Source organism: Streptomyces sp. NPDC053750, assembly GCF_044544295.1.
GTDB lineage: Bacteria > Actinomycetota > Actinomycetes > Streptomycetales > Streptomycetaceae > Streptomyces.
Genome location: NZ_JBITXB010000029.1, coordinates 1 through 57,671, shown reverse-complemented (window position 1 = coordinate 57,671; position 57,671 = coordinate 1). Strand labels below are relative to the sequence as shown.

The 57,671-nt window shown below is 70.6% G+C and carries 49 protein-coding genes, 1 tRNA gene and 1 pseudogene; 20 read left to right on the top strand and 31 right to left on the bottom strand.

The features are described from left to right. Positions 1–237 precede the first annotated feature (237 nt). A complete protein-coding gene (locus ACIGO6_RS38835) occupies positions 238–1,239 on the bottom strand; it encodes an Lrp/AsnC family transcriptional regulator (protein ID WP_399885034.1) in 1,002 nt (333 codons plus the stop codon). Between the two features lie 124 nt (positions 1,240–1,363). Between ACIGO6_RS38835 and ACIGO6_RS38830 the strand changes: the two genes are divergently transcribed. Both ACIGO6_RS38830 and ACIGO6_RS38825 read left to right on the top strand, forming a co-directional pair. Beyond that, entirely contained in the window at positions 1,364–2,779 is a 1,416-nt protein-coding gene (locus ACIGO6_RS38830) for an MFS transporter (RefSeq protein ID WP_399885032.1), read from the top strand. Further along, positions 2,776–3,987, top strand: coding sequence for an amidohydrolase (locus ACIGO6_RS38825; protein WP_399885030.1), 1,212 nt, complete (start codon positions 2,776–2,778; stop codon positions 3,985–3,987). The genes ACIGO6_RS38830 and ACIGO6_RS38825 overlap by 4 nt, the downstream gene beginning before the upstream one ends. Here the strand turns inward: ACIGO6_RS38825 and ACIGO6_RS38820 are convergent, their stop codons facing one another. The 7 genes from ACIGO6_RS38820 to ACIGO6_RS38790 form a co-directional block, all read right to left on the bottom strand. Further along, the gene (locus tag ACIGO6_RS38820; RefSeq protein ID WP_399885028.1) at positions 3,988–4,233 is read right to left on the bottom strand and encodes a hypothetical protein; all 246 of its coding nucleotides are present in this window, start codon (positions 4,231–4,233) and stop codon (positions 3,988–3,990) included. Positions 4,234–4,321: 88 nt separating this feature from the next. After that, positions 4,322–4,603, bottom strand: a complete 282-nt coding sequence (locus ACIGO6_RS38815) for a hypothetical protein (protein ID WP_399885026.1) — start codon at positions 4,601–4,603, stop codon at positions 4,322–4,324. A gap of 58 nt (positions 4,604–4,661) precedes the next feature. After that, positions 4,662–5,846 carry an alpha-hydroxy-acid oxidizing protein gene (locus ACIGO6_RS38810; protein ID WP_399885024.1) on the bottom strand — a complete coding sequence of 395 codons (1,185 nt, stop codon included), beginning with the start codon at positions 5,844–5,846 and terminating at the stop codon, positions 4,662–4,664. A 21-nt stretch (positions 5,847–5,867) separates the two neighbouring features. After that, complete coding sequence (locus ACIGO6_RS38805) at positions 5,868–7,520, bottom strand: amidohydrolase (RefSeq protein ID WP_399885022.1); 1,653 nt, start codon at positions 7,518–7,520, stop codon at positions 5,868–5,870. 15 nt (positions 7,521–7,535) lie between these two features. Next, entirely contained in the window at positions 7,536–8,792 is a 1,257-nt protein-coding gene (locus ACIGO6_RS38800) for an amidohydrolase (protein ID WP_399885020.1), read from the bottom strand. Then, on the bottom strand, positions 8,789–10,033 hold the full coding sequence (locus tag ACIGO6_RS38795) for an MFS transporter (RefSeq protein WP_399885018.1): 1,245 nt from the start codon (positions 10,031–10,033) through the stop codon (positions 8,789–8,791). The genes ACIGO6_RS38800 and ACIGO6_RS38795 overlap by 4 nt, the downstream gene beginning before the upstream one ends. A 102-nt stretch (positions 10,034–10,135) precedes the next feature. Next, the gene (locus ACIGO6_RS38790; protein ID WP_399885016.1) at positions 10,136–10,939 is read right to left on the bottom strand and encodes a class II aldolase/adducin family protein; all 804 of its coding nucleotides are present in this window, start codon (positions 10,937–10,939) and stop codon (positions 10,136–10,138) included. A gap of 138 nt (positions 10,940–11,077) precedes the next feature. Here ACIGO6_RS38790 and ACIGO6_RS38785 point away from each other — a divergent pair, with 138 nt between their 5' ends. From ACIGO6_RS38785 to ACIGO6_RS38765, 5 genes are all read left to right on the top strand, one after another. Then, complete coding sequence (locus ACIGO6_RS38785) at positions 11,078–11,698, top strand: TetR/AcrR family transcriptional regulator (RefSeq protein ID WP_399885014.1); 621 nt, start codon at positions 11,078–11,080, stop codon at positions 11,696–11,698. A 672-nt stretch (positions 11,699–12,370) separates the two neighbouring features. Further along, positions 12,371–12,976 carry a dihydrofolate reductase family protein gene (locus tag ACIGO6_RS38780; protein ID WP_399885012.1) on the top strand — a complete coding sequence of 202 codons (606 nt, stop codon included), beginning with the start codon at positions 12,371–12,373 and terminating at the stop codon, positions 12,974–12,976. A gap of 200 nt (positions 12,977–13,176) precedes the next feature. Further along, entirely contained in the window at positions 13,177–13,332 is a 156-nt protein-coding gene (locus ACIGO6_RS38775; protein ID WP_399885010.1) for a hypothetical protein, read from the top strand. 673 nt (positions 13,333–14,005) lie between these two features. Continuing rightward, entirely contained in the window at positions 14,006–15,016 is a 1,011-nt protein-coding gene (locus tag ACIGO6_RS38770; RefSeq protein WP_399885008.1) for an aldo/keto reductase, read from the top strand. A gap of 51 nt (positions 15,017–15,067) precedes the next feature. Further along, positions 15,068–15,487 (top strand): SRPBCC family protein, encoded by a 420-nt coding sequence (locus tag ACIGO6_RS38765; protein ID WP_399885006.1) that lies wholly within the window; start codon positions 15,068–15,070, stop codon positions 15,485–15,487. 681 nt (positions 15,488–16,168) lie between these two features. On the opposite strand, the gene ACIGO6_RS38760 is transcribed toward ACIGO6_RS38765, so the two are convergent. Next, positions 16,169–16,993: a S1 family peptidase gene (locus ACIGO6_RS38760; protein WP_399885004.1), complete on the bottom strand. Its 825-nt coding sequence runs from the start codon at positions 16,991–16,993 to the stop codon at positions 16,169–16,171. A 274-nt stretch (positions 16,994–17,267) separates the two neighbouring features. On the opposite strand from ACIGO6_RS38760, the gene ACIGO6_RS38755 reads away from it, so the two are divergent. Beyond that, a complete protein-coding gene (locus ACIGO6_RS38755; protein ID WP_399885044.1) occupies positions 17,268–17,453 on the top strand; it encodes a DUF2255 family protein in 186 nt (61 codons plus the stop codon). 175 nt (positions 17,454–17,628) lie between these two features. On the opposite strand, the gene ACIGO6_RS38750 is transcribed toward ACIGO6_RS38755, so the two are convergent. Continuing rightward, entirely contained in the window at positions 17,629–18,096 is a 468-nt protein-coding gene (locus ACIGO6_RS38750; protein ID WP_399885002.1) for a MarR family winged helix-turn-helix transcriptional regulator, read from the bottom strand. A 354-nt stretch (positions 18,097–18,450) separates the two neighbouring features. Between ACIGO6_RS38750 and ACIGO6_RS38745 the strand changes: the two genes are divergently transcribed. Together ACIGO6_RS38745 and ACIGO6_RS38740 are read left to right on the top strand one after the other, a co-directional pair. Further along, positions 18,451–19,275, top strand: coding sequence for an aldo/keto reductase (locus ACIGO6_RS38745; protein ID WP_399885000.1), 825 nt, complete (start codon positions 18,451–18,453; stop codon positions 19,273–19,275). 125 nt (positions 19,276–19,400) lie between these two features. Then, positions 19,401–20,195, top strand: coding sequence for an SDR family NAD(P)-dependent oxidoreductase (locus ACIGO6_RS38740; RefSeq protein ID WP_399884998.1), 795 nt, complete (start codon positions 19,401–19,403; stop codon positions 20,193–20,195). A gap of 217 nt (positions 20,196–20,412) precedes the next feature. On the opposite strand, the gene ACIGO6_RS38735 is transcribed toward ACIGO6_RS38740, so the two are convergent. Together ACIGO6_RS38735 and ACIGO6_RS38730 are read right to left on the bottom strand one after the other, a co-directional pair. Then, positions 20,413–21,024, bottom strand: coding sequence for a DinB family protein (locus ACIGO6_RS38735; protein ID WP_399884996.1), 612 nt, complete (start codon positions 21,022–21,024; stop codon positions 20,413–20,415). Positions 21,025–21,356: 332 nt separating this feature from the next. Continuing rightward, on the bottom strand, positions 21,357–22,016 hold the full coding sequence (locus ACIGO6_RS38730) for a TetR/AcrR family transcriptional regulator (protein ID WP_399885042.1): 660 nt from the start codon (positions 22,014–22,016) through the stop codon (positions 21,357–21,359). A gap of 20 nt (positions 22,017–22,036) precedes the next feature. Between ACIGO6_RS38730 and ACIGO6_RS38725 the strand changes: the two genes are divergently transcribed. After that, complete coding sequence (locus ACIGO6_RS38725; RefSeq protein WP_399884994.1) at positions 22,037–22,912, top strand: SDR family NAD(P)-dependent oxidoreductase; 876 nt, start codon at positions 22,037–22,039, stop codon at positions 22,910–22,912. Here the strand turns inward: ACIGO6_RS38725 and ACIGO6_RS38720 are convergent. Together ACIGO6_RS38720 and ACIGO6_RS38715 are read right to left on the bottom strand one after the other, a co-directional pair. Further along, positions 22,912–22,985 (bottom strand) — tRNA-Cys (locus ACIGO6_RS38720). The two genes, ACIGO6_RS38725 and ACIGO6_RS38720, sit on opposite strands and share 1 nt — an antisense overlap. Before the next feature lie 123 nt (positions 22,986–23,108). Then, positions 23,109–24,200, bottom strand: a complete 1,092-nt coding sequence (locus ACIGO6_RS38715) for a hypothetical protein (RefSeq protein ID WP_399884992.1) — start codon at positions 24,198–24,200, stop codon at positions 23,109–23,111. A gap of 333 nt (positions 24,201–24,533) precedes the next feature. Here ACIGO6_RS38715 and ACIGO6_RS38710 point away from each other — a divergent pair, with 333 nt between their 5' ends. Continuing rightward, the gene (locus ACIGO6_RS38710; RefSeq protein ID WP_399884990.1) at positions 24,534–25,271 is read left to right on the top strand and encodes a PH domain-containing protein; all 738 of its coding nucleotides are present in this window, start codon (positions 24,534–24,536) and stop codon (positions 25,269–25,271) included. Between the two features lie 42 nt (positions 25,272–25,313). Here ACIGO6_RS38710 and ACIGO6_RS38705 read toward each other — a convergent pair. The 5 genes and pseudogenes from ACIGO6_RS38705 to ACIGO6_RS38685 all read right to left on the bottom strand — a co-directional run. Next, positions 25,314–26,048: pseudogene (locus ACIGO6_RS38705) on the bottom strand (alpha/beta hydrolase); the annotation flags it as partial. A 285-nt stretch (positions 26,049–26,333) separates the two neighbouring features. Then, positions 26,334–27,209, bottom strand: coding sequence for a geranyl diphosphate 2-C-methyltransferase (locus tag ACIGO6_RS38700; RefSeq protein WP_399884988.1), 876 nt, complete (start codon positions 27,207–27,209; stop codon positions 26,334–26,336). Between the two features lie 15 nt (positions 27,210–27,224). Further along, positions 27,225–28,457, bottom strand: a complete 1,233-nt coding sequence (locus ACIGO6_RS38695; RefSeq protein WP_399884986.1) for a family 2 encapsulin nanocompartment cargo protein terpene cyclase — start codon at positions 28,455–28,457, stop codon at positions 27,225–27,227. 79 nt (positions 28,458–28,536) lie between these two features. Continuing rightward, positions 28,537–29,952 (bottom strand): family 2B encapsulin nanocompartment shell protein, encoded by a 1,416-nt coding sequence (locus tag ACIGO6_RS38690; protein ID WP_399884984.1) that lies wholly within the window; start codon positions 29,950–29,952, stop codon positions 28,537–28,539. A gap of 434 nt (positions 29,953–30,386) precedes the next feature. Then, the gene (locus ACIGO6_RS38685; RefSeq protein WP_399884982.1) at positions 30,387–30,992 is read right to left on the bottom strand and encodes a class I SAM-dependent methyltransferase; all 606 of its coding nucleotides are present in this window, start codon (positions 30,990–30,992) and stop codon (positions 30,387–30,389) included. 137 nt (positions 30,993–31,129) lie between these two features. On the opposite strand from ACIGO6_RS38685, the gene ACIGO6_RS38680 reads away from it, so the two are divergent. The 3 genes from ACIGO6_RS38680 to ACIGO6_RS38670 all read left to right on the top strand — a co-directional run bounded on the left by ACIGO6_RS38680 (position 31,130) and on the right by ACIGO6_RS38670 (position 37,301). Continuing rightward, a complete protein-coding gene (locus ACIGO6_RS38680) occupies positions 31,130–33,706 on the top strand; it encodes a Helicase associated domain protein (RefSeq protein WP_399884980.1) in 2,577 nt (858 codons plus the stop codon). Between the two features lie 1,099 nt (positions 33,707–34,805). Then, complete coding sequence (locus ACIGO6_RS38675; protein WP_399885040.1) at positions 34,806–36,182, top strand: cytochrome ubiquinol oxidase subunit I; 1,377 nt, start codon at positions 34,806–34,808, stop codon at positions 36,180–36,182. An 84-nt stretch (positions 36,183–36,266) separates the two neighbouring features. Further along, positions 36,267–37,301, top strand: a complete 1,035-nt coding sequence (locus tag ACIGO6_RS38670) for a cytochrome d ubiquinol oxidase subunit II (RefSeq protein WP_399884978.1) — start codon at positions 36,267–36,269, stop codon at positions 37,299–37,301. Positions 37,302–37,363: 62 nt separating this feature from the next. On the opposite strand, the gene ACIGO6_RS38665 is transcribed toward ACIGO6_RS38670, so the two are convergent. The 6 genes from ACIGO6_RS38665 to ACIGO6_RS38640 form a co-directional block, all read right to left on the bottom strand. Next, positions 37,364–37,585 carry a hypothetical protein gene (locus ACIGO6_RS38665; protein WP_399884976.1) on the bottom strand — a complete coding sequence of 74 codons (222 nt, stop codon included), beginning with the start codon at positions 37,583–37,585 and terminating at the stop codon, positions 37,364–37,366. Between the two features lie 305 nt (positions 37,586–37,890). Then, entirely contained in the window at positions 37,891–38,112 is a 222-nt protein-coding gene (locus ACIGO6_RS38660; RefSeq protein WP_399884974.1) for a hypothetical protein, read from the bottom strand. Between the two features lie 17 nt (positions 38,113–38,129). Beyond that, positions 38,130–39,083, bottom strand: coding sequence for a MerR family transcriptional regulator (locus ACIGO6_RS38655; protein WP_399884972.1), 954 nt, complete (start codon positions 39,081–39,083; stop codon positions 38,130–38,132). 33 nt (positions 39,084–39,116) lie between these two features. Next, positions 39,117–39,308, bottom strand: coding sequence for a hypothetical protein (locus ACIGO6_RS38650; protein WP_399884970.1), 192 nt, complete (start codon positions 39,306–39,308; stop codon positions 39,117–39,119). Between the two features lie 426 nt (positions 39,309–39,734). Then, positions 39,735–40,505, bottom strand: coding sequence for a GNAT family N-acetyltransferase (locus ACIGO6_RS38645; protein ID WP_399884968.1), 771 nt, complete (start codon positions 40,503–40,505; stop codon positions 39,735–39,737). 302 nt (positions 40,506–40,807) lie between these two features. Next, on the bottom strand, positions 40,808–41,851 hold the full coding sequence (locus ACIGO6_RS38640) for a hypothetical protein (RefSeq protein ID WP_399884966.1): 1,044 nt from the start codon (positions 41,849–41,851) through the stop codon (positions 40,808–40,810). 353 nt (positions 41,852–42,204) lie between these two features. Between ACIGO6_RS38640 and ACIGO6_RS38635 the strand changes: the two genes are divergently transcribed. Then, positions 42,205–42,729: a hypothetical protein gene (locus ACIGO6_RS38635; RefSeq protein WP_399884964.1), complete on the top strand. Its 525-nt coding sequence runs from the start codon at positions 42,205–42,207 to the stop codon at positions 42,727–42,729. A gap of 80 nt (positions 42,730–42,809) precedes the next feature. Here the strand turns inward: ACIGO6_RS38635 and ACIGO6_RS38630 are convergent, their stop codons facing one another. The 3 genes from ACIGO6_RS38630 to ACIGO6_RS38620 form a co-directional block, all read right to left on the bottom strand. After that, entirely contained in the window at positions 42,810–42,944 is a 135-nt protein-coding gene (locus tag ACIGO6_RS38630) for a hypothetical protein (protein ID WP_399884962.1), read from the bottom strand. 342 nt (positions 42,945–43,286) lie between these two features. After that, positions 43,287–44,702, bottom strand: a complete 1,416-nt coding sequence (locus ACIGO6_RS38625) for an amidase (protein ID WP_399884960.1) — start codon at positions 44,700–44,702, stop codon at positions 43,287–43,289. 343 nt (positions 44,703–45,045) lie between these two features. Beyond that, positions 45,046–45,735, bottom strand: coding sequence for a nitroreductase family protein (locus ACIGO6_RS38620; protein ID WP_399884958.1), 690 nt, complete (start codon positions 45,733–45,735; stop codon positions 45,046–45,048). 107 nt (positions 45,736–45,842) lie between these two features. Between ACIGO6_RS38620 and ACIGO6_RS38615 the strand changes: the two genes are divergently transcribed. Beyond that, positions 45,843–46,457, top strand: a complete 615-nt coding sequence (locus ACIGO6_RS38615; protein WP_399884956.1) for a TetR/AcrR family transcriptional regulator — start codon at positions 45,843–45,845, stop codon at positions 46,455–46,457. Positions 46,458–46,615: 158 nt separating this feature from the next. Here ACIGO6_RS38615 and ACIGO6_RS38610 read toward each other — a convergent pair whose 3' ends face one another. The 3 genes from ACIGO6_RS38610 to ACIGO6_RS38600 all read right to left on the bottom strand — a co-directional run bounded on the left by ACIGO6_RS38610 (position 46,616) and on the right by ACIGO6_RS38600 (position 54,390). Then, positions 46,616–49,717 (bottom strand): amidohydrolase family protein, encoded by a 3,102-nt coding sequence (locus tag ACIGO6_RS38610; protein ID WP_399884954.1) that lies wholly within the window; start codon positions 49,715–49,717, stop codon positions 46,616–46,618. A gap of 792 nt (positions 49,718–50,509) precedes the next feature. Beyond that, positions 50,510–50,857: a hypothetical protein gene (locus ACIGO6_RS38605; RefSeq protein ID WP_399884952.1), complete on the bottom strand. Its 348-nt coding sequence runs from the start codon at positions 50,855–50,857 to the stop codon at positions 50,510–50,512. A gap of 602 nt (positions 50,858–51,459) precedes the next feature. Continuing rightward, positions 51,460–54,390: a tetratricopeptide repeat protein gene (locus ACIGO6_RS38600; RefSeq protein WP_399884950.1), complete on the bottom strand. Its 2,931-nt coding sequence runs from the start codon at positions 54,388–54,390 to the stop codon at positions 51,460–51,462. Positions 54,391–54,788: 398 nt separating this feature from the next. On the opposite strand from ACIGO6_RS38600, the gene ACIGO6_RS38595 reads away from it, so the two are divergent. The 3 genes from ACIGO6_RS38595 to ACIGO6_RS38585 all read left to right on the top strand — a co-directional run. Continuing rightward, the gene (locus ACIGO6_RS38595; protein ID WP_399884948.1) at positions 54,789–55,145 is read left to right on the top strand and encodes a hypothetical protein; all 357 of its coding nucleotides are present in this window, start codon (positions 54,789–54,791) and stop codon (positions 55,143–55,145) included. Between the two features lie 303 nt (positions 55,146–55,448). After that, positions 55,449–56,006, top strand: a complete 558-nt coding sequence (locus ACIGO6_RS38590) for a hypothetical protein (protein ID WP_399884946.1) — start codon at positions 55,449–55,451, stop codon at positions 56,004–56,006. A 219-nt stretch (positions 56,007–56,225) separates the two neighbouring features. Beyond that, positions 56,226–57,671, top strand: a 1,446-nt coding sequence (locus ACIGO6_RS38585) for a serine/threonine-protein kinase (RefSeq protein ID WP_399884944.1), incomplete at its 3' end; no start/stop codon positions are given.

Here is a 57,671-nt window from a genome sequence, read left to right as displayed (position 1 = left end):
CGGCATCAGCGGCTCAACACGCACACAACTCGTCGTCGATCTCCCACGGGTGCGGTGCGGTTGGCGCATTGGGGGCGAGCGCCAGTTCAGTATGGCGTCACGTGCGCCAGTGCCCTCGTACGGCGTCGGTCCCGCTTCGTGACGGCGCTGCGAGGGCTGCTGGCACAGGCGCGCCGCCGGGGATACGCGTGACGCGGCAGGAAGGCTCGTCCCTCCGGGAGGGCGACTCCGGCCATCTCACCAGGGCCGGATCGGCCGGACGCCCGTGCGTCGCCCGGCACCGTCCAATAGGTGTCCCATCCGTTTCACGGTACGGGCGCCGAGGGCGCGCTCGGTGATGTGGAGGGCGGGCAGGTGGGCGCAGGCCGCCGTTTCGCGTTGCTGGACCGCGCCGATGTCACGGAGCCAGTAGGTGGCGAGCACGTTGGCGCCTCCGGTGACGGCTGCAAGCAGCCGGCACTCGGGCAGTGTCGCGAGGGTGCGGTGCAGACGGTTGACCTCGTTGGCCGGGGCGTGGCCGCGGAAGGTGACGGACACGGGCAGCCCTGAGACCGCCGGAGCCACGTCGCAGCGGAACGCCGCGACGCCACCGGTGGTGAGGCGGTGCAGTCGTCTGCGCGCGGTGGCGGCGCTCGTCCCGGTGAGGTCGGCCAGTTCGGTGAGTCGCGTCCGCCCGTCCCGCACCAGCGCGTCGAGCAGGGCGCGGTCGAGTGTGCTCAGGTCGCCGAGGGGTGCCCCCGCCCCGTCAGCGGCGCGGGGCCGGCCGAGCACGGAGAGCTGGGAGGCGTCGAGCGAGCCGAGACGCCATCGGGAGCCCTCGGCATACAGGGAAGTGGCGAATACGCACTCCATGTCGAGGACGTCGGGAAGAGCGGCCAATCCCTCGTCCACGAAGCGGTGCACGGTCCCTAGGTCGGATGCCAGCACGTCCAGCATGAGGTCGGCGCGTCCCGGGGCAAGCAGTTCGACCGTCACCGCCTCCGGCAGTTCCGCGATGCGCGCAGCCAGTCGCTCCCGCGCCGCCGGTGCGCAGCGAAGGAAGACGAAGGCGGTGCAGCCGCTGTGGGCGAAGGCCGGTCCCGGAACCGCCGACACCCAGGCCAGCCCCTCCTCGGTGAGCCGCTCCCAGCGGCGGGCCAGGGTCACCGCGGTCGCGCCGAGCAGGGGGGCCAGATCGGTCCAGGAGGCGCGGGGTCGGACCTGGAGGGCGTGCACGAGGGCGAGGTCCAGCTCGCTCACCGTGACCGGATCCAACACCGTAGCCCCACTCGCTGCCGATTCTCTTCGTTTTTCCGCCCAGTTCGTTCAGCGGTCGCACTCTAGCCACCAGTCGCATTCCAGCCAAGGGAAAGAGGGTGAGGCCATGACGAACGCCATCAGCCGGGGCCGGGGACTGATCGCGGTGATGATCTTCATCGTGGTCTGCAGTGGTGTCGTCCAGGGGTATCTCACTCCACTGCTGCCGGTCGTCGGTGCTCACGTCGGTATCGGCGGTGTGGGGCAGAACAATCTGTATCTGCTGTCGCAGATCGCCTTCACCGTGCTGACGCCTCTGCTGTCGCGCTGGGGTGACATGTGGGGGCACCGGCGGCTGCTGCTCGTCGCCGTGACGATGGTCGCCGCCGGTTCGCTGCTCATCGCGGCACGGCCCACTGCCGCCACGCTGGCGGTCGGCATGGTGCTGCAGAGCGCCGTGGTCGGCTTCTTCCCGCTGCTCGCCGGCATCCTGCGCTCACGCTCCCCCGAACACGGCCGGATCGGCATGTCGGTGCTGGTCGGCGCCCTGCTCCTGTCCATCGGCACCGGTGGCTTCGTGGCCGGCACGCTCAGCGACGAACACGCCCTCGCCGGGCTGTGGACCGCGGTCCCCTTCGGCGCCCTGGCGGTGGCCGCCGCGATCGCCCTGCCGACCAGTACGGCTCCGCGCGCGGGCCGCTTCAACCTGCCCGCCGCACTGCTGCTGACGTGCGGACTCGGCGTGCTGATGCTGGTCCTGACCGAGGGCGAGTCCTGGGGTTGGACGTCGGCCTCGTCCCTGCTGACGGCGGTGGCGGCGGCAGTGCTGCTGGCCGCCTGGGTACTGGTCGAGCAGCGCTCGTCGCATCCGCTGGTCAACCTGAGGATGCTGCGTGACCCCCGGCTCGCGGCGGTCAGTGCGCACACCTTCTGCATCGCGTTCGGCGCGATCGGGTTCCTCGGCGCCAACGCGGTCTACCTCGGTACCGAGCCGGACGGTGACGGGTTCGGGCTCGGACTCGGCGCGCAGGCCATCTCCCTGGTGTCCCTGGCCATGGTCGCCGTCGGCTTCCTCGGCTCCACGCTGACGCCGCGGCTGGCCCGGATGATCGGCGACCGGGCTGTGCTCGCGGCCGGCGGGTGCGCGGGTGCGGTCGGCTTCCTGAGCCTGGTGCTCTTCCACTCCTCCGTGCCCCAGTACCTGGCGGGCGCCCTCATCGTCGGCCTGGCCACCGGAATGTTCGAAGCGGCCACCCGGACCCTGTCGGTCGAGGTGGTCGACGAGGCCGAGACCGCGTTGTCCGTCGGAGTCAACGAGATGGCGCTCTCCCTCGGCGCCGCGATCGGCGCGGCCGTGATCGGCGCCCTGTGGTCCTCCCACACCACCGCCCATGGAGCCGTCACCGGCACGGGCTACCAGTGGGCGTGGGCCGCGTGCGCGGCGGTCGCGCTCGGCGGAGCCGCGGTCGCCCTCCTCTTCCGCTCCCCGTCCGCCGCCCCCGGGCCCGAAGCCGCCCCCACCCCTGCCGGGAGGACCGCATGACCAGCCCCGCCACGCGTACCAGGGACTGCGCCCGCACCGCCGCCACCGATGCCGTACGCGCCCACGCACGCGACGTCGTCGCGCTGAGCCACAGCCTGCATGCCGAACCGGAAACGGCCTTGCGCGAACACAAGTCGGCCGAGAAGATCGCCCTCCTCGCCGAGGACGCCGGCTTCGACGTCACACGCGGGGTCGCCGGCCTACCGACCGCCTTCGTCGCCACCCACGGCAGCGGGGAACTTGTAGTGGCCCTGTGCGCCGAATACGACGCGCTGCCCGGCATCGGTCACGCCTGCGGGCACAACGTCAACGGCGCCGCCTCGGCCGGCGCCGCCCTCGGCCTTGCCGCCGTCGCCGACCGACTCGGTATCACCGTCAAACTCGTCGGCACCCCCGCCGAGGAGGACATCGGAGGCAAGACGCTGCTGCTGGACGCCGGCGTCTTCGACGACGTGGCCACCGCCTTCATGGTGCACGCCGCGCCCGAGGACTCCGTCGGCGCGTCCTCCCTGGCCGTCGGAGCCTGGGACGTCACCTACACGGGCAAGCCGGCGCATGCCGCACTCGCGCCCTGGCAAGGAGTCAACGCCCTGGATGCGATCACTCTGGCCCACACCGCAGTCGGGCTGCTGCGCCAGCAACTACCCCCCGGCACCCTGGTTCACGACGTCGTCTTCGAGGCCGGCCACGCGGTCAACGTCATCCCCGAGACCGCACGCGCCCGCTACGAACTGCGCGCCCGCACCACCGAGGACCTGGCCCACGCCCGCCGCCGGGTCCGGGCCTGCCTGGAGGCAGCGGCCCTGGCCACTGGCGCTGAGCTGGAACTCCTCGCCCACGGCGCCGACTTCGCAGATCTACGGCAGGACGCGTTCCTGACCGCCGCCTACACCCGCGCCATACGGTCGCTGGGCCGCGATCCCGTGGACCGCCGGGGCGAGGTCATGGCCTCCACCGACATGGGCAATGTCTCCCACGTCCTGCCCGCACTCCATCCGACCATCGGCTACGACACAGAGGGCGCCCTGCACCACACCGCACCCTTCGCCCGTTACGGCACCTCGCCGGGAGCCGACCGCGCTGTGATCGACGCCGCGATCGCCCTCGCCCATGTCGGCGTCGACCTGGCGACGGACACCGCGCAGCGCAGACGCTGCCTCGACCTGCTCGCCGACCGGCGAACGGGGGCGACCGCCTCCCTTGCGTGATCAGCCAGCTGCAGCGGTGACGTTGCAAAGGGAGGACAACTCAGATGATCGACATCTGCGGTTCCGGCATCCGGAACCGCAGAAGGCCGACGTGGAGACGTCCAGCAGGCGGCCGGTCTGCTCCGGGTCAGCGAGGCCGCGGGCGGCGGCGTCCTGCAGCAGCAGCGGCATGGCGAACCGCTCGGAGCCGTCGGACCAGTCCGACCAGACGTTGGGGGCGCTGATCAGTCCGGTCCGGGTGTTCACGGGGACGAAGGCGTGGGCGAGCAGGCCGGGACGCTCCGTCGCCCGCTGGTGGCGCGTGATGTAGGCGACGCGGCGGCGGACAACCTCCTCAAGGAGGCGCCACCTGCACCTGCGGGTCCGGGCTGCTCACAGAGACCGACTCCCCCGGCGCGAGGTGCACCTCCGCCCGCACCCCGGGCAGCGGTGTGTGCACCGCCTCGACGGCGTCGCCCGCCACCCGCAGTCGTACGACCCGGGCAAGCATCGCCGGCGCATGAACCCGTACCGCACCGTCCTGCACGAAGGCCTGCACGACGACTTGCCCCGGTACCTCAACCGGGGCCTGCTCCTTCATCTGTGGCCGGTGCTGCGCATCGCGTGCGTCTTTCATGCATACGCCACCCGACTTGTCGTAGGCGAAGGCCAGTTCGTAGGCGGTGGAGCGGACGTCACCACACGCGCCGCAGGGCCACTGGCGTGAGGTCGGCGAGGGCGCGGTAGCCGTCCACGGCCATGATCAGGTCGGCCTCGGCGAGCAGTGCGCGCAGGACGTGAACCACACCGTCCGTGCCACCGAGGGCCAGGCCGTAGGCGTAGGGGCGTCCGACGCCGACGGCCGTGGCGCCGAGCGCGAGGGCCTTGACGATGTCCGCACCGGAGCGCACTCCGGAGTCGAAGAGGACGGGGAGTCCGTCGGCGGCCTCGACGACGGCGGGCAGTGCGTCGAGGGCGGGCAGGCCGCCGTTCGCCTGGCGGCCGCCGTGGTTGGAGCAGTAGACGCCGTCCACGCCCAGGTCCTTGGCGCGGCGGACGTCGTCGGGGTGGCAGATCCCCTTCAGGATGAGCGGCAGTGTGGTGAGCGAGCGCAGCCAGGGCAGGTCGTCCCAGGTGAGCGGGTTTCCGAAGATCCGGGCCCAGGTGAGGGCCGTGTCCCCGGGATCGCCCTGACGGCCGTTCGGCAGCAGGGCGCGGAAGGCGGGGTCGCTGGTGTAGTTGGCCAGGCAGTGGCCTCGCAGTTGCGGGAAGTTCGAGGTGGCCAGGTCGCGGGGGCGCCAGCCCGCGATCCAGGTGTCGAGCGTGACGACGATGCCCGCGAAGCCGGCCTTCTCGGCCCGGTGGACGAGGCTCTCCGCCAGGGTCCTGTCCGTGGGTGTGTAGAGCTGGAAGAAGCCGGGCGTGCCGCCGAACTCGGCCGCCACCTCCTCCAAGGGATCGGCCGAGAGGGTCGAGGCGATCATGGGCACGCCGGTGCGGGCGGCGGCGCGGGCGGTCGCCAGGTCGCCGTGACCGTCTCGGGCGCAGATGCCCAGGACTCCGACCGGGGCCATGAACAGCGGCGAGGGCAGCGTCAGGCCGAAGAGGTCGACGGACAGGTCACGCCGGTCCGCGCCGACCAGCATGCGCGGTATGAGCCCCCAGTGCGCGAAGGCCGTCCGGTTGGCGTTCTGCGTGTGCTCGTCGCCCGCTCCCCCGGTGACGTACGACCACACGGTCGGTGACATGGCGTGCCGGGCCCGTTCCTCCAACTCGTCGAAGGCCATGGGGTGTTCCGGAACGACGCCTGACAGTCCGTCGAGGTAGATCTCGTTCTGATAGGCGGCGTAGGGCTCTTGGGGCGTGGGGCGGTACTGCAAAGGATCTCCCTTCCGGAGCGGTCAGGGCCAGGTCGGTCGACCGCCGAGATACGTCGCTGTCACGGCGACGTCCTCCTGAAAGCGGTCGGGGTGCACGGCGCGTGGGTCCGTGGTGAGGACGGCGAGGTCGGCGCGCATGCCGGGGCGGAGCATTCCGACGTCGTTCTCCAGGTGCAGCTGCCAGGCGGGTGCGGCGGTGACCGCGCGCAGGGCCTCCTCGATGGTGAGGCGTTCGTCGGGCCCGTGGACGCGGCCGCTCGGGTGGCAGCGGCGGGTGATCGCGGTGGCGACACCGGAGAGGGGGTCGGTGGGCGAGCAGATGCCGTCGTTGTGGAGCGATATGCGGTGGCCGGCGTCCAGGGCGGACCGTGCGGCCATCCAGCGGGCGGCGACGTCCGGGCCGAACAGGTCGTCCGCCAGGACGTCTCCCCACCAGCGCACGTGGTCCATGAACAGGCTGACGGTCGCGCCGAGCCGGGCGGCACGACGGTACTGGTCCGCCGTGACGGCGCCGCAGTGTTCAAGGCGCGGTCGGAGCGAGCGCAACCGCTCGGGATCGCCGTCGGCCGCCTTCTCGTAGGCGTGGAGGACGGCCTCGCAGGTGACGTCCCCGTGGACATGGGTGGCCACGGGGAATCCCTGGGCGGTGAAGGCGCCGGCCAAAAGGGCGAGTTCGTCGGTGCTGTAGTTCATGCCGCCGTGGGCGCAGTGATCGAGGCCGGCGCGCGTGGTTGCGTCGCCCGCCCGGAAGGGGAAGCTGGTGGCGATGCTGCCCTGCCAGGGAGTGCCGTCTGCCCACAGTTTCATGCCGGAGATGCCGAACATCGCGCGGGCGGGGGCATGGCCGGCGAACCGTCGGCCGGGCTCGGCGGCCAGTTCGGGGGTGCCCATGACGTAGGCACGCACCCGCACCTCGGCGTCCGGTTGCTCGGCGGCGGCGCGCAGGTCGGGCAGCAGCCGGGGTTCGGCGGCCATTTCGGTCACCGTGGTGATGCCGACCCGGGCATGCTGGGCGAAGGACCACCGCAGGGCCGTCCGGACGTGGTGCTCGGCGAGACGGTCGTCAGCGACGGTGTTCATCAGCGCGATGACGGCCGCGCTTTCGTGCGCCTCGCCGGTGGGCTCGCCCTTCTCGTCGCGGACGAAGCGGGCGCCGGGCGGGTCGGGCGTGGCCGCCGTGACCCCGGCGGCTCGCAGGGCGGCGGTGTTGCCGTACGCCGCGTGACCGCTGTTGGAGACGACCACGAGCGGGGCGTACGGGCTGATGCCGTCGAGCAGGTCGCGGGTCGGTGGGGCGAGATCGCGCTGGAGCAGCAGGTCGATCCCGTACGCGCCCACCGGACGCCCCGGTGCCGATGCCACGGCCGCGCGGATCTTGTCGTGGACCTCCTGACCGGTCGGCACGGTGAAGGGACGGACGTCGAGGGCGGGCGGGGCGACGGCCAGGCCCATGATGGTGGGGTGGCCGTGTGCCTCGATGAACCCCGGGAGCAGCGCCTGTCCCTTGAGGTCGACGACGTCGGTGCCGGGGCCGCGCAGGGCGAGGACCTCGCGGGTGGCGCCCACGGCGGTGATGACGCCGTCGCGTACGGCCAGGGCCTCGGCGTCGGGGGCGACGGGGTCCATGGTGAGGACGGGGCCGCCGGTGAAGATGCGTTCGGGTGTGTCAGACATGGATCCGCCCCGGTGTCAGGAGGTCAGCCACGGTGAGGCGGCCAGCAGGAGGTAACGGACGCCCAGTTCGACGGTCGGGTCGGGCACCGGCGCGAACAACGGCGAGTGGTTGTGGGGAATCTCCGGTGGGATCCCGTCCGCCAGGAGGTCGACGCCGGCGAACGGTTTCGGGTCGAGTCCGCCGAACGTCCAGTACACCGACGGCGCGCCGATCACCGTGCCGAAGGCGCCGAAGTCCTCGCTGCCGGTGAGGGGTTGGTCCAGGTCGATCACGCGGTCCGGTCCGAGGGCGGCCTCGAACGCGGCCTGGACGGACGCGGTGGCCTCGGCGTCGTTCACCGTCACCGGGAAGCCGTTGATGACGGTGATCTCCGGTTCCTTCGGCGCCGCCGAGGCGGCTGCTTCGGCGCGGATGATCCGCTCGACCGCGCCGAGCACCTGTTCCCGCACCGCGGACGTCGTGCTGCGGATGTTGATGGTGAGGTCGGCCGTGTCGGGAATGACGTTCTCCCGGGTTCCGGCGTGCAGCGATCCGACCGTGACGACGGCCGACCGTTCCGCGGCCACCTCGCGGGCGACCACCGTCTGCAGGCGCAGCACGGTCACGGCGGCCATCACCACCGGATCGACGGTCGCCGCCGGGGTCGATCCGTGCCCGCCGCGTCCGTGCAGGCGTACGGCGAGACTGTCCGAGGCGGACATGAACGTCCCCGGGCGGGTGGCGACCAGGCCCGCGGGAGCGGGGGCCACGTGCTGGGCCAGGCAGACGTCGGGGCGGGGGAAGCGCTCGGCGAACCGGTCCGCGACCATCGCCGGGGCCCCGCCGACCTCCTCCGCCGGCTGGAACACCGCGACGACCGTGCCGCGCCAGGCGCGCCGGTTCGCGGCCAGCCGGGCGGTCGCGCCAAGGAGACACGTGACGTGCACGTCGTGTCCGCAAGCGTGCATCACGGGCACCTCACGCCCGGCGGCGTCTGTCACGGTCCGAGTGGAGGCGTACGGCAGTCCGGTCGCCTCCCGCACCGGCAGCGCGTCCATGTCGGCCCGCAGCAGCACGACGGGTCCCGGCTTCCCGGAGCCTAGGACACCGACGACTCCCGTGCCGCCGACACCCTCGGTCACCGTCCAGCCCTGCTCCCGCAGCCGGGCGGCGACGATCCCGGCGGTACGGAACTCCTGGTGGGACAGCTCGGGGTGGGCGTGCAGGTCACGGTAGAGGGCGAGCAGGTCGGGCAGTTGACGGTCCAGGCCGTCGAGGAGGGCGGCGGTCACGAGGACTCCTTCGCGGTGGGTACGGGGGTGCCGGCCCGAGGCGTGCACCGGCGGACGGCGGCGGTGAAGGACTCCGTGTCCTGCGGAGTGAGCATGGCCGGCACCGCCGTGATGACCGGGCCGAGCGCGAGGACGGCGAACGCTGCTTCGAAGGAGACCGCGTCCGCGATCACGCCCAGGATCGGCGGCACGACCATGCCGGCGACCTGCCCGCCGAAAACGATGACCGCGCTGCCGACACCGACGAGTCCGGGGGCGAGGCTGCGGAGCGGCACGGCGAAGATCGGCATGTAGCACAGGGAGGCGGCGAAGACGGCGACGGTGCCGCAGGCGATGGCGGCGGTGAGGCTGGGCAGGAGCGCCATGAGGCACAGGGCCGGAGCCGCGACCGACATGGCGGGCAGGATCACCTTGCGGTGATGGCCCTCGAACCGGTCGGACAGCCGCCCGCCCAGCAGGGTGCCGAGCGCGGCGGCGAGGGAGGGTACCGCCACGAGGACGCCGGCGGAGGTGAGGGACAGTCCGCGTTCCGTGTTGAGGTAGGACGGGATCCAGGTGCTCAGCCCCCAGGTGAGGGCGGCGTATCCGAAGAGCATCAGGGAGAAGCGCCACAGCACCCCGATGCGCAGGACCTCCCGCAGCGGGACGCCCCGCGCGGCGGGCGCGGCACCCTCGGCCTGATCGAGAGGGGCAGGCAGCCACAGCCGTACCGCGACGTAGACGAGCACGCCCACCCCGGCGGCCAGGACGAAGGCCCAGCGCCAGCCGACCACCGCCGCGAGCGGCGGAACGGCCAGGGGCGCGGCGACGGAGGCGAGGGCGTTGGAGCTCATGATCAGCCCCTGGGCGCCCATCCGCTCGTCGACCGACGTCCGCTCGACCAGGGCCTTCATCGAGGCGGAAGGGAAGATGCCCTCGGCCGCGCCGAAGGCGAAGCGCACCAGCAGCAGGGCGGAGAAGGACCAGGCGAGGCCGGTGAGCGCGGTGAAGGCCGACCAGGCCAGCAGTGCCCAGCAGGTGACGCGCTTGGCCCCGAACCGGTCGGCCAGCATGCCGCCGGGTATCTGGCAGGCGGCGTAGGCGACGAAGAACACGGAGACGAGCAGACCCTGCTGCCCGCGATCGAGGTCGAACTCGTCACCGATCGTCGGGAGTACAACGGCGATGGCGATCCTGTCCACGTAGTCGATGAACCATGCCGCGAACAGCAGGATGACAGTGGTCCTGACCGGCGCGCTCATCGCCGGCTTCGCCTGGGCGGAAGGGGAACGGAGGAAGGGCACGGTGATCCTCTCTGAGACGGCCGCCGCGGTGCGGCGGCTCTGCGGTCCCTGCTCCGCCGGTCAGTCGAAGAGATCCGGCTGCTCCTCGGTGATCTGCTCCCACAGGGGCCGGAGCTGGAACCAGCCCGACAACGGGCTGCCGATCTGCTCACGCACCTGGAGCGCGGTCTCCCGGTCGACGAGGAACGGGGTGCCGGCCGCCATCGCCAGCAGCTGCGCCTGACAGGAGCGCTCCATGGTGATGAACCACCAGGCGGCCTCGGCGACGCTGTGGCCCACCGTCAGCAGACCGTGGTTGGCGAGGATGACGGCCTTGTGCGGGCCGAGCGCCTCGCCGATCCGCCGGCCCTCCTCCGTGTCGTTGACCACGCCGCGGAAGTCCTCGTAGAGCCCGTGGTCCTCGAAGAACGCGCAGGCGTCCTGCGTGAGCGGGTCGAGGCGTCGGCGCAGCGCCGAGAACGCCTTTCCGTGCACGGAGTGCGCATGCGCCGCGGCGACCGCGTCGGGGCGGGCCTTGTGGACCTCGGAGTGGATGCAGAACGCGGCGCGGTTGACGGGGTGGCGGCCTTCGACGACGTTGCCGGCATGGTCGACGAGCACCAGGTCGGAGACCCGGATCCGGCTGAAGCTCATCCCGAAGGGGTTGACCCAGAACCACTCGGGGTTCTCCGGGTCCCGCGCGGTGATGTGTCCCGCCACCCCCTCGGAGAACCCGAGCTTCCCGAACAGCCGGAAGGCAGCGGCCAGTTCCTGCTTGCGGTGCAGCCGCTCCTGCTCCACCGAGTCGAACTCGGGCGGAAGCATCACCTGGAACCCGGGCGGCACGGGTCCTACGCCGATGTGCGGTGCGGTGGACGTTTCCATCGTTGGCCTCCTCGTTGAGCGCCATGGGTACGGATCCGTATGCGATACAGCACCGTATGGGATACGGACCCGTATCCCATACGGTGCTGTATCGTGAGGCGGGTCACGCCAAGGTGTCAATGGCCGGGAAGGAACGACGTGCCGAAGGGACCCACCAAGCGCCGCCCCCAGACGACCGCGCGGCTGCTACAGGCGGCTCAGGAGACGTTCGCCGAGCGCGGTTTCCACGGCTCCTCGATCGAGGTGATCTGTGAGCGGGCGGGCCTGACGCGCGGAGCCTTCTACTCCAACTTCCGCGCCAAGGAAGACCTGTTCTTCGCCCTGTTCGACCTGCACGCCCAGCGCGTGACCGACCGTCTGACCCGAGCGGTCGACGAACTCGACACCGCCGACGACCCCGTGCGGGCGGTCATCACGCGCATGGGCACCGTCGACGAGACCGAACGCCGCTGGTACCTGCTGTCCACCGAGTTCACCCTGCACGCCATCCGGCACCCGGACACGGCCCGCACCCTGGCCGACCACGACCGCCGCCTGCGCGAGGAGATCGTCCGCGCGCTCGCCCACCTCTTCGACCGCATCGGCCGCAGACCCACGGTCGACCTGGACCTGCTGGCCCGCCTCACCGCGGCCGTCCACGAAGGCTCCCTGGCTCAGAGCCTCGTCGAACCCGACCGCCTGGCCCCCGAGCAGCTGGCCGTCACCTTCCTGCCGAATTTGCTGGAGACGGTCTCTGAGCCGGTGGCCACGGAGAGGTGACGGGGGATTCAGCGGCTACCGCTCGACCGCCCCGGCGGACCGAGGTCGCTGCGAAGCCCACGCCATGGGGCCGCCCCCGCCGGCCGAACGGCCCCCACCCGCCCCGCGGCAGTCGCCCGCTCGCAGGATCGCGGGCAGGTACCTCCGCTGCAGCTCCCCTGGCCTGAGCCGGCCGGGTCCGATGAGGGTCCGCATCACCGCGCCTTCGTGGAGGGCGATGATCAACCGCGCGAGCATGTCGATGTCCGGGTCCGCCGGCCGCCCGATGCGGGCGAAGAGCACCGTCGGAAGTTCGGCTTGGTGGGACGACTTTGCCCCTGACCGGTGAACAGCCGGCTCGGTGGCGCGGGAGAACCGGAGAACGGTGTTGAGGCCCCCGGTGACCCGTTGGCCACGGCGAGGCCGCGGACGACTCCGGCTTCAGGGTTGGCTCCTCCTGTGGCTCAGGTACGGGCCGGAGGCAGGCGCGGTGCCCGTAGACGCAACCTCGGCGGCTTCGCCGAGGTTGCGTCAGAGGTGCCATCGAGCGAGGCGGAGATCAGCCCCAACAGGGTGTTCCGGCTGACTCGGACTCCGAAGGCGTCCGACATGCTCGTTACTCCACAACGCGGCCGATGAGTTTGTGGCTCCCGGCCGGTCCAAGCTCGTGACACCCCAGGAAAGGACACCACCATGTCGGAGCTCCTCGTCGACTTCATCACCTCCCTCGACGGCCACGCATCGGGAGAGGGCTGGCCCGGGTTCTGGGGCCTCGAGGGCCCGGAGTACCTCGCATGGCTCGGCAAGCAGCCCGAGGCCACCTACCTGATGGGAGCGAACACCTACCGCCTGATGTCGGGCTTCGCCGCAGGCGAGGTCCCGAGTGGCCAGGACGAGTTCAGGCCCGAGGAAGAGGCGTCCGTCGACGAGCTCACCCAAGCGTCCAAGGCGGTGTTCTCCTCCTCACTCGAGGAGCCACTGACGTGGGCCAACTGCACGCTCGTCCGCGACGACGCCGTCGAGGCGGTCCGCGCCATGAAGTCGAGTGGCTCGGGGCTCCTCAGCACGATCGGCAGCCTCAGCCTCTGCCGGTCCCTGCTGCGAGCCGGACTCGTCGACCGCTTCCGGGTCGTGATGTTCCCGGTGATCACCGGGGCCACGGGCGAAGAACGCATCTACGACGGCTATCCGGACGTTGCCCTCGAGATGATCGAGCACCGCACCTTCGACGGTCGCATCCAGCTGGTCGAGTACAAGCCCCGCGTGCTCGAGCACCCGCCGCTCGGCGTCCCTGCGTGACATCACCCCGTTCGCCGGTCTGGACGGCACCAGGCCGACGTCGGCCGGCGCGGAGCAAGACCGAACAGGGGGCGAACGGCCAACGTCCGGCACCGACACCGCCGGCGTCGACCATCACGTCGACGCCCTCGACGATGCCGCCAAACAACAGGGACCACGTCGTCCCTGTCCGGCAGGCAGTAGCGCACTACGATCAGCGTGTGGGCAACAACTCAGGGGCGGCCGGAACCCGCATGTGCAAGTGGTGCAACCGTCCGCTGAGAAAACGCCAGTGGCGCCGGTACTGCAACCGCAGGCACGCGATGAAGTACCGCGTTGTGGACTTCTTCGACAACCTGCTGAGCGGCATGTTCTAGCCCTCAGCCACTGAGCCACTGCCGCCCGTGAAACGACTCGGCGCGAGATGAGTCAGGTTTCTGCGGTTTCACACGAACTCGGCCGTACGGGGCGTGCGCCCGTACTCACGCACAGAATCCCGGATCAGGTCGGCGAGCTGCGGCGCGGCGGGGTGGCCGGGAGGGACGCTGTGATCGAGGAGAGAGGAGCGGGCGGGCGTCGGCGAGAGAGAGGCAGACGACACCCGGGCGGGGGTGGACGCCGGCAGCGGCGGCTGAAGTGACGCCGACGGCCGACCGGACGCGATCGCGGCCGGCCAGTCGTCGATGTTGGCGACCTCCACACTCCGAGAGCGCGGGCGCCCTCTTCACCGTGGGTGCCCGGCGCTGGGCGGGTGACCAGGTCACGGCCGACGCCCTCAACCGGGCTTCATCCTCACCCGGCTGCGGCGGCACCTGGAATGGCGAAGAGGACCGGCCCGGCTCGGGGAGTACGCCGCTGCCACCGTGCGCCGCACGGCCTGACCGGCGAGCGTCGACGACGAGCGATATAAGGCTCACGCCCATATCAGGCTCTTGCATTAGCCCGCGTCTGCAAGTACCGTCCTGCATGTAAGGCGAGCCTGCATTCCGACGCGGCGCTCATGCGGGGCCACTCCGGCCCCTCCCCCCACACCCCGCAAAGGCACATCTCATGTCGCTCAAGAACATCCTTCCCGGCAGCCTCGGCTTCGGCACCGCCCCGCTCGGCAACATGTTCCGTGCGATCCCCGACGACGAGGCCCGCGCCACCGTCGAGGCCGCCTGGGACCACGGCATCCGCTTCTACGACACCGCTCCCTTCTACGGCGCCGGTCTCGCCGAGGAACGGCTCGGCGAGGTCCTGGCGACCAGGCCGCGCGACACGTACGTCCTGTCCACCAAGGTCGGCCGCGTCATCCTCGACGAGCACGAGACCGACGTTCCCGACTTCGGCGAGAAGGGCGGCCTGTTCGAGCACGGCAACCCGAACAAGATCCTCCACGAGTGGACCGCCGAGGCCACCGAGCGTGCCATCGAGGGCAGCCTCAAGCGCCTGGGCACCGACCGGCTCGACATCGTCTGGGTCCACGACATCGCCCAGGACTTCCACGGCGACGCGTGGATCGGCAAGTTCGAGGAGGCCCGCACCGGCGCCTTCCGCGTCCTGTCCCGCCTGCGCGACGAGGGCGTCATCAAGGCCTGGGGCCTGGGCGTCAACAAGACCGAGCCCATCGAGCTCACCCTCGCCCTCGACGAGCCGCAGCCCGACGGCTTCCTCCTCGCGGGCCGCTACACCCTCCTCGACCACGACCATGCCCTCCAGCGCTTGCTCCCCATGGCACAGGAGCAGGGCGTCGACATGGTCGTCGGCGGCCCGTACAGCTCCGGGATCCTCGCCGGCGGCACCCACTTCGAGTACCAGGAGGCCCCCGCCGAGATCATCGAGCGTGTCGGCAAGCTCAAGGCCCTGGCCGCCGAGCACGGCGTCAGCATCAAGGCCGCCGCCCTGCAGTTCTCCCTCGCCCACCCGGCGTCCGCCGCCGTCATCCCCGGCGCCACCCGCCCCAGCCGCATCGCCGAGGACACCGCGGCCCTGAACGAGACGATCCCCGCCGCGTTCTGGACCGACCTGCGCGCCGCCGACCTGGTCAGCCCGGCCGCCCCGCTCCCGAACAACGCCTGACCCCCACGCCCCACCTCCCTCTCCCCCACACGCAGCACCAGGAGCACCACCATGGCTTCCACGTCCGTCTCCCGCGTCGTTCCCGCCTCCCCCCACGAGGTCTGGACCCTCATCGGCGGCTTCGACGCACTCCCGGACTGGCTCCCGTACATCCCGAAGAGCACCGCACTCGAGGGCGGCCGCGTCCGCCGCCTGACCAACCCCGACGGCGACGTCATCACCGAGCGCCTGGTCGGTTTCAACGAGGCGGAGCGCCACTACAGCTACGCCATCATCGAAGCGCCGTTCCCCGTCGACGGCTACGTCTCCACCCTCCGCGTCCACACGGTTCCCGGCCACGACGACATCGCCGAGGTGCAGTGGTCCGGACGCTTCGACCCCAAGGGCGCCACCGAGCAGGAAGTCGTCGACCTCTTCACCGGCATCTACGCCGACGGCCTCGACGCCCTCCACCGGACGCTCGCCACCTGAGGCCCCGCCGCACGCCCACACGGCCCGGACATGCCCCGCGGATGTCCGGGCCGCGGCGCACCCGAGCACCCGTCGCGCTGAGCCACCCCTGCACATGAGCCGGCGGCGACGGCACCTTGGATCGCGGCGAGGGATCGGGCAACGTCCATAAGCCGGTACGCCTGGGCGCGGCTGATGCCGAACTCCACGTCGCAGTACGGCTCCAGCTGCCATGGCCGAGGGGAAGCCAGACGAGGGCGTCAGGCGCGTCGCGGAACCGGGCGGCGAGCACCGCCGGAGCGCCGGACGTCGTCCATCGCGTCGCGCAGCTGGACCGATTGCCACTGAGTTGAACCACTGGAGGCCCGGGCGCCGCGGGCGAGCACTGCTGGACATGCCCCACGTTCCGCGCCCTGTTCATGTCGCCGTACTACTTCGGGCACCCGGAGATGGTGCCGGCGACATAGCACGACGATCACCGGATGGGCCCGGCGAGGCGAGAGAGCCGGGCCCATCCGGCTGCCCGGCGCCCACGGGCACCGGCGGCACCGCCACGGCGGCAGTGCGACGAACCCCAACGAAGACAGACGTCGTGCCTGCCGTACAAACACGGCGCCTGCCAGGCCGTGCCCCGCACGGTGTCGACGCGCGCCATGGGCGACTTCCCGAAGAGCAGGAACTATGCGCGGACGAGCCGTCGGCTCACCCGTTGCGGGCCATCGTCTTGTTGATCCAGCCCGCGTAGGCGGGCGCGCTGGTGTAGAGTCCCGGGCCTTCGCTGCAGCGCACGCCCGGGGCGCCGGGGCCCGAGGTGACGCCGATGAGTTCCCAGCGCCCCTTGCGGTCCCGCTGAAGCTGGGGGCCGCCCGAGTCGCCGTTGCATGCCATGGCCTTGGGCACCTGGCTGATCGTGCACAGGCGGGTGCTGTCCGCGTAGCCCGGCGCGCACTCCGAGACCGCACCCCTGCGTGTGTCGAGTTCCTGGAGACGGTCGGGGAAGACCCAGTCGCTGAGGTCGGGTGAGTCGTTGGTGGTGCCGAAGCCCAGGACCCGGGTAGGGGTGCCGGGGCGCCCCGGCTTGTCCGCGATGCGGATGGGCTTTTCGGCGACCGGGCGGTTCAGGCGGATCAGAGCGACGTCGTCGCGGTTGAAGCTGGTGCCCTCGCCGTTCCTGTAACCCGGGTGGGACACCGTCTTCTGGACGGACCGGACCGTGCCTCCGGACGTCTTCCACTCACTGCCGATCCGGACGGTGCCGTCCAGCGTGACGAGCGTCGGGTCCACACAGTGGGCGGCGGTGAGCACCCACTGCGAGCCAATCAGCGAGCCCCCGCAGAAACCCTTGAACGTGGGGTCGTCCACACCCGTCACCGGGATCGACACCATGGACGGATACCGCTGCGTGGAGTCCTGCCCGTTGACGATGGCTCCGGCACTGCCGGTCGTCAGGGCGGCGCATACCGCTCCCGCCAGAACCACCGTGGCGATCCGCGCCACCGCGCGGCGTGAGGACTTCGAGCTGAACACTGGTTCTCCGATCGGACGAGCATGTGCGATGCCCCCAGCCTCCGCGATCAAGGCGAACCGATCCATCCGGTCAGCCGGTCATCCCGGGGTACGGCCACCAGGCGCGTGCGGGGTGGGGAAACCCTCCGGACGGAGCCACCGGCCCCCGGCCCCGACGGCGCCGAGACCGGCAGCCCTTCCCACGACGCCCTGCGCCTCCTCGTCTCGTGGACCGCGCAGGCACCGGGTGACGAACACGTAGAGGACATGAGCCGATGAGTACTTGGACATCCATGTGTACGTTCGCGCCTACCCGGGCCTCCGCTCCCGGTGGTACCGGGCAGCCCGGGAACACGGCCACGGACGGATCCGGGTGGACGGCAGGACCCGCAAGGCCGTCCACACGACCCGCGACCCGGACGTGCCCGCCGGACTCGACGCCGCCATCCACGCAAGTACGGACCGGTGGCCGACGCGCTGATCGCGGCTCGGGAGGCGCGGGCCGTGACGATACGGCTCGCCCCGTTGGCCGCCGAACGTGTGCCCTGGCGGCTGTCGAACCGCGCTGCGGTATGCCGTGCGCCACGCACCTCCCCCGGCCCTCGCCCACCGCGACCGGCCGCGACCGGACTTCGCGCCGTCGTCCGGGCGTCGGTTCACGCGGGCTGGATGGCGCCCGGCAGCTCGTGAACGGCCCTGACGAGGGGAGCGAGTGCGGGGTCCTCGGCCGCCTCGTCCAGGGCCTTGCTCAGGGCGGTGTTATGGGTGGGACGGGCTTCGTCCAGCAGGCGAAGGCCGGCCTCGGTCACATCCGTGTAGATGCCCCGGCGGTCGGTGGGGCACAGGTAGCGCGAGAGCAGCCCCCGCTGTTCCAGCCGGGTCACCAGCCGCGTGGTGGCGCTCTGGCTGAGGACGACGGCGTCCGCGACCTGGCGCATCTGCAGGTGGCCGCCCACGTCGTCGTGCTGCCGGCTTAGTACATCCAGGAGGGAGTACTCGCGCGCGCTCAGCTCGTGCCCCGCCTGGAGGGCGCGTTCGACACAGCTCTCGATGCGGCCGTGGAGCAGCGAGAGGGCCGACCAATTGTGCGCCAGCGCGGTCATCGCCGGGTCGGTGGCGGTCATGGGTGGCTCCCTCGGTCCGGTCCTGCGAGCGGTGGTGCCACGCCGGCAGGGAGTGCCGGGTGCGTCTCCCCGTCCACTATACCCGCGTTTGCATTTATCCGGCGTACGCAATTATTGTGGACGCTCGTAAAGCGCAGGTGCACCTTTCGTCCCCGGAGTCACCGCCCACCTCCCCGCACGGTCCGAGGTCCCTCCTCACGCCGCTCACACGGCCGGTCGCCGGCAAAGTCCGGCCCGCGGGATCCCTCGGGCCCGGCGGCGGGGTACCCGCGCAGGACCACGGCTTCGCCCGGACCGCGCTCCAGGCCCGTGACCAGTACGGGAAGCACCGACAGCACTACTGAAAGGCCCCTCATGACCGCCATCCCGAACGTGACCCTCAACAACGGCGTCGCCATGCCGCAGCTCGGCTTCGGCGTCTTCCAGGTCCCCGACGAGGAGACCACCGCCGCCGTCGCCAGCGCCCTGGAGGCCGGATACCGCAGCATCGACACCGCCGCGGTCTACGGCAACGAGCGCGGCGTCGGCAAGGCCCTCGCCGCCTCCGGCCTCCCCCGCGAGGACCTCTTCGTCACGACCAAGCTGTGGAACGACGACCAGGGCAAGGACAAGGCCCTCGCCGCGTTCGACGCCTCCCTGGACAAGCTCGGTCTCGACCACGTCGACCTCTACCTGATCCACTGGCCCACCCCGGCCCGCGATCTGTACGTGGAGACCTACGAGGTGCTGGAGGAGATCCTGGCGAGCGGGCGCACCCGCGCCATCGGCGTCTCGAACTTCCGCGTCGCCGACCTGCGGCGGCTCCAGGAGAACACCGGCGTCACCCCGGCCGTCAACCAGATCGAGCTGCACCCCGCGCTCCAGCAGAGCGAACTGCGCGCCTTCCACGCGGAGCACGGCATAGCCACCGAGGCGTGGAGCCCGCTGGCCCAGGGCGCGGTCCTGAAGGACGAGCCGATCGTGAGGATCGCCGGATCTCACGGCGTGTCCCCGGCGCAGGTGGTGCTGCGCTGGCACCTGCAGAGCGGCAACGTCGTGATCCCCAAGTCCGTCACTCCAGAGCGCATCCGGCAGAACCTCGACGTCTTCGGCTTCGAGCTGAGCGACGCCGACATGTCCGCCCTCGCCGGACTGGACCGCGGGCTGCGCACCGGCCCGAACCCGGAGACCCTGAACTGACCACCACCCCCGGGCGCCCGCCCCGTCCCCCGCACCACGGGGCCCGCACCGCGGGGACCGGCGCTCGGGGTGCCGCGCGTCGGCACCGGTGTACAGCTCCACACTTCCGACGAGGAGGACCCATCGTGCAGATCGACCTTTCCGGCCGCACCGCCCTGGTCACCGGCTCCACCCAGGGCATCGGATACGCCATCGCCGTCGGCCTCGCCCGCGCCGGCGCCCGGGTCGCCGTCAACGGCCGGGGCACGGAGCGCGTCAAGGACGCGGTGGACCGGGTGCGTGCCGACTCCGGCAGCGACGACGTCGTAGCCGCCGTGGGCGACCTGACGACCGAGGAGGGAGCCGCGGCCGTGCTGGAGGCCGTCCCCGCGGTCGACATCCTGGTCAACAACCTCGGCATCTTCGGCTCCGCCGCCCCGCTGGAGATCGACGACGACGAGTGGCGCCGCTACTTCGAGGTGAACGTCCTCTCCGCCGTCCGGCTCATCCGCGCCTGCCTGCCCGGCATGACGGGACGGGGCTGGGGCCGCGTGCTCAACCTCGCCAGCGACTCGGCCGTGGTCATCCCCGCCGAAATGATCCACTACGGCATGACCAAGACCTCGCTGCTCGCCGTCAGCCGCGGCTTCGCCAAGGAGGCGGCCGGCACCGGCGTGACCGTCAACTCCGTCATCGCGGGCCCGACGCACACCGGCGGCGTCGAGGACTTCGTCCGTGAACTGGTCGGTGACGAGCCGTCCTGGGACGAGGCACAGCGCGAGTTCATGATCAAGTACCGCCCGCAGTCCCTGATCCAGCGCCTCATCGAGCCCGAGGAGATCGCCCACATGGTCGTCTACCTCGCCTCGCCCTACGCGTCCGCGACCACCGGCGGCGCCCTGCGCGTCGACGGCGGCTACATCGACTCGATCCTGCCCTAGGAGCCGGAAACCGTGCGCGGCACCATCCACCAGGCGTACGTACCGGGACGGCGGGGAGGACCAGCTCGGCTCGCTCAGCCTGGTCCTCAGCGCCATCGTGCTCCGGGCGACCTGTCTGGGCGACCTGTTATGTCGACGCCGCCGTCGCCCAGCTACCAGGCCGAGGGCCACGCGATCCGCGAGGAGGACATCCCCTCGCAAGCGCCGGTATGGGAGCTCATGTCAGGCTGCCTGGTACGCCCGACTGAGCCTCGATTGATGCGGCCGATCTGGCGACCCGCTCGATCTTCGCACGGTGGGCGGCACGGGCTGCCCCGTCGACCTGCTTCTCGTGTTCGGCGCGCAGCCCGGTCCGGCCGTCGAGGCCCTCACGCAGGATATCGGCGTGCCCGGCATGCCGGATGCACTCGCCGAGGACATGGACCATGACGGCGAACAGGTTCGTGTTGGGACAAGGCTCCGGCCACCACGGCACGTGGCCGGGGGCGTCGAGGGGAAGCTCGTTGATCGTCGCGTCCGAGTGTTCCCACGTGCGCCGGTAGAACCCGACGATCTGATCGCGGGTTTCGTCCTCGGTCGCCCACTGATCGCTGCCGTCGGAGTCCTGCCACCGGGACAGCGATTCCGGGGAAGGGCGGTCGAAGACCTCGCCGAAGTACCTGGCCTCGACGGTGGCCACGTGTTTGACCAGGCCGAGGAGGTTGGTCCCGGTCGCCGTCAAAGGTCTGCGGACGTCGTACTCGGACAAGCCGTCGAGTTTCCAGAGCAGCACCTCACGGTCCCGCCGCAGCCTTCCGTGCAGGTTGTCCTTCGCGAATTCATCGATCATGCGGCATAAACCTTCCATGGGCTGTTCGCGGTCTCAAGATCCCGTACGTGGTCCGCGACGGCTGGCAGAGCCGAGGCTCAGGACTCCCAGCACCATGAGCCACCGGCAATGACTGCCTCTACCGACTCCTTGCCGATGCGGATTCTCGCCCCTTCGGGATCGCGCAGTACGGCCTCGGTACGACGTTCAAGCCTGGCTCCGGCGACCCCCTCGACGGCCACCCGCTCCGACAAGAGGCCGGCCGTCCCACGTTCGCGGACACCACAGTGCCGCCGTTTCTCATCGAGATCCGAGAGCCAGGTGATCACCGGATGCGTCGGCAACGGAGGTGTTCAGGTGCGCGGCAGCACGCCCAGGAGCGCCGCGGTGAAGGAGACCCGCAGAGCGTCACGCAGTTCCAGGTGGAGCACGCCGAGGGCGGGCTCGTCCGCGTAGGCGACAAGGAGGCTGGGCGGCGGCGGGACGTACGCCGACAGGGCACCCGCCGAGACCAGGCTCATCAGGCAGAACAACTGGGCGCCGTCGCCGAGCTCGGGTACGTGGCGGCGCATGAGCTCCGTCATGGCCGCGAGCCGGGCGAGGGAGGAACGCTTGTGCCGCTTGACCACCTCGACCGAGACGTTGTGCTCGAGGACGCCGCCCTGCGCGCCGAAGAGGTCGCACAGCACGACCCGGTCCGCCAGTGACCGACTGAGGACCTCGGCCAGCTGGCCCGCCCGCACGTCCGGCGCCGCATGCGCCTCGATGCCTGCGGCCAGCTCGTCCGCCAGCTCCGCGAGCCAGCGCTCCAGAAATGTGTCCAGCAGTTCGAGCAGCACCGCCTCGCGCGATTCGAAATACCGCAGGACGTTGGACTTGGCCAGGCCCACCCGCCGGCTGAGCTCGTTGAGGCTCACCTCGGCCACGGGCATCTCGTCGAGCATCGCCGCCGCCGTGTCCAGGATCGCCCGCCGGCGGATCTCCCGTTGCTCCTCGCTTCGCGCCCGCTGAATGTCACGTCCTCAGCGGCCGGGTGGCGATCGTGACCGGCGCCAACACCGGGCTGGGCTTCGAGACCGCCCGGATGCTCGCGGCGCGCGGGGCGGCGGTGGTCCTGGCGGTCCGCGACGTCGAGAAGGGCCGGCAGGCAGCCGCCCGCATCACCGGCGACGTCACCGTCCAGGCCCTCGACCTGGCCTCCCTGGACTCGATCCGGTCCGCGGCGGCCGACCTGCGCGCGGCCCACCCGCGCATCGACCTTCTGATCAACAACGCGGGCGTCATGTACACCCCGAGGCAGACCACTGCCGACGGCTTCGAGCTGCAGTTCGGCACCAACCACCTCGGGCACTTCGCCCTGACCGGCCTGCTGCTGGACCGGCTCCTGCCCGTGCCCGGCTCGCGTGTCGTGACGGTCAGCAGCAACGGCCACCGCATCCGGGCCGCCATCCACTTCGACGACCTGCAGTGGGAGCGCTCGTACAGCCGCGTCGCCGCCTACGGCCAGGCCAAACTCGCCAACCTGATGTTCACGTACGAACTGCAGCGCCGGCTCGCACCGCACGGCACCACTATCGCGGCGGCCGCCCATCCCGGCGCGTCCAACACCGAACTCGCCCGCAACACGCCCGCCGTGCTTCGCGTGCCCGTCACCTGGCTCGCGCCGCTGCTCACCCAGAAGGCCGAGACGGGCGCCCTGCCCGCTCTGCGCGCCGCCACCGATCCGGCCGTCACCGGCGTCCAGTACTACGGCCCCGGCAACCGGACGGAGACCCGCGGCTACCCGAAGCTGGTCACCTCCAGCCCCGACTCCCACCACCAGGCCGCCCAGCAGCGCCTGTGGAACATCTCCCAGGAGCTCACCGGGGTGACATTTTCAGCACTGACGCCCCAGCGGAAGAATGCCTGAGCCCGCAACCGGATCCGAACCGGTGTGCACCGCTGTGCAGGCGGCTCCCTGACCACTCGGGCACGCGACGGGCCGCCCCGGAGTGAGCCGTTCTCATCCTGGCGGGCGGTCTCGGTGTGGTCGGGAGCTTCCAGATGTCGAAAGTGGCGACGGCACGCTCACCGAGTGCCAGGGCCGTGGCATGGAGGCCTCTTACTCAATCCCGGTGCGGCAGGTTCCACAGGTGGAGGGTGGTCCGGTCCTTGGAGACCGTGTACCAGGCCCCCTCCCCCGCCGATCGGGGAGGTCCCGAAACAGGGAAGGGGTAGGCGATCCGGCCGCGCAGGGCCATCGTGCGCGGGTCGACAAACCAGTGGCGGGGGCCCTCCGCGGTGTCCTCGGTGCCGACCATGGCGGTGTCGTCGTCGGGGAACGCCGCCGCCTCGTAGTCCCACCGAACGCGGTCGTCGTCGGAGCGTGCGGGAAGGGGCACGGCTTCGTCGGCGTCCAGGTGCCGCAGTTCGACGCCGTCCTCCGCCCGGTGCAGATAGAGGGTCCACTGCCCCGGGTCCGTGGTCAGGAAGTGCTCCCCTGACGGACTCACGGCGAGGAGGACCTCCTCGACGAACCGCTGGACGGTGAGGTTCGCGCCGTCCCAGTGTCCCCACAGCACGGGCGAGTTCTCCTCGCCCTCGGCGACCGTCAGACCCATGTAGGCCGGATCCGGATGAGGGAAGTGGAGGGAGCCCGATCCCACGGTCATCGTGTCGGCCCGGGTCAGTACCGTGCCGTCGGCGGGGTCGAGGAGCAGCCATTCCTCGTTGACGTCGTCCCCCGCACAGTTGCGGACGTGCGCCCACAGGAGCTTGCCGTCCGAGGAGAACGCCGCCGAGCCTACGTCCGCGTGGCCGTGGTGGTACTCGTCGGCGTATTCGGAGAACGAGGAATGGGCCTTGGTGCACACGGCGGAGGACCAACAACCGTGCCGGATCTCCCACCGCACGGCGCCGGTCGGATCCACGGCTCGCAAGGCGTGCACGCCGGCGAACACGGCAATATCACCCGTGGGCGAGACCGTCACCGAGCCGTACCGGCGGGGCCAGGGCGCGGGGAAGCGGACCTCTGTCCCCTTCCCGTCCAGGTCGAGGGCGGCCAACTCGGTGTCCCCGCGCTGCAACAGCAGCCTGCGCCCGGGCCAGTGCAGCACCACGGGGGCGTCCGCCGATGCGGGGTCGAGCGGGGCTGCGACGGTGGCCACGAGTTGGGCAGCGACCTCGACGGGACCCCCGTGAAGAGCATCGTTCGGCATCGTCGCATGCTTTCACAGCTACCTGACCGCGCTGGAGAAGAACCTCACCTGATGCCGACCCGCGGCCCGCCCACACCCACGATCCGCCCGCCCGGCGAGCGCCGCACACCAGCCGGAAGCAGAGGAGATGAGGCGAACCGCGCGGCGGCGGACGCCCGGAGGCCGTTCGGGCGCAAGGGCTTCGCGCACGCCACACCCGTCCTGTGCAGGCGGGTCGGGGGCCGTTGGAATCCGTGCTTCCCGGCCGTAGGCTGAGCGCTCCGCGGACGCCGCGCCGCCCCTTCCCGTTCATGGCAGCGGGCATGGGGGGCAGCGAATGGGGGGAAGCAGTCGATGGCCGAAGACCCGTATCTGCGGCGGTACGGCATGAACGGCGGGGTCGCCGTCGAGTTCATCGTTCCCGCGGCCACGCTGCTCACAGCGGCGGCGTTGTCGATCGTGCTGGACGTCGAGGCTCCCTCATGGCTCATCGTCGTCGTGATCGTGGTTCTCGTACTACTGGCCGTCTGGGTGACCGCCGCGCTCCGGCGCGCGGTGACGATCGTTCACGAGGACCACGTCCTGATCCGGACGGCGTTCGCGACCAGACGGGTGGCCTGGGCGGACGTGCAGGGGATACGGATCGAACGCGTGCCGGGCGCGGCGCAGCACGACCTGCCGGCGAGAGTCGTGGCGCTCTACGACCGTGACGGCCGCCGGCTCTGGCTGCCCCACCTCAATGAACGGGAAGTGCGCCCCCTCGATGCCGAGTTGGGCGTTCTGCGCGACATTTGGGTGGGGCAACGCGGAGAGAGTTGGACACCGGTCCCGCGGGTCACCGCCAAGATGAACGCCGTCACGGCCAGGACCGAAGGCTACGCGTTGACGTCGGGCACCATCGCCGCCCTCGCGGGGGGCTGTTCGGCCTTCTTCGCCCTGGGGTTGTTCCTCGCCGTGGGCCTCACCACCGACGTACTGGACGGGATCCCGGAAGACCTGATGGCCTATCTACTCTTCGGCACCTTCCCGGCGGTGGGGCTCGTCGTCTACGTGACCTCGGCGGCCCGCCGCCGCCGACGCCGACGGCTCTGAGTCGAAGGCTTCTGCCGGTGGCACGGAACGCCGGCCTCCCACCAGGTGCCGGGTGAGGAACCGGGCAGCTGCTTCGCCCGCGAACCGCGGGACGCCGGTGTGACCGCCCATGTTGGCGTGCAGCGTCTTCTCCTCGGAGCCGAAGGCGTCGAACAGGTCCAGGGCCGCCTGCCGGTCGTTTCCTTCGTCGTCCCACTGCAGCAGGACATGGAGCGGGATGGTGACCCGACGGGCCTCCTCGAGGATGGCCCGCGGCACGAAGCTCCCGGCGAACAGCACGGCGGCCGAGATACGCGGCTCGACCACCGCGAGGCGGACGCCTATGGAGATGACTCCGCCCGAGTAGCCGACCGGGCCACCGATCTCCGGCAGCGACAGAACGGCGTCCAGGGCGGCCTGCCATTCCGGGACCGCCCGGTCGACCAGCGGCAGGACGAGGGCGTCGACGATCTCTTCGCCGACCCGCTCACCCGCCTCCACCGTGCGGCGCAGATCGGCTCGGGCCTGCTCGGCGGCGGGCCAACGGGGCCGGTCACCGCTGCCGGGGAGTTCGATGGTGGCCGAGGCGAATCCGTCCGCCGCGGCGTGCCGGGCGCGGGCCACCAGCCGGGGGTACATCCGGTGGAGGCCGAGCGGCGGGTGGCCCAGCAGGATCAGCGGCACCGCCGCGGACGGGGACGCGGACGCGGGTGTCCACAGGATGCCGGGAATGTCGCCCAGGGTGAACGCGCGCTCGCGGACGCCGTCGTCGAGACGCTGTTCGGAGGTGAATCGCATGGTCGTGCCTTTCGGGAGGGCTGTTGAACGGCGCTCCCGGACGACCTATCGCCCGACCGTGGCTCCGAAGGAGAGCACCCTTGTGGATTCGTTCACGGGTACCACCTCCTCTGTCTCTCGCACGGCCTCCGGAACCCTAGCAGTGGCCCTGGGGGCCGGCCCATCGGCTTTCCGCGGCGACGGCGGTACTGAATCGACCCACGAACCGCCGAGCTGATTGCACCGGACACTTGTCCGTCGCGGGGCCGGGCCGCGGGTCGGCGGCCCGGACCCCGCGAGGTGGGCTCACACGCGGTCGGCCGCGATCAGGACGTACTGGAAGGAGCCGTCGCGGTAGGACTCGATGAAGGCCTCCTCGATGCCGGTGACCAGCGAGGAGGTGGCTCGCAGTTCCCAGTAGGGCAGCGTGTCCGGGGTGAGGTCGACGATGGTGTGCGGCACGAGGCGGTTGTCGGCCATGGCGCGCAGATACTCGCGCCGGGAGTGGATGTTGCATTCGAAGTGGGCGTTGATCTGGGAGACCCACTTCGAGGGCTGGCCGTAGCGCGGGTTCCAGCAGCCGGTGATCGTCACGTACCGGCCGCCCACCTTCAGGAAGCGTGCGTGCTCGGCGAACAGGTCGTGCAGGTCGACGTACATGGTCGACTCGTTGTTCCACGAGGCCGTGACGCTGCCCTTTTCGAAGGGCGTGTCGAGCATGTTGCACACGCGGGAGCGGACGTGGTCCTCGATGCGCAGTTCTCGCGCGCGCCGGTTGCCGAAGTCGGCCTGGCCGGCGGACAGCGTGACGCCCTCGACCCGGCAGCCGAACCGGCGGTGGGCCATGACCATGGAACCGCCGCGCCCGCAGCCGGCGTCGACGAGGGTGTCCTCCGGGCCGACGGGGCCGAGGTGGTCCATGAGGAAGTCCGCCTGCGCCGACTCCAGCCGGTGCAGTTCTTCGATGAGCTTCTTCTCGTACTCGCTGTGGGCCGGGTCCCCCAGTGCGGCGCGGTCCACGGCCCCGATGCCGTAGTGGTGGTGGTAGAGCCCGTCCACGTCACCGAGGCGGAGGTTGACCGGCCTCGCCTCGTTGTTCCAGTAGCGGGCGATGTCGCCCTGGTAGGGCGTCGCCGGGGCCGGGATCTTAGCGGTGGCGGTGGAAGCCGTTTCAGTGGTCACAGAGATGTCCGTTCCTTACCAGAAGTCGGGCAGGCTGTAGCGGTAGGTGTTGGTGCGGTGCCAGTCGTGATTGCCGTCGACCCAGGCGGCCACGCCCCTCAGGAAGCGCAGCACGGTGGGCAGGGGGCAGGCCACGGCGAGATCGGCGGCGGCCTGCTCGAAGGCGTGCTGGAGTTCGTTGTGGACCTCGACGGCCTTGAGGTAGGCGTCGCGCTCGGACAGTTGCTCGCGTTCCGCGAGCACCACCGGCAGGTTGAGGTGCCGGCCCGGGCTGTCGAGTTCCTTGGTGTACGAGTAGAGGTCGTTGACGATCGTGGTCGCGTTGCCGGCGAGGGCGATGACCCGTTGCATGTCGGGCCGGGCGTGCAGGTCCGCGGGCAGTTCGTAGCCGCCGACGGTGTCGGTGATCGTGGGGCAGGGGCGGAAGTTGTTGAACTGGCGCATCGCCAGGTACTCCCACACCTCCGGTACGTGACCGGCCTGTGCCCAGGCGGCCTCGGCGAGGTAGCCCATGTGGAGCCGGGCCATGTCGTGCCGGTAGCGGTCGGACTGGGAGGGTGTGGCGGCGTCGACGAAGTATTCCATCGCGCTGCGGTACGCCCGGCGCGGGGCGTCGGCCTTCAGCGACTCGTGCCAGTGCGGCGCGTACTCCGCGGTGGTGTGGAAGTGGTCGATCGCGGTGTGCGCGAGGAGGAGGCGTCCGCCCAGGCCGACGGGTGACCCGCCGTGGTCCTCGCAGTAGCAGTCGTCCACCGTGTTCTCCGCGACCATCAGCCGGGTCGCGAGCATCAGGTGGTCGACCGTCGGGGCGTCGGGATGGCAGCCGACCATGTAGCGGCCTACGGAGAAGCCGTCGAACTGCCCCTCCCATTCCTCGGGGTAGAGCTGGACCTCGTCCTCGGCCCAGCGCTTGATCCGGCGGCTCACCTCCTCGACGCGTACCGGGTCGGGCTCTGGGACGGGGTGGTAGTAGAGACCGGGCACGGCGCGGCCGTCGGCGGTCGGGGCGGGCGCCGGGGCGGCCGGCTGCGGTGCGGGGTCGTGTCTGCCGGGCGGGGCGAGCGGGGGCGAGCCCGGTCCGGTCCATCCGCGCAGGATGCGCTGGAGAGCGGAGTCGGTGGCGGTCGCGGTCGTGGTCCCGGTCGCGTGCGGCATGTCTGGTGCGGTGGGGGCGTCTGTCGGGGGTGGTGGGGGCTTGGGGATCGTGACCGGCGGGTGCAGGGCCGCCAGGAAGTCGGGGCCGGGCATGGGCGGCTCCTTGCTGCGGTGGGGTGGGTGCTGCGTGGTGCGTGCGCCTGTCGGGCGGGGCGTGCTGCGCGTCGGGGCCTCAGCGCGGGCCGGGGGCGATCTGCACGTTCTCCATCACGCCGAGCGCGTCGGGCAGGAGGACCGCGGCGGAGTAGTAGGTGCTGACGAGGTAGGAGACGATCGCCTGCTCGTTGATGCCCATGAACCGTACGGAGATCCCCGGTTCGTACTCGTCCGGCAGTCCTGTCTGCTGCAGGCCGACGACGCCCTGGTTCTTCTCGCCGGTGCGCATCGCGATGATGGAGCTGGTCTGTTCCTTGCTGATCGGGATCTTGTTGCAGGGCAGGATGGGGACCCCGCGCCAGGCAGGGACGGATTGCCCGCCGAGGTCGACGTGGTCGGGATGGAGACCGCAGGCGTTGAAGCCGCGGCCGATGGCGGCGATCGTCCTGGGGTGGGCGAGGAAGAGTTTGGTGCCGCGCCGGCGGCAGAGCAGCTCGTCCATGTCGTCCGGGGTCGGCGGGCCGGAACGGGGCTGGATGCGCTGCTTGAAGTCGGCGTTGTGCAGCAACCCGAACTCCCGGTTGTTGATCAGCTCGTGTTCCTGGCGCTCGCGCAGGGCCTCGACGGTGAGCCTGAGTTGCTCCTCGCTCTGGTTCATCGGGCCGTTGTAGAGGTCGGCGACCCGGGTGTGGATCCTCAGGACGGTCTGTGCGACGGAGAGCTCGTACTCGCGCGGATCCAGTTCGTAGTCGACGAACGTGCCCGGCAGGTCGGCCTCGCCGACGTGGCCGGCCGACATGGCGATCTCGGCCTCACCGTGCTTGTTCTGCCGCCGGCGCGTGCGGGAGCCGAACTCGTCGACGTGGGCCCGGAGGTGTGGCGCGGATGCCTGGACGGCGGTGAAGTCGGCGCGGGAGAGGGTGAGGAGGGTGCCGGCCGTCTCGGCGGTGAAGGTGCAGTCGTGGCGGGCGTCGGCGTCCGACAGCGCGTTCTCGCCGAAGTGGCCTCCGTCCGCGAGTACCGCGAGGGCGGTCTCTTCGCCGTACGCGCCCTCGGAGGTCTGACGGACCCGGCCGTGGGCGATCAGGTGGATCCGGTCCGCGGGGCTGCCGCGCTCGGCCAGGACCTCGCCCGCCGCGAAGTCGTGCTGCGCGCAGCGGTCGGCCAGGGCGGTGAGGACGTCGACGTCCTCGAATCCGCGCAGGACGGCCAGCTCGGTGAGCTCCCGGGGAATCACCCGGACCGTCGCGCCTTCCTGGACGCATTCGATGCGTCCGTCGCCGAGGGTGTGGCGCAACCGCCGGTTGACCCGGTAGGTACCGCCGTCGACCTCGGCCCAGGGCAACATGCGCAGCAGCCAGCGGGAGGTGATCTCCTGCATCTGGGGCGCGGACTTGGTGGTGGTGGCGAGGTTGCGGGCGGCGGCGGTACTCAGGGACTGCTGCGGCGTGGTGGGGGCGGTCCGGGCTTCCGGGATGCTGTCGACGGACATCGGCGGGCTTTCTCCTTGGACGACGGGTCGTCCGGCGCACACGGGTACGCCGACCGGGAGACGGGGAGGAGTGGGCAACGAACGGGGGGATCGCGGAAATCCGTCCCCTTGCAGAAGCTAGCGGCTGAACTGGCTGCATCCACCAGGGAGACGAGTGCTTACCCCGAAGCAGTGACAATCGGTCGGATGCGGTTTATCGGCCCGCCGGGCATCGATCCGGGCGGCCTGATGCACGTCACCGTGTCCGGCGGCGACTCCTGGTCTCGCCCGTGCTGGGCCGCTTCCGTCAGGGGGCGGGCCCCAGCCCGCCATGCTCCGGGCCCGACGGGGCCTCGGGACTGGAACTCGATGGAGAGCTGAGGTCTTCCGCTGCCGCCGGGACGGGGCCTGGTGAGGAGCCCGCGCGAAAAGTGGCGGCTGGGTCGGCAGCGGTGTCAGCGGCGATGGACGCTGACCGCGTAGCCGCCGCCGTCGTAGGGGTCGGCGTCCCAGGTGGCGAAGCGGTCGGTGAGAGTGAGGCCGGCCGCGGTGCAGTGGCCGTCGTACTGCGTCAGTGTGAGGCCGGGGGGTACCGGGAGGTGCTCCTCGTCCAGGCCGAAACCGGCGACGAGCACGCCGCCCGGGCGCAGGGTGCGGGCCAGCGCGGCGGCCACGGCGCCCTCGGTACCCGGCGCGAGGAGCGGGAAGACGTTGCCCGCGGCGACGACGAGGTCGAAGCCGTCGCCGGCGCCCGTGGCGGACGGGTCGAGGCCGGCCAGGTCCGCCTGCAGCCAGGTCAGCCGGGGGGCGCTGCGGCGTGCCACGGCCAGCATGGAGGCGTCATGGTCGACGCCCACCCCGTCGTAGCCGAGCCGGGCGAGCTCGATCAGGACCCGCCCGGTGCCGCAGCCGGCGTCCAGCACCCGGGAGCCGGGCGGCACCAGCGTGGCGCACAGGCGTGCCTCGCCGTGCACGTCCTGACCGCGTTCGGCGAGCTCCGCGAAGCGGGCCGCGTACTGTTCACCGGACGTGCCACCCGTCAGCTGCTCCCATCGGTTCATGCGGCCAGCCTAAAGGGGTCACGGTCCGTGGCTGCCCTCCGACGGCGGTAACGTCCCCACCGGCGGCGCGGCACCGCTCGGGCGGCGTCCCGGGCAACCGGCCCGGCGTGCCGCCCGGCAGCTCGTAGCATGGCGTCATGCCCGTCCGCCGCTCGCCTGCGCCCAAGCCCGCGCTCCGTCCCCATCAGCGAGAAGCCGTGGACGCGGCGGTGCGGGCGCTCGAGATGCCGGCCGGATCGGTCGTGCCCGAGCGAGGGCTGCGCACGCAAGTGATCATGGCGACCGGAACGGGCAAGACCCTCGTGGCCACCCGCACCGCCGAGGAGCTTCGAGCAGGCCGCGTGCTCGTGCTCGTGCCCTCTCTCGATCTGCTCACGCAGACGCAGGCCGCGTGGCGCGCGGGTGGCCGCACCGGGCCGGTGATCGGGGTCTCGTCCCTGCGCGGGCCGGAGGCGGCGTTCCCCAACACCACGGATGTGGCGGAGCTGGTCGACTGGGTCCGGCCGTTCGACAAGGTCACGGTCTTCGCCACGTACGCCTCACTCGGGCTGGGAACGCTGGAGCGCGCGCACCGGGCCGGCCTTCCGGGGTGGGACCTGATCGTGGTGGACGAGGCCCACCGCACGTCGGGGCGGCTCGGCAAACCGTGGACGGTCGTCCACGACAACACCCGCATCCCGTCCCTGCGACGGCTGTACATGACCGCCACGCCCCGGCTGTGGCAGCTGGACGAGGGCTCCGAAGGGGCTCCGGGTGAGCTGGTCGCGAGCATGGACGACGATCCGGACGGCCCGTTCGGCGCCCGCTGCCACACGCTGACGCTGTCCGAGGCGATCGGCCGGGGGATCTGTGCTCCCTACCAGGTGGTGTGCGTGGACATCACCGACACCCAACTCCAGGCCGCACAGCTCCTGGGCGCCGAGAGCCGCTCGGACCGGGTCCGCGGGGCCCGGATCGCCGCGCTCCAGACGGCGCTGCTGAAGGCGTCGGCCGCGGAGAACCTGCGGCGCACGCTCGTCTTCCACCACTTGGTGAAGGAGGCCGAGGCGTTCGCGGCCGGCCTCTCCGACGTCGCCGCGCGGCTGCACGCCGCCGGTCCCGGGTCCTGCCCGCGCACGGTCTGGGCCGACTGGCTGTGCGGCGATCACACGGCGCTGCACCGGCGGCGGGTCCTCGACGAGTTCGCCGACGGCATCGGCACGGACGGCACCGGCTCGCTGAGGAGATTCCTGGGATCGGTGAAGGTCCTGGGCGAGGGCGTCGACATCAAGACCTGCGACTCCGTCTACTTCGCCGACGTCCGCGGCTCCATGCCCGACCTCGTCCAGGCCGTCGGCCGGGCACTGCGCATGCAGCCCGGCGAGGGCAAGGTCGCCTCCCTCGTCGTACCGGTCCTGCTCGGGCCGGGCGAGACGGCGGACAACATGCTCACTTCCCGGGCGTACGGCGGTCTGGCCAAGCTGTTGGAGGCGCTCAGGGCGCACGACGCGCGGGTCGTGGAGCAGCTCGCCGAGCAGCAGGCGCGGAGCAGCGTGCGAGGGGTGCAGTCCCGCTCGGCCGGCGAGGAGAGCCCGGGCGGCGGGGGCGCCGGGCTGTCGGTACCGGCCCGGGAACTGCTGAAGTTCTCCACCCCGCGCGACCCGGCGCAGCTGGCCGCGTTCATCGACCTGCGGGTCCTCAACCCCGAACACCGGCACTGGCGACGCGGGGTGGAGGCCGCCGCCATCTACGTCCGTGAGCACGGCGACCTGAGGGTGCCGTTCACCTACCGCGTGCCCGACCACGACGATCGGGACGGACAGGACGGACAAGGTGGGCAGGAGGAGGAAGCCGCCGGGTGGCCGGCCTCCCTCGCCTCCTTCCCGCTGGGCCAGTGGATCGCCGACGCCCGCAGGGCCTACGCCCGTGGCGGCATGGACGCCGAACGCGTCGGGCAGCTGGAGGCGCTGGGCATGGTCTGGTCGCACTTCGACGTCGCGTGGGAGGAAGGCCTCGCGGCCGCACGCGGGTGGGCGGCCGAGACGGGCCACCTCCTCGCGCCGCTGGACGCCACGCACCAGGGGTACCGGGTGGGCATCTGGCTGAAGAACGCACGGGCCGCCGCCCGCAAGGCCGCCGAGATCGAGCAGCGGCGCGCCGAGGGCCTGCCGGTTCAGTCGTCGGCCGGAGCGCTGTCGGACGAACGGCGCGAGCAGCTGGAGGACATCGACCCCTCGTGGTGCCCGAGCTGGCCGGTGACGTGGCAACGGTGCTTCCACCTGGTCCGGACGCACCTGGCCGCGGGCGAGGCGCTGCCCACCAGGGCGGGCGAGGTCCTGCGCCAGGGCGAGGATCTCGGCCGGTGGGTGCAATCGGTGCGGCTCGGCTGGGACCAGCTCACCACCGTCCAGCGGTGGATGTGCGAGCAGGTCCTGGGAATCACGCCCGCGGCCGAGGACGAGAAGCCGCCCCCGCGCCGTACGCAGGCCGACAAGTGGGCCATGAACTACACGGCCGCCAAACAGTTCCACGCGCGCGAGGGGCACCTGCGCGTACCCCGCAAGCACATCGAACGGATCCTCGTCGCCGGCGACGGGAACGGTGGTGACGGTGGGGGTCAGGGGGTGCGGGAGCTTCGGCTGGGTGCGTGGATCGGGAACCAGCGCAGCCGGGCCGGGACGCTGTCACCGGACCGTGTGGAGCAGCTGTCCGCGATCGGGATGCGGTGGTCCTGACGAGGGGGAACGCCCGGGCGGTGGCCGCCGTGGGAGTCAGGCCGGGCTCGCCCTCCGCCGGGGCCGTCGCCGGCATCCCGTGCCACCAGAGGGACCGTGGGCCGAGCAGTTGCCGGGCCCACGGCCCCTGTGGTGGCCGGGTGGGCTGCGCTCAGCAGGCACCGGCGAGTTCTTCGATCTGGTCGGCGAGGCGGTGGTCGGGGTGGTGAAAGGGGGCGCCGGCAGCGCAGGGTGTCGAGGTCGAGTGCCCGGTGGGCCCAGTGGTCGGCCACCCCCACGGGCGCTGCAACGCCTGCCCAGCACCAGCGCGGCGCAGCATCCCCGCACCCCGCGCCCCGGCGGGGCGGCGGGGGTTCCGTTCCCGGACCGCTTCGGCCTCGTCCCGGAGTACGGCGCTGTCCGTGACGGCTGCGACGCCGTGATCACCGGCCCCGGCGGGCCGGCGTCGCGCCGCCGCGCGGACGGCCCGGTCAGCCCGCGCGCCCTACCGGTCGCCGCCTGTTCGAGGCGGGAGACTCGGCGCTGCAGCTCTTCCTGGTCGGCGGGGGCACCGAGTCCCGATTCCCGCCATGCGTGCTCGCCCAAGCTCGGAGAGCCGGCGTTCCAGACGCCGGATCTGGGCGGTGAGCCGGGTGTTGCGGGCGTGCGCGTTGACGAGGTCGGCCTGGAGCGAGGCCAGGCCGACCGGTAGTCCGGCCGCGGGTTCCGAGGCGGACGGCTGGAGTTCGGCGACGTGGACGAGGGCGAGCAGGTCGCGGTGGCGGTAGAGGGCAAGGGCGCGACAAGGCCAGCCAACTCCTCCGCCGCATCGTCGTCCATCTCGAACGGATGCCGTGCCGGATCCGCATCTGCCCAGGTCAGGTTATGGCGGAGGCGGCAGCGGGGCTCATCTGCGCCGAACGGCGTACCGGCGGCAGTGGACCGCGCAAGCCGTATCCGAAGGCGCCCGTCGAGCGTGGCGATGCCGGTCCTTCCTCCCTCCCGGGCGATACTGTCATGTCTGAAAAATCAGCTAAAAGAATCTTTTTCGATAGCTTTCCGGGGAGTACTCGTGCCTGTGCTCGATCGTCTCGCCTCCGGCGTCCAGTCGTTCGCCGCGATGGCGGCGGACCGGGTGACGGACGGCGATCTGGCCGCGGCCAGGGCACAGATGGGCTTCTCACTGGCCTGGCACATCATCGTGGCCTGCCTCGGCGTGGGGTTGCCCGCCCTCACACTCATCGCCGAGTGGTACGGAATCCGCACAGGTGATCCGGCGCACCGCCTGCTGGCACGCCGATGGGCCCGTGGAATGGGGGTCCTGTTCGCGGTGGGCGCTGTTTCCGGCACCATCCTCAGCTTCGAGATGGGCCTGCTGTGGCCGGGCCTGATGGGCACGTACGGGCAGGTCATCGGCTTGCCGTTCGCGCTGGAGGGCATCGCGTTCTTCATCGAGGCGATCTTTCTGGGCATCTACCTCTACGCCTGGGACCGGATGCCACCCAAGCGGCACCTGCTCACCGGCTTGCCGATCGTGGTGGCGGGCGTGGCCTCGGCGTTCTTCGTCGTCTGCGCCAACGCATGGATGAACCAGCCCCGCGGATTCAGGCTGCGGGACGGGGAAGTCGTCGACGTGGATCCTTGGGCGGCCATGTTCAACCCCGCGAGCCCGCCCCAGACCGTGCACATGATCCTGGCGGCGTTCATGGTGGCGTCATTCCTGACCGCCGCGGTCTATGCGGTCGCCATGCTGCGGGGCCGCCGGGACGCCTATCACAAGGCGGGTTTCTTCATCCCGTTCACACTGGGAGCGGTGGTGACCCCTTTCCAGATCGTCGTCGGCGACTGGGCCGCACGGTTCCTGGCCGAGTACCAGCCTACGAAGCTGGCCGCCATGGAAGGCGTGTACACCACCGGATCCCACGTGCCCCTGACCCTCGGCGGCATCGCCCGCGACGACGCCCTGCGCTACGGACTGGAGATCCCGAACGGACTCTCCCTGCTGATCGGATACCACCCCAGCACCGTTGTCCAGGGCCTGGACAAGGTTCCGCGCAGTCAGTGGCCCGCAGTGACAGCGGTGCACTGGGCGTTCGACCTGATGGTGGCCGTCGGCTTCTTCCTGTTGCTCCTGGGGGCCTGGCTGCTGTTCTCGTGGTGGCGTGGCCGACGCGGGAGCGGTGAACTGCTCGACCAGCGCGGATCGCGTGCGTTCCTGTGGCTGGCCGCGATCGCCGGTCCGGCCTCGGTGATCGCGTTGGAGAGCGGCTGGTGCGTCACCGAACTCGGACGCCAGCCGTGGATCGTCTGGGGGATCATGAGTGTGCGGGACGCCGTCAACCCGGCGCCCGGGCTGATGACCGGCCTGTGGCTGGTGCTGATCGTCTACGCCGCCATGACCGTCGCCACGGTGTACGTCCTGCGTCGTCTGGCAACGCGCACGGCCGTGCCGCTCGCGCCGCAGGAAGAGGACGTCGAACGTTACCCCGTCGTGTGACCGTGAGAGCTCCCGTCATCCGCTGCTGCGGTGCGGCATGAACCGATCCGCGCCCCGATTTCCCGGCCACCACTGGAGGTCATCGTGCTTGCAGACACGGCACTCGCTGTCATGTGGGTGGGTCTCACCTGCTATGCCGTCTTCGGCGGTGCCGACTTCGGCGCAGGCGTGTGGGACCTCCTCGCCGGCGGAACCCGACGAGGACGAGCCCGGCGCCAACTCGTCGAGCACAGCATCGGTCCGGTGTGGGAGGCCAACCACGTCTGGCTGATCTTCGTGGTCGTGCTGCTGTGGTCGGCCTTCTCACCGGTCTTCGCCGCCGTGATGTCCACGCTCTATCTGCCGCTGACCCTCGCGGCCCTGGGCATCATCGCCCGTGGGGCCGCCTTCGCCTTCCGCAAGGCCAGCACGGAACTGTGGCAGCAGCGTCTGTTCGGCGCCTGCTTCGCCCTTTCCTCGCTGATCACACCGTTCTTCCTCGGCACCGTGGCCGGCGGCGTCGCCTCCGGACGGGTCCCGCCCGGCCTCGCCGAGGGCGACGTCCTCACCAGCTGGCTCAACCCCACGTCGGTCCTCGGCGGCGTCCTGGCCGTGCTCACCTGCGCCCACCTCGCCGCGGTATACCTGTGCGCCGACGCCGCCCGCGAGGGCCGGACCGCTCTCGCCGCCGACTTCGCCCGCCGCGGCATCTTCAGCGGCCTGGCGTGCGGTGCCGTGGCGTGTGTCGGCATCGCCGTCCTGAACGCCGATGCGCCGGACCTCTTTCACGGACTGACCCACCGCGGCCTGCCCCTTATTGTCCTCAGCGCCGTGGCCGGTCTCAGCGGGCTCGCCCTGCTGCACAGGAGACGCTACGTACTGGCACGCCCCACCGCGGCGCTGGCTGTCGCCGCGATCCTGTGGGCCTGGGGCGCGGCGCAGTACCCGGCCATGCTGGTGGGCGGTACGACGGTCGACCAGGCCGCCTCCGACGGAGCAGTCCTCTCCGCCTGCCTGATCGCGCTGGCGGTAGGAGCGGTCCTCCTGGTGCCCTCCCTCTGGCTGCTGTACGCGACCTTCCAGCGGCGCCCCCCTGCCGCGCCGCCCGAGGCGGGCCCCCAGACTCCCGGCTCCCACTGAGCAAACCTCGACGGCTCCAGACCGGTCGCTGTGATGTCCAGTTGTCGGCCGCGGTCCGGATGTCACGGCGCATGTGGTGCCATCAACCCGGCCAGCTCACCGATGTCGGGGGCGAGTTCCTCGGCGTGTGGGGCGGCCTGTTGCAGCCACGTCGCCGTGGCTGCCGCCAGCTCGGAGGCCTGATGCCCGTGACCGTCGCCGAGCAGCTCCTCGATCCTGAAAGCGAGGCCGGCGAGCTTTCGTCGTCGGTTTCCGCCGAGTGGCCACCGGATCTGAGATCCCACCTGGCCCTGCTCGGGGGCTGTCCTGGAGGTCTGCCATCCCCGAACGAATTGGTCCGGCGCCCTCAGCTTCGGCCTCGTCACCGTGCCGATCCACGTGGTCGGCGCGACCGAGACACCTCTGCCGCTCAACTCTGCTGGCCGTCTCCCCGGACCTCCGGCCACGCAAGGACACCGTCTACATCCTCGACGGCACCCTGGTGTCCACCCGCACCCCACAGACAGTCGGCAGCCGCCACGAAACCACGCCGCGTGGAAGGCTCTCGACTGATGAACGGATGACGACTGAGTGCCCTCCCGTCGCCCCATCAGCTCCGGCGCCCCACTGCCTTCGCCTTGCCGCGCGCCCAGCCCGCAACGACCGCACCGGTGGCGACGGCGACGAGGTAGGTGGTGATGCTCGCCGCGAATCCGCCTGGCAGCCAGCCAAGTAGGCCGGCGTTGCTGTAGTCGACAAGTTGGCGGATCGCTCCCTGCCCCCCAATCACGAAGAGAGCCGCGCCGAGGACCTGTAAAACGTCGTACTTCACGTGATGCCCTCCGGAACTCAAGAGGTCGCTGCCGCGGCAGAACCACCGCGAAGAACGGTGGTGAACCACGTGTAAACGGGGGCGAGTGTTGGTGATTCAGGCCATCCATTGATCGTCGCCAGGAGCTGCCAATAGCGCTTGGCGTGTGGGTCAACGGTCATCTGCAGGCGGGCGACGAGCCAGCGACGCAGGTCACCGTCGCCAGCGCGGTCGAACGCGTGGCCGTAGAGACCGCCCAGTGATTCGGCAGGGGGTGCGGCTGTGGCGGAGGCTGGGAGGATGCCTGCGGATACCGCTTCGTCGATGCGTTCACGCATCGCTTGATCGAGACCGTCGTGCAGGCCGCTGACGTCCTGCTGGGAAGGTTCTTTCGCCTGCTCCTCAGCCGTGCGCCGTATCGCGGTACGGAAGTCTGGGTTCTGGCAGAGTTCGGCGAGTTCCACCCAGGCCCTGACCTGTTCAGGCGTGGGATCGTCGGGGAGCTCGGGCAGTGCGGATCGCATCAGAGTCACGAACTCGGGGTTGGCGTCAAAGCCGCTGAAGACGTCGTCGACGAAGCCGGTTACGAGACGGCGTTGTTCGGACTGGGACAGCGTGGCGAGTCGATGCATGAGGTCCATCTCCATGGTTGTGGTGGGGCCGCGTCCGGCGACTGCTCGTAGTACTGCCCGGCGCAGGCGGAGGGTCTGGATCTGTACGTCCAGAGCGTCGGCGTGTGCTTCGGCCACTTGCGGTATGGATGCCTCCCGGTCCAGCACCCTCCGCACGGTCACCAGGTCGAGGCCCAGGTCGCGCAGCGTGCGGGCCAGCTCCAGGCGTGCGAGTGCGTTGCGGCCGTAAAGCCGGTAGCCCGCCGGGCTGCGGTCGGTCGGCGGGACGATGCCCTGGTCGGAGTAGTACCGGATGGTCTTTACCGTCAGACCGGTCCGGCGGGATAGTTCTCCGATGGAATAGAGCGTGTCACTGTCCATGCCTCCAGCTTGATGTCTCCCCCCACGGGAGACTCAACCGGGCATGCCGAGGTGAACGGCACGCTGGGCTCGGGATACCTGGGCATCAAGTTGCTTCAGGGCGTTCTCGGCTCCGGCAAGGCTGACTTTGAGGCCCTCGGCCTCGCCGCGCCAGCCCTGGCGCTCGCCCTCGGCGATGCGGGCGCCGGAGGAGCGAGCAACGAACACAAGCGTGTTCAGGAACACGCAGCATCGCTGGCGTGGGGGCGCCCGGCGCTGGTCAGCAGTTCTGGGCGTTTGATCACGGCCCAGGCGAGTCGTCGCTGCCCGGCGGGCCGTGTCGTGGCCCCCTCAAGAGCGTCCCGGATGGTGTCCACGTCGGGTTCGGCGTCGAGTCCGTGATCAGCTGAGCAATTTCCCTGAGTGGATCGCCGGCGGCGTCGGGGCACTTGGCGCATCGGGGCAGACCACGGCGGTCGCGGCTGAATACTCGCCGTTGCTGGTGGCAGCCCGCCAGACGGCGGGTGTGTCGAAGCAGGGTGAGCATCCCCATCGTCCGCCCGAGCGACTGCCGACGTAGGGGCTGGGGCGTCCGCACTCGCCGTAGTGGGGCAGGGCGGTGCCCTGAGCGCCCACTTCATGCAGGGCCATCAGCAGCTTGGCGACGGGCGCTCAGTTGCCCGGCTCGAAGATGTACGGCCGAGTGAAGGTGACCACCTCGAAGCCGCGCTTGCGCAGGATTGGTTCGGAGGTGGGCAGCGCATCGGTGACCAGCAGCCTGCAGCCGCGTTCCCTGGCCTGCCGCAGCCGGGAGCCGACCACTGCGGTGAAGAAGCCCTGCCGACGGTGGGTCGTCCTGGTCCGGGCGCCCGCCAGCTCGGCGAACGGGCCGCCAGCCTGGAAGTAGACCCGTCCGCAGGAGACCGGCTCGCCCTGGGCATAGGCGATGTGCACGCTCATCGTGTCAGGCTGCTCTTCGAGTATCTGAGCCAACTGCCGACGCTCCTCGTCCGCGTTACGCCGACCGATCTGGCGGGAGATCTCGGCGTAGTCGTCGAGCTCAGCGCCGTCGGTCACCTGCCGCACCTCGTAACCGGAGGTGTCGAAGAGCGCCGATGCTGCCTCGGCGACTGGGAGTATCAGCACCTGCTCCTCCTCGTCGGGTTCAAAGCCCGCTGCCTCGAGTGCGGCAGTCAGGCCCTGCTGCCTGTCGTGGCCGTAGACTTTCCACTCCAGGGTGTAGCCGCCGGACCGGGCGAGCTCCCGCTCTCCGCGGACCAGTTCCACGACCTCGCCATCCACCAGGTCGGCGAAGACGATCCGGCACTCCGAGCCATCCGCCGAGTACTCGCGCACCAGGTCGGCGTGACCGGCGGCGACACCGCTCGCGCGCCGCAGCGCGTCGAGTTCCGCCAGAACCTCGGTTTTGACTGCTTCGTTCATGTCGGTCCTTCCTCGTCAGACGCCCGGGCCAGGCCTTGCTCGGGTGTGCATGAAGTCGTCGCTGACGTGCGTGTAGATGGCCGTGGAACTGTCGCAGTCGTGACCGACTCGCTGCTGGACTATCTTGAGTCCGGGCTGGCTTCGCGCCTGCGACCTTGATGTTTGCGTTGAGGACGCTGTTGTCGAGGTGGAGATTGCAGCGGCGTTCTCGTAGCACATGTCCGACTGATCGTTATCAGGGTAAGACGCGCTGTTGCGGTTCCTGATGAGGTGGTTCATCTCCATGCGGCTGGTGCTGGGGTTCACGAGGGTGGGGGTCCTGACGCGTGACGGGGCCGGCCGAGTTCCTGATCGCGTTCGCGGGCCGCAGCCTCCTTCTGAGCGCGGTAGCGGTGGACTGCAGGCTGGTCGTCGATGTGTTCGGCAGCCGCGATTGCGGCGTCGAGGACTCCGTCCATCCAGAGTCGAGGAATCCCGTGCAGGTCCGGCTCGCTGACGGCGAGCAGTCGGTGGGCTGTTGAGTCGTCGGGAGCGATCGGGACGAGGAGGAAGCACTCCTTGACGAAGTGCCGCCATATTCCCTGGTCCAAGCCGTGCTTGCGGGGAGGAAGGCAGCGCTGGGCCTCCTGAAGTGTTTGCCATGCGCCCGCATAGTCGTCGGTTCGGCGTTGCAGCCGAGCCAGGGTGAGCAGTGTGCTGACCCTGGCTCCTGACCACGACGAATCACTGATCGCGACGGCTTCTTTCTGTACTTCCACGGCTTCGGTGAGGTAGCCGAGCTGAGCGAGGTGGAACTGCAGTGTGTTGAGCGTGTCGTCGGTTCGGGGCTCACCTGCCGCCCACTCGGTTATGAAGAGGCGGGACGCCTCGCGCTCGCCGAGACGCGCGGCGTGGTGGGCCCACGATGTGAGTCCTTCGTCTGCCGGATCGGAAGGGAATCGTGTGCGTTGCCGGTCCAGCCACTCCTCGACGGCGGCATCGGTATGCCGGGCCGAGGTGATGTCACCCAGGATGCGTTCGCGGTCGGGGTGGGAGCTGGCTCGCACCGTCTCCGTGGCGACGGCGATACCTGTGGTGAGGAGATGGTAGAGGTGGTAGCCCAGCGCCGTATCGAAGCTGATGTTCTTGGCGTCCCAGTGCAGCCACAGGTCCTCCACCTGCCGGTGTTCGGCGACCAGGAATCCCGCCAGTGTCAGGTCGGGGGCCATGCCCCAGGGGACGGCCTCGCGGTAGTAAGTGATCTGCTGCTGGAGGAGGAAACGCAGGAACGTCAGGTCCTGGGGGCGGCGGTCGTATTGCAGTGCCCACAGAACTGCGAAGCGGGCGGCTCTGTTGCGGTCGGCCATGGGACCCTCGGCGGTGATCTGAGCGCAGTAGGCCAGGTCGGCCCACGTCGCCGGGTCCTGCCGTGCTCGTTCGAGAGCGCTTCTGGGTCCCCGCAGGAGACGGTCCTGCTCTTCGGCGGTATTCATCGTCTTCCCTTCGCTTGTCTTTCGTGATTCTGTCTGCTCGTTGCTCGCCCAGTGCGCCGACGAGTTGGTCGCGGAGGCGCCGGTTCTCCTCGGTGAGTTGCCGGAAATGCCAGCCCTCTGGCCAACGCGCGTAGACCCCGGCACTATCTCGGTGCACGATCTGCCCCACCGCGCACCACCTGCACAGTCACCTCACATGGCACACGACTCTTCGCAGGAGGTTTCACGTGAAACATCTCAAAGCGGTCGTCAGCGTTCGGATCCGCTCGATCCTGACCGCGCTCGCACTCGTCGTCGCTCCCGGCGCCGTCGTGATCGGAGCGGCGGGCGACGCCTTCGCCGTCACCAAGATCAGTCACTCCACCGCCACGTCGATGTTCCGCCAGGTCGGCATCACCTGGTCGTCCTCGGGTGGCTGCTCCAGCCGCAACAACCCGACCTGCACGTCATTCGAGCAGCTCAACCTCTCCACGGCCCAGGGTGCCCAGACTCTGAAGCGGGCCAGCGGCTGCGCGCTGAACATCACCGGCGGCACGGAGACCGGGCACGCCTCCGGCACGTACTCGCACTGGAACGGCTACAAGCTGGACTTCAGCAAGTACACCTGCCTCGGCAACTACATCAAGAACACCTTCTCCTACATCGGCGTGCGCGGCGACGGGTCCCCGCAATGGCGGTCCGCTTCCGGCAACGTCTACGCCGACGAGGGCAACCACTGGGACGTCACCTACTACAACTGCGGCGGCTGCTGAGCACGTACCGCGGACAGCATGCGTGAACTCCGGCTTCATGGGCCGGGGTTCACACGTCCGCAGTGCGTGCGGACGAAGAACTACTTCAGTGCGACGGCGTCCCCGGTCGAGACGACCCGTGTCGTCGTGGTCGTTCCGGGGAGGTACCAGCGCCAACTGCCGGCCGAGGTCGCCGTCGCAGTGGTGCTGAGGCTGCCGGTGCTGTTGGTCCTCACCGGATGGACGGTGCTGTCGTGCGCGGCACTGGCCCTGGCTGATGGTGAGCTTCGCACGCTTGGCGACCGGCTCGGTGACGACCGGCGCCCACGCCCAGTTTCAGGAGGTCCAGCACCTCCGCCTGGAGTGAGACGTGCGCCCGCAGGTCCTGGACCGCCAGGTCGATCTCGTCGACCTGGGGCTTGAGGACATCGAGGACGTCGGCGCCGTGCTCCTCGTACAGCGAGGACTCCTCGACGGGGATTCCGTCGTCTCGGCGTCGTCCTGCACCCCTGCGCCTCCATCAGCCCGACGGACCCTGCAAGTCTCTCAGTAGGCCGCATTTCGGCCCTATCGGAATGTCAGGAGTCCTGGATGCGCGGGAAGGGCTGTTCCGCCTCCAGTTCGTACGCGATCTCCAGCAGTTGGCGTTCGCTTCCGGGGCGGCCGGAGAACATGACGCCGACGGGGAGTCCGCCGTCCGTCAGGCCCGGGGACGGAACCGAGACCGAGGGGGTGCCGACGACGTTGCTGACCGGCGTGAAGGCGACGTACGCGAGGATGCGCTCGATCAGGGTCGCGTAGGGGACAACAGGGCTGAGGTGTCCGATCGGCGGTGTGGTGTGGGCGAGCACCGGTGAGAGGACGAGGTCGAGCCCGCGGAAGGCGGCCGCATACGCCTCCTTCGTACGCTTCAGCCGTCGCAGGACGCCCGGAGTGTGCCGCCAGTCGCGCAGGTACGTCTCACGCAGCCCCCGGCTGAGGCCGTCCATGCGCTGGCGGTCGAAGTCGGCGCCGAGGGTGCGGCCCGTGACGCCGAGGAGGAACGCCAGAAGGCCCCAGAAGGTGAGGAAGTCGTCGGTGAAGCGGGGGTCGATGGCCAGTTCCACCGGCTCCACGGTGTGGCCGAGCCGCTCGAGTGTGGTCACGGTCCGGGTGACGGCCGCCCGTGTGGCGGTGTCCGAACGGACTCCGTTCGGCGAGTCCAAGAGCAAGCCAATGCGCAACCGCCGCTCCGAGGGGCCCTCGACCAGGCCTACGGGAGGCAGTTTCGGATTGCGCCAGTACGTCTCGGCGCCAGCCAAGAACGCGGCGGCGTCCCGCACGGAACGGCTCACGACGCCGTCGGTGACGATGTCCAGCGGCAGTTGACGGCTCTGTGCGTTCGCCACGACGCGGCCCCGGGACGGCTTGAGTCCGACCAGGCCGCAACAGGCGGCGGGGATGCGGATCGAGCCGCCGCCGTCGTTGGCGTGCGCGATCGGCACCGCTCCTGCGGCCACGAGCGCGGCGCTGCCGCCGGAGGATCCGCCCGCCGAGTAGCCGGTGTTCCAGGGGTTGCGGACGGGTTCGGCGCCGTCGTACTCGGTGGTCGGACTGAAGCCGAACTCCGGCAGCCGGGTCTTGCCCAGTACGGTGACGCCGGTGCTCAGGAACTGACGGGCAAAGGGCGCGTGGCGGCGGGCGGCCCTCGGCGTGAAGGCCGCGCTGCCGTGGCCGGTGGGCAGAGCCAGGTAGTCGGTGTTGTCCTTGACGAAGGTCGGCACACCAGCGAAGGCGCCGCCCGCCGCGGCCGGTTCGGCCGGGGGGTCGATGCGCAGCTGGACCGCGTTGAGCTGCGCGTCGGCCGCTGCCACCCGCTCGGCCGCGTCCCGGGCGACCTCCGCGGCACTCACCTCATTCCGGCGGATCGCCTCGGCTAGCCCCACGGCGTCATGGTCTCCCAGAGCGTCGTCGCGGAAGGCGTGCACCGTGGTCCGTTCGTCGAAAGTCGTCACCGCTGCTTCGGCCCCCGGTCGTGTGGACGGTTTCGCTCATCGTCTCTTACCTGCGAGTAACACGCGAGGACTTCGCCCGGATCGGCGCCGGCCCCGACGGCTGCAGCGCTGGGGCATGTTCTTCCGGATCATGGTGCCGCTGATGAGGCCAGGACTGACCACGCAGGCATCTTCACCTTCCTGCTCTCCTTCCAGGTGTACGCCATGCGCTCGTCCTTAGGGACGTGAACACCCAGACGGCCTCGGTGTTCCTCGCCTCGCAGATCGGGCGGACCGCAGAAAGATGCCAACGATGCTGAGTCCGGCCAGGTGGATGGTCGCGGTCTTCTCGTAGCGAAACTGCCTAGTCGTGGAAGGCCGTGGTCGACTCGAGTGGAGCCCGCTCGGTCTTCACCCGATTCACCGGCGCCGCCTCGTCGGCATACCCGAAGGAGATGCCGACGAGCAGCTTCCCTCCAGTGACGCCGAGTTCGGCGCGGACGGTGTCGGCGTAGAAGCTCAACAGTCCCTGCGGGCAACTGTCCACGCCGTACGCGGTCATTGCCAGGAGCAGTGTCTGCATGTAGGCGCCGACATCCGCGGCCAGCCGGGCCTCTCCGTCACCGTGGACGAAGAGGAACGCCGCGTGCGGCGCGCCGTAGAAGCGCAGGCTTTCCGAGTCGTAGGCCGCACGTGCCGTGTGATCATCGGGGCCGATGCCCAGTGCCCCGTACAGTTCGGCACCGAACGCCGCCCGACGTGTCTGGTGCACCTGCGCGTACATCCCTTCGGAATACGGGAAGTCCACCGAGGTGCGCCGTTCGGCGTGGGCCGTCTGCAGGGCACCGGCCAGGCGCTGACGTGCCGCGCCGCTCACCACCTGCACCTGCCACGGTTGTGCGTTGGAGTTGGACGGCGCGGTGCCGGCCAGCGAGAAGATCCTGCGCATCGTGTCCTCGGGGACGGGTTCCGGACGGAACGCGCGGGTCGCGTGACGGCCGCGTATCAGCTTCTCCGCGCAGCTGCTCAGCTCAGTGGGGACGGACCTGCTCATGGGACTCCTTGATGACGAACGAGTTCGTGTAAACGATGTCGTTTACATATGGAGGTCACCATAACGCGGCATGCCGACCGAAGTAAACGAGTGCGTATACTTGCTCCATGAACACGACGGCGAGTTCGACGGCCACGGCCTCCCAGCGGCGAGGGCGCGGCGGGCGGGAGCGCATCCTGGCCGCCGCCGCCCGGCTGTTCGCGACCCAGGGCATCAGCGCGACCGGCATGGAACAGGTCGCCGAGAAGGCGCCGGTGTCCAAACGGACGCTCTACGCGCACTTTCGAACCAAGAACGATCTGGTCATCGCCCACTTGCAGGGCCTCGCGTTGTCGGGGGCCACCCTGGAAGGCGTGCTGACCCGCGAGGACATCCCTCCGCGTGACCGGATCCGCAGGTTGTTCGACCAGCCGGTGGCGGACGCGGCTCCGGTGCGCGGGTGTCCGTTCATCGATGCCGCCGCGGAGTTCCCCGACCCGGAGAGCGCGGTGCACTCCTACGCCCGGGAGCAGAAGCTGCGCATGGTGCGACTGATCGTCGCGCTGGTGACGGAGATGGGCTGCCGCGAACCACTCACACTCGCCGAGCAACTGGCCACCCTCGCGGACGGGGCGGCCAGCCGTGCCATGGTGCTGGACGAAGCGGACTACGGCCGACACGCGCGGGCGGCGGCGGAAGTCCTCCTCGATCAGGCTCTGCCGGGAGAGGCGGAAAAGGGCTGACGAGGAAGACGTCGGGCAGACGCCGTCGAGAGGCTGGAGGCGCGCCGGCGACCCGAACGACGGCAGGTGTTCGTTCAACGGGCCGTGCTCGGTTCACCGGCGGGCACCGACAGCGTCGGGCCGCGCGGGGATACGGCCCGACGCACGCTCGGCGTTCTTCACCCGCTGCAGCAGGCGTGCCGTGCCTCCTCCACGTATGCGTGCCCGTGCCACCAGAAGGCGCTGTTGGACGGGTGGTCGGGCACGGGAGGCAGCACGGTGCCGCCCCCGTCCGGCTTCCGGAAGCCGGACGCCGGGGCCTCGGAGAACGGCTGCATCAGCGAGTCGACGGTGTGCGCGATGCCGGACACGAGCACCTGTTCGACGTTGGCGGCGTCCTTGATGTCGGTGAAGGGATCACCGTCGACGACGGCGAGGTCGGCGTACATGCCGGGTGCGATCCGGCCGAGATCTTCGTGCAGGGTCTCGCCCGCCAGGCTGGTCGCGGTCGTCAGGGCCTCGTACGGGGTGAACCCGTAGGTGACCATGGCACGCAGGTTCATGTGCAGGCTGACTGCCGCGTGGTCGATCGGGGCGTCGGTGCCGGTGACGATCCGGCCTCCCCTGCGGAAGATGTCGAGGGCCTGCCGGACCTGCGCCCGGAGGTTCGCACGCCGTGCGCTCTGGTCGGTCCGGCTCGCGGCGTCGGCGCTCTCCCGGAGGGCGGCCATCCGCCACGGCGGATTCAGTGTCCGCACCCGGCGGTCCTCGACCAGGGACTTGTCCTCCCGGTACAGGGTGGTCGAACCGAAGAGGGTCGGTGTGCGGGCCATGTCCGACGCGACGAAGAGATCGGTGACGTCGGAGTAGCCCGTTCCGAGCGGTGTCACCGTGCGCGAGTAGCCGAAGCGGTTCGTCGCGCCCGTGTGCTCCATCGCGTCTCCGCCGAAGGCCATCGCCGGGTAGTGGTAGTGCGACGTGACGGGGATCCCGACGCCGTGCGCGAAGGCGACCACGCGCTTGTGCCACATGACCGGCAGGCGGACGTAGCACTTCATGAGGTCGTACTCCAGGCTCTTCGCGCGCTCCAGTTCGAGCTTCAGTTGGGCGTCGCTGAACGTGGGGCGCATGAAGTTGTAGTAGATGCGCGGCCCGTCGACCGCCTCACCCGTCGCGAAGTACCTGGGCGCGATCCGGGCGCCGGACCGGGTGGCCTCGCGCTCTTCGACCATGTGGTAAGCGGGGCTGCCCGGGGATCTCGTGGTGGTCACGCCCAGGGAGAGCCAGAGCCGTCCCTGCCGGTCGCCGTAGGCGTAGCCCTGCATTTCCCGGTGGTGGTGCATGTCGATGAGTCCGGGCATCACCAGCCGGTCGCGCGCGTCGATGCGTTTGCCCGCCCGGCCGTCGGTGTGCGGCTCCACGGCCCTGATGCGGTGTCCTTCGACCACGATGTCGACATCGCGCCGGAGCTCCTGGCGCAGGCCGTCCCACATTCGGCCCGCGTGGACCACGGTGCGCGCCGGCGGCCGGACGGCGGTCCACGTCAGGGGCACGGCGACCGTGCGGGGGCGCCCGCCGTCCGCCGGCACGAGGCGGAGCCTGCCGTTGTTGAGGTACAGGAGGTGCGTCGAGTCGCCGCTCCATGACGGTGCGTCGGTCACTTCGCCGGTGATCTGCCGGGGTTCAGCGACCGGCGTTCCGTCCGTGGCGACGTCCACGGTGTGCAGGACGCTGGCGACCGCGAACGCCATGCGCCTGCCGTCGGGTGACCAGACCGGCCCGTCGTCTCCCCTGGTCTGGATCGAGCGGCCGGCCACGGCCTCGACGTATCTGCCCCGCCCGGTGGTCCTGTTGACGAGCAGGATCTGGCTCAGCCCTTCGCGGAACCGGGCCGAGTACGGTTTCACCGCTGCCAGGGCGATCGTTTCGCCGTCGGGGGACCAGGTGGGTCTTCCGGGCTCGAACGTCGCGGTGAAGACCTGGCGCACGTCTCCGCTCGCCACGTCGGCGGTCCACAGCGCGCCGTCCTGGTCCAGGAAGGCGATCTCCTTTCCGCTGGGCGACCATGCCGCCGACAGCGCCGCCCTGGTACCGAGGTCGGTCAGTTGCCGGTCCCGGCCCGTGTCCAGATCCCTGATCCAGATGTCGAGCGTCCCGCCACGGTCCGTCGAGTAGGCCAGCTGCTTCCCGTCGGGCGACCAGGCGGGGTCGCACTTCCACCAGTGGTCGCGGGTCAGGGGCTGCGGCGCACGGCCGATCTTCATGACGTAGATGTCATTGAGTGCCCGGAAGGCGATGTGCTCTCCGTCGGGGGACAGCACCGGGCTCCCGATTCCGCGCACGGGCCGCGGCCCGGTGCTCTCGAAGTCGGACCGGCGCCTGGTGTACCTCGGCCTGCGGGTCGTGACGGCGGCGGAAAAGCCGATGGTCCGGGTGCCTGGGCCGTGGAGTGACCGTACGTGGATCCGGCCGTCCGCGGTGTAGAGGAAGCGTTCGCGATCGAGCCAGGACACCCTGAACGGGAACGCTTCCTGGTCGTCCACCAGGGGTGTGTCACCGGTCATCAGGTGGCAGCGCCCGTCATAGGTGAGGTGGTGGACCAGGCCGGCGCCGTCCGGAGTCCATTCCGGCTGGTGGATCACCTGGCCCGCGGGCACGGTGACACGGGTGCTGCGCCGGCCGGTGGTGCGGTCCACGGCCTCGATACGGGTGTTGTCCACCACGAAGGCCACCCGGTTGCCGTCCGGCGACCAGGCCGGCTCGTACTCCTCACCGGGGCCGTCGGAGAGTACGCCGATCCGTCCGCTGCCGATGTCGTACGTGTGGATCGCGTAACTGCCCGACGCGTCGCCCGAGAAGACGATCGAGCGCCCGTCCGGCGACCAGCGAGGCTCCCGGTGGTCGAAGGGGCCCTCGGTCAACTGGCGCAGCCCACCGCCGTCGGGCCGTACGGTCCAGAGGTTGAAGACCCCGTCACGGTAGGACTGGAAGACCAACCGGCCGCTGTCCGGGGACCAGTCGGGCTGCGCGATGTCGAACAGGTCGCTGGTCAGCCGCCGCGCGGGCCCACCCGACGCCGGCATCACCCACAGCACTCCCAGGAGGTCGAGGGCGATCCACCGGCCGTCGGGCGAGACCCGTGCCCCGAACGTGGTACCCGCGCCCAGCCGCAGGTTGCCCGTGCCGCTGGTGCCGGGACCGGCCGCGACGGCACTCGGCCCGGCCAACGACGTCAGCGCCACCGCGGCGCCGGCGCCTGCCAGGAAGCCGCGGCGGGACACCGGCGACGCCTTCACCCGTCGGCCGGACTCGGCTTGTTCCGGTGATGCCGCAGAAAACGCTTCGTTCACAGCACATCCCTTCAGCCGCACGAGGCGCCCGCCACCGGGCGCCTCCTTCATGAGTTGCTATGCCCGGTCGAGGGGCTGCGGGAGTCCCTGCTTTTTGGTGCCGCTGGGTGGGCACGAGGGTTCGCGGCCTCCAAATGGACGTTGCGAGCGGCGGTTGGCGCGGAGCTCCAGCGAAGTTGGGACGTGCCCCGGCATGCGTCGCCGGGGCACCCGGCTTCAGTCCGCGTGCCCCGACGCCTTTCCCCTCGGCAGCAGCATCCCTGCGGGTTCCCTTCGCGGTGGAGCGACCGGGCGGTGACGTGAACACACGGGCCGGCGGCCGGACCTCGGCTGCCCGGCCCGCAGCGGCCGCGGATCCTGGGGACGGAGCAGCGGTGTACTCGTCACCGGCGTTGGCTGACCGTGTTCGGCAAGTGCCCACGGGCTGCCGGCCGTTCATGCACTTCGTCGTGCCGGGCCTCTTGGCGAAATCGCCCGCCGGCGGCGTGATGCTCTGTGCGTCCTGCCCTGGTGCGCACTCCCCCTGTGGCTGCGTCGCCGTTCCGCCCGCCGCTCGACACCACAGGACGGCGCCGGACGGCGATCAGGTCGGATGTCGAGCATGAAAGCGAAGCAGCCGCAGGGCATGACAACTGGCACCCTTTCACCGAGGTGCAGCGCCGCGTTCCCCGGTGACAACACGGCCGTCTTTGTGAACGTCAGGCGGACCGCCGTAGCCCGAGATCAGTCCGCGTACATGAAGATCAGGCACAGAGCCGCGAACGGCACGACGGACGCGCCGAGCAGCGTCAGCGCCGCCGGGACGGCGGCCGTCAGTGGCTCCCTGCTCTTGCGCCGGCCCGAGCGGAACACCGCGCAGGCCAGGATGAGCGGCAGCGTCACGAGGGCGAGGAAGATCACCGGAGTCAAGAACCGGCTGAACGCGGTGGTACCGGTGCCGGTGGCCAGATGCCAAGTGGTCGTACCGAAGACCACTGTCGGGCCGGCCAGCAGGCCGAACGAGAGGGCCGACGCCACGGCGACGGTCAGCCCTTCGGTCAGCCGCTCGGCACGCGTACGCTCCCGGCGCACTTCCGTTGTCCCACTGTCCCCCACGCCCGTTCCCCCAGCTGTCGCAGTGCGGTGTCGCCAGCGCTCCGGAGAGCCGCTCAGCCTGTGACCAGCGGAAAGCGACAGCTCCAAGGCCCAAGGCTGCAGACACGAATGATCTCACGGCTGCTACCCATGCGTCGGAGTCCTCCACTCCCTCATTCGAATTGAGTTGCGCTCGGTCGGCAGCCCTTCCGCGATGTGCCTCGCACTCGCTGGGCAATGCGCTGCCCTCGCGCCCGGGGCCGCACCGTCACGCGTTCATGCGACGCCGCTCCTGAGGTTTCGGATCGATGTTCTGGCGGGGCCGGGCCGAGTCCGCTCTCGGCGGCGAAACCGTCGAGCAAGCTGGGCTGGTGCTGCATACGTTCGAGAAGGTGCGGGCCAGCGCGGCGAGTGCGTCGAGGCTGCGCGGCCCAGGCTGTGGGCTCGGCGTCGCCCGTAAGACCGAGGAGACGCACTCCGGCGAGTTCGAGAAAGTGACCCACCATGCCGGCCGAGCGGACCTGTTCGCCTTCCGTGGGCCGAGAAGTGAGGGGGACGTCAGCTTGCGGGGGCGGTGACGGCCCGGCCTCGGCGGCACTTCACTTCTCCTCGTCGCCGGCGGCGGGAGCGGCACGGGAGCCGGGCAGGCGGGCGAGGACGGCCTGGAGCGGGCGGATCATACGGAGCGTCCAGGCGACGCGCCGCTGCTCCTCTGTCTCCGGGCCTGTGCCGATAACCGTGGTGAGTTCGCCGAGCAGCCGCAGGGCTCCGGCGAGCAGGCGGGGGCTCGGGCGGTGGGCGAGGACAGTGGTGAGCTGACGGGACAGGTGAGGCCACTGCTGCTGCCAGGAGAGCAGCGCGCAGAGCCGGGCGGCTGCGGTGAGGGCCTCGCGCTGGGTGGGCAGGTGGGCGGTGATCAGCTCAACGAGGGGGCGGGCGAGGGACTGTTCCGCGGTCGCCGCCGGTACCGCGAGCTGGATCTTGAAGCCCTGGGTGAAGGAGTTCACGGCGTCGTCGGGTCGGCCGTCGTACACCTGGGTCATGCCCCGCCCGATGTACGCCCACGGATACTCGGCTTCGCGGGTGAGCGCTCTGTCGAAGCAACGCTCGGCGTGCTCGAGGTCCCCGGCTTCCCAGAACAGCCAGCCCTGCTGGGCGAAGACCGTCGCATCGGGTTCCGCAACGCTGCGGAGTGCGTGCCGGAGGCACTCCTGGGCCTCGTCCGCGCGTCCGAGCCCGTGCAGGGCCCAGGCACGCAGCGAGAACGGAAAGGAACTGGTGAGCAGCTCCGCCGGGACCGGATCCACGAGTGCACGGTCGATCTCGCGCAGGCACTCTTCCCGGCGGCCGACGTCGCGCAGCCGGTCCGCCAGATGTACCCGGTACCAGAGCGTGGACGGGGACAGTTCCACTGCTCGTTCCATCGCGAGGACCGCCTCGTCGTGTCTCAGCAGCCTGGAAAGGCAGCTCGACCGGTCGGCATGGGCGGCGGCCTGGTCCGGCTGGACCTGGATGGACCGGTCCAGGTCGGCGAGTGCTCGTTCGTGGTCCCCCGTGCTCGCGTACGCGTGGGCCCGCAGGTACCAGGTGAGCCCCAGCCCCTGGTCGAGCTCGATCGCATGGTCGAAGTCGGCGAGAGCACGTTCCCAGTCCTCCTGCCAGAGGTGGGTCTGTCCCCTGAACACGACCGGCCACGGGTCTTCCGGGTCCACCCTCATGGCTTCGCCGAAGTCGGCGAGGGCCTGGTCGTAACGGTCCGCGTCGCGGTGGGCCAGGCCGCGTGCGTAGCGGGCCTCGGCGTTCTCCGGGTCCAGGGACACCGCCGCGTCGAAGTCGGCAAGCGCCTCACCGGACCGTTCCGCATCACGGTGGAGACGGCCGCGGGCGAGCCGGGCGGCCGCCTGGCCTGCCGGGTCCAGCCCGGGGTGGCTGAGCAGGGCATCGAGTACGGGCAGGGTGTCGCCGTCGTCACCGCGTACGCTCGCCTGCAGTCGGCCGGCCCAGGTCGCCACGTCGGTGCGGCCGCTGTCGTGTCCCGCCTGTTCGAGCATCTTCAGCCAGCTCCGCGCCGTGACCGGACCACGGCGGGCGAACTCCGCCAGGGCCGCGAGGACATCGTTCAGTTTCTGGTGCGGGGCCAGGCACAGCAGGTGGTAGTGCTCGTTGAGCAGGTGTGAGAACCACGGTTCGAACGCGGCGTCCTGCTCGGTGCGTGCCCGCAGCGCGGCGTGGAACTCGGCCAGGGCCTCGTGCGCAGCCCGCCACTCGCTCGGTGACTGGGTACGCCGCAGCCGCACCATCGGCGCACGCACCACCTCGTGGTAGCGACAGCGGCCGGCCCGGTCCGTGACGAACGCCAGCGTCCTTATCCAGGAAAAGCGGTTCCTCGCTGCCTCCGGGACGACCGCGCGGAAGACGTCCTCGTCGAACTCCAGCGGCAGGGCGCAGGCAAGCGCCGCGGCCCGCAGTTCGTCTTCCGCCACCCATTTGAGGAACAGCTCGACCGCGGTGTGGGCGGGGTCGTCGACATGTTCGGCGGAACCCGGCCGCCCCTGGGCGAGCATGTGGACGAGGACCGGAAGCCGCCCGGACATCCTCAGGATGACCTCGACCACCGGTTCCTCGGTGATGCCCTGACCCGTCAGCAAAGCACGGGCCTCCTGCTCGGTGAACACCTCCAGCGGCACCTCGGTGATCAGGTCGCGCCCGCCGTTCCACACACGCGGATCGAGTTCGCCCTGGCCCGCCAGGACGACCTGGATGTTGGAGGGCAGATCGACGGAGGTTTCCCCGCAGGCCAGTCCGTACAACCAGGAGTCCAGGGCCGGGCCGGTCCGTTCGTACACATCGAAGAACAGCACCACCCACGGCCGTTGGGCGGCGATCGCGGCGAGGTCCTCCAAGAACACCGGAGTCAGCAGCGCGACCGGGTCCTCGGCCAGCTCGGCCGCCGCGGCCGCCCGGCCCCGTCCACCCACGGCGGTCCGTATCCGGTCGGTCCCCAGCGCGAGCTGCGCCGGATCCACGGCACCGGCGACCGCACCGACCACCGGCACCATGCCGAGCCCGATCAGCCCCGCCTGCGCGGCCAGCGAACTCCCCACCGACGGCTGAGCCGCCCCCGCTCCCGGCCCGTCCTGGGCCGCCGCCTGGGCGAGCAGCGCCACCCGGGCCTCGTTCACCCGCTGCCGCAGCCGCTCCGCCTGCTTGTCGAACCGGCGCATCTCACAGCCCTGTGCGGCAAGCCGCGCGCTGATGGCTTCCATCACTTCCAACGGCCCGTGTACGGCGTCGTCGAGATACACCGTCACCGCCCCGGCCTCGGCGGCCACGCTCTCCCACTGCCGCACCAGCGTGCTCTTGCCGACCCCCGCGTTGCCGTGCACATGGAACAGGAACCCGTACGCCGGATCCTCCGCCGACCGCCCGAAGTTCGCCCGGAACGCGTCCAGCTCGCCGCGCCGCCCCACGAAACTGCTCCGCCGGCGCCGCCTGATCAGCTCCCGCCGCGACACGACCTGCCGGGCCATACGCACCCTCCGCGTCCCTCACTGCGCTGCCGGACCGGACAGCGCAGAAGCCCACGATGCCCCACGGGCCGCGTACAGGGCTACGGACAGGTTCAGCCGTACGCCCCTGGAGAGGGGCGAGTCGTGGAGCGGCGGGAAGCCAGGACCCGGGCCCCGGTCATCGCGTCGGCCACGCCCTGGTAGGCCGGGCGGTGGGGCGACCATGACGAGCGCCCGCAGCGCGTGTCCTGCATCTATCGGGATCGCCGTCGGCTGTCAAGTCCCGAATGTCAGCGGCGTGACGTGATGCGTCGGCCAGGGCTTACTTGAGACACGGGCCCACGCAGAGCAGCCGGCCCACCCGCTACGACAGGGCCGTTCGGCAAGCCCCACGATCTTTCCTGCTGGAGGACACCCCCATGCACCGCATCTTCTCGGCGCAGCGCCTCGTGCTGGCCACCGCCTCGACCGCCCTGGCCGCGGGAGGTGTGCTGATACCCACCAGTGCGTCCGCCGCTCCGGCGACGCCGCACGCCGGCAGCGTGACCGCGACTGCGGCCGACCACGGTGGCCACGGCAAGCACAAGAAGAACAGCCAGGGCAAACACAAGCAGGACGGCAAGTACAACAAGGGTGGCAAGAACAGCAAGAACAATCGTTACGGTGGCGCCAAGAACGGCAACAACAATGGGCCCGTCACGATCATCGTCATCGGGAACAACAACACGGTCAACGGTAACGGTAACGGCAATGGGAACGGTAATCTTCTGACCTGACTTCTGCGGGCAGCATCGAGTTCACGGCCTGGCCGGACGGCAACGTCCAGCCAGGCCGTCGCCGTGGGCGGGAGCAGTGCGCCCTTGTCGTACCAGACTTTTAGACGGCGTCTTCGGTCCCGTCAAGTCCCGAGTCCTCGGAGCATGACGATGCTGTTCCGGTCGGGCCTAATGGAAGTACGGCCTCACCGGAAAGGAAATGAGACCACACCGAGGGAGAGAAATCCTCGTAGAGAATTCTTCCTTTCTCACGACCTCGGATTTGGGGCCGGTAAAAATCCCCCTTACAGAAGGAGAAGTCCCATGATTCGCAACATTCACACCCGTGGCGCCCGTACTCGTAAGGACGGCACGTCCAAGCGGCGGGGCTACCGCTTCGCGATGGTGTTCGCCTCGGCTGCCGTGGTCACCGGGGGCGTCGCCCTTCCGGCGTCCGCCGCGACGGCGGCTCCGAGTCATTCCACGGTCGCCAGTGCGGTCACGGGTGGTGGTTCCGGTGGGGCCGGGGGCGGCAGTGTCTTCGGCAACGGCGGCGCGGGTGGCGCGGGCGGCAGCAGCGTCTTCGGCGGCGGGGGCGGTGGCGGCGGCGGTGGCGGCAGTGTCTTCGGCAACGGCGGCACGGGCGGCGCGGGCGGCAGCAGCGTCTTCGGCAACGGCGGCACCGGGGGCTCCGGCGGCGGCAGCATCTTCGGTGACGGCGGTGCGGGTGGCCTCGGCGGCAGCAGCGTCTTCGGCAACGGCGGGGGCGGCGGCAACGGCGGCAACACCGTCTTCGGCGACGGCGGCGCCGGTGGCGCGGGCGGCACCAGCATCTTCGGCGACGGCGGCGCCGGCGGCCTCGGCGGCTTCAGCGTCTTCTGATCCCCCCCGGGGCCACCACGGCCCCCACCCGGAGCGGGGCGGGAGCCTTGGAGGCCTCCGCCCCGCTCCGTCTCTGGCAGCGTCCGCTCATCCTGGCGATGCCTTCGGCGGCTCAGGGGCGGGGAGCCCGGTCAGCCGGGTTGGTAATGAAATATCCTTGAGGGGGTCTTCCTATGCTCGCCGGGACTGCTACCGGGCGGTTCTGGAAGAGGGAGCGCCATGTCGGAGGAGTATGAGGCCGCCGGGCGTGTGATCGCCGGGCGTTACCGGCTGATGCGCCGGCTCGGGACGGGTGGCAGGGGTCGGGTGTGGCAGGCGTACGACCCCAATCTGCGGTGCGAGGTCGCGCTCAAGGAGATCGTCCTGCCGCCGGGCGTTCCGGAGGAGGAGGTGGGTGCGCGGATCACGAGGGCGCAGGGGGAGGCGCAGCACACGGCCCGGCTGCGTAACCATCCGCATGTGGTGACGGTGTACGACGTGGTGGAGTCGGGTGGTCTGCCGTGGATCGTCATGGAGTTCGTGCCGGGTGCGATGGATCTGGATGCGGTGGTGCGGGAGTGGGGGCCGCTGCCGCCCGCCGAGGTCGCCCGGATCGGGCTGGCGGTGTTGGATGCGCTGCGGGAGGGGCACCGGCTCGGCATCCTGCACCGGGACGTGAAGCCGGCCAACATCCTGGTGACCCGACCGGGCCCGCAGCTTTCCCATCCGGCGGAGGGCTGTCAGGTGCTGCTGATCGACTACGGCATCGCGCTGGAGCCGAGTTCCGGGGCGACCCGCCTGACCGCTCCCGCGGACTTCCTGGGGACGCCGGGTTACATGGCTCCGGAGCGGGCGCACGGGGAGCCGACCCCGGCCTGTGACCTGTTCTCGCTCGGCGCCACCTTGTACTTCGCACTCGAGGGGACCGGCCCGTTCGACCGGGACAGCCCGGTCACCACCCTGAGCGCGGTGCTGTCGGAGTTCCCCGCCCCGCCGCAGCGGGGCGGGGAGCTGACCCCGGTCCTGTTCGGGCTGCTGGCCAAGGACCCCGCACGGCGGATGGACGCCGCCGAGGCCTCCCGGCGGCTCGCCGCCGTCGCCGCTGCGCAGCCGTCGGCCGTCCCCGCGGGCGCGCCGCCGGCCGGGCCGGAGGAAGGGTGCGGCCCGAGGCCGCCGCGGCCCCGGGCCCCCCAGGCGTCCCCGCCGACCGAGCACCTGCCACCAGCCGAAGCAGCCCAAGCAGCCCAAGCAGCCCAAGCAGCCGAACCGGCCGAGTCGGAGGAAGCAGAAGAAGCGGAAGAAGCGGGCGAGCCGAAAAAGGCGGCGGAGGAGGCCCGGCGGGGGCGGCGTGTGCGGGTGCCCAGAGGCCGGCGGGGCGGGCTTCTTGCCGGGGTGGTGGCGGTGGTGCTGGCCGCGGGAGGCGCCGGTGTCTACCTGGCTCAGTCCGGTTCCCCAAGTCCGGACCGGGTGTCCTCGATCCGGGTCGGTGATTCCCCGCAGGGCATGGCGATGTCCCAGGACGGGCGTCGCAGCTACGTGACCAACTACGGCTCGGGTTCGGTGTCGGTGATCGACACCCTCACCAACCGCGCCGAGGACCAGTCCATCCGCGTCGGGAAGAACCCGCGGGACGTGGCGGTCTCCCCGGACCGGCGCCGGGTGTACGTGACCAACTACGGCTCGGAC

Excerpts from the sequence above, each read along its gene's own strand:
- ACIGO6_RS38750 (WP_399885002.1), bottom strand. The coding sequence starts at position 18,096 with ATGACCGCCACCGACCCGGCGATGACCGCGCTGGCGCACAATTGGTCG.
- ACIGO6_RS38640 (WP_399884966.1), bottom strand. The coding sequence starts at position 41,851 with ATGGCCGACCGCAACAGAGCCGCCCGCTTCGCAGTTCTGTGGGCACTG.
- ACIGO6_RS38735 (WP_399884996.1), bottom strand. The coding sequence starts at position 21,024 with ATGATCGATGAATTCGCGAAGGACAACCTGCACGGAAGGCTGCGGCGG.
- ACIGO6_RS38790 (WP_399885016.1), bottom strand. The coding sequence starts at position 10,939 with ATGGAAACGTCCACCGCACCGCACATCGGCGTAGGACCCGTGCCGCCC.
- ACIGO6_RS38690 (WP_399884984.1), bottom strand. The coding sequence starts at position 29,952 with ATGTCCGTCGACAGCATCCCGGAAGCCCGGACCGCCCCCACCACGCCG.
- ACIGO6_RS38645 (WP_399884968.1), bottom strand. The coding sequence starts at position 40,505 with ATGAACGAAGCAGTCAAAACCGAGGTTCTGGCGGAACTCGACGCGCTG.
- ACIGO6_RS38805 (WP_399885022.1), bottom strand. The coding sequence starts at position 7,520 with ATGTCTGACACACCCGAACGCATCTTCACCGGCGGCCCCGTCCTCACC.
- ACIGO6_RS38590 (WP_399884946.1), top strand. The coding sequence starts at position 55,449 with ATGATTCGCAACATTCACACCCGTGGCGCCCGTACTCGTAAGGACGGC.
- ACIGO6_RS38675 (WP_399885040.1), top strand. The coding sequence starts at position 34,806 with ATGGCGGCGGACCGGGTGACGGACGGCGATCTGGCCGCGGCCAGGGCA.
- ACIGO6_RS38695 (WP_399884986.1), bottom strand. The coding sequence starts at position 28,457 with ATGCCCGGCCCCGACTTCCTGGCGGCCCTGCACCCGCCGGTCACGATC.
- ACIGO6_RS38715 (WP_399884992.1), bottom strand. The coding sequence starts at position 24,200 with ATGCCGAACGATGCTCTTCACGGGGGTCCCGTCGAGGTCGCTGCCCAA.
- ACIGO6_RS38655 (WP_399884972.1), bottom strand. The coding sequence starts at position 39,083 with ATGGACAGTGACACGCTCTATTCCATCGGAGAACTATCCCGCCGGACC.
- ACIGO6_RS38765 (WP_399885006.1), top strand. The coding sequence starts at position 15,068 with ATGGCTTCCACGTCCGTCTCCCGCGTCGTTCCCGCCTCCCCCCACGAG.
- ACIGO6_RS38745 (WP_399885000.1), top strand. The coding sequence starts at position 18,451 with ATGACCGCCATCCCGAACGTGACCCTCAACAACGGCGTCGCCATGCCG.
- ACIGO6_RS38620 (WP_399884958.1), bottom strand. The coding sequence starts at position 45,735 with ATGAGCAGGTCCGTCCCCACTGAGCTGAGCAGCTGCGCGGAGAAGCTG.
- ACIGO6_RS38780 (WP_399885012.1), top strand. The coding sequence starts at position 12,371 with ATGTCGGAGCTCCTCGTCGACTTCATCACCTCCCTCGACGGCCACGCA.
- ACIGO6_RS38615 (WP_399884956.1), top strand. The coding sequence starts at position 45,843 with ATGAACACGACGGCGAGTTCGACGGCCACGGCCTCCCAGCGGCGAGGG.
- ACIGO6_RS38795 (WP_399885018.1), bottom strand. The coding sequence starts at position 10,033 with ATGAGCGCGCCGGTCAGGACCACTGTCATCCTGCTGTTCGCGGCATGG.
- ACIGO6_RS38815 (WP_399885026.1), bottom strand. The coding sequence starts at position 4,603 with ATGAAAGACGCACGCGATGCGCAGCACCGGCCACAGATGAAGGAGCAG.
- ACIGO6_RS38710 (WP_399884990.1), top strand. The coding sequence starts at position 24,534 with ATGGCCGAAGACCCGTATCTGCGGCGGTACGGCATGAACGGCGGGGTC.
- ACIGO6_RS38830 (WP_399885032.1), top strand. The coding sequence starts at position 1,364 with ATGACGAACGCCATCAGCCGGGGCCGGGGACTGATCGCGGTGATGATC.
- ACIGO6_RS38770 (WP_399885008.1), top strand. The coding sequence starts at position 14,006 with ATGTCGCTCAAGAACATCCTTCCCGGCAGCCTCGGCTTCGGCACCGCC.
- ACIGO6_RS38685 (WP_399884982.1), bottom strand. The coding sequence starts at position 30,992 with ATGAACCGATGGGAGCAGCTGACGGGTGGCACGTCCGGTGAACAGTAC.
- ACIGO6_RS38595 (WP_399884948.1), top strand. The coding sequence starts at position 54,789 with ATGCACCGCATCTTCTCGGCGCAGCGCCTCGTGCTGGCCACCGCCTCG.
- ACIGO6_RS38600 (WP_399884950.1), bottom strand. The coding sequence starts at position 54,390 with ATGGCCCGGCAGGTCGTGTCGCGGCGGGAGCTGATCAGGCGGCGCCGG.
- ACIGO6_RS38680 (WP_399884980.1), top strand. The coding sequence starts at position 31,130 with ATGCCCGTCCGCCGCTCGCCTGCGCCCAAGCCCGCGCTCCGTCCCCAT.
- ACIGO6_RS38825 (WP_399885030.1), top strand. The coding sequence starts at position 2,776 with ATGACCAGCCCCGCCACGCGTACCAGGGACTGCGCCCGCACCGCCGCC.